The following is a 57,671-nucleotide window of genomic DNA, read 5'->3' as shown; positions in this document are numbered from 1 at the left end:
ACGATTTTCCCGATGTTGGTCCTTGCAGTTGTTCAAATCATATTGGCATTCTTTTCATTGAAGAGTGTAAGGTTCCGCTATCTCATGGATGGCCAGCCGCAAATCATCATCAACCAAGGGAAAATAGATGAGAAAGTAATGAGAAGGCAACGGTATAATTTTAATGATTTGTTGACGCAGCTCCGCGAACAGGGAATCAGTGACTTGAATGAAGTGCAATTTGCGATACTTGAATCTTCGGGCAAGCTCTCTGTCATTAAAAATAGCCAAGGGAAGAAGTCAAAAAGTATCGAAACACCATACCCGCTTATCATCGACGGAAAGATACAGGAAAACAACCTAGCATACATAGGAAAAGACAAATACTGGCTTCTGCATCAGTTGAAAAGGCATGGATACCTGAAGCTTGAAGAAGTCTCGATTTGCGGTTTCATCAATGGTCAGATCTATATTGATAAAAAAGAAGTGAGGAAATAACCAAGGGAACTTGGTTATTTCTATTTCCAAGCAAACTTTGCTAAGAAACCACCGATGAAAGGAATACGAATCAAATCCACCTTCTTTATGCTGCCCGTCCCTAACATGAAAAAGATGAAAAGCACCAACAATACTGAAACGGAGAGCAATAAGCGCGATCCCAATGGCAGAGAGGCGAGAGGGAATTCGTAGACATAATAACCCCCAAAGCCAGAAATCAAAGCAATGATCAAAGAAAGGATGTAGCTCCGGAAATGGAGCGTGAATGGAACGACTTTTATAACGGTGGAAAAGTGGAGGAACGTAACGAGCATGGTCCCTACCGCTATTCCGATTGCAGCCCCCATGATGCCGAAATTCTCCTTTGAAGCCAGCATCCAGATTACGCCGATCTTGAGGATGTTTCCTGCCAGACTGTTAAACATGGCAGCTTTTGCAAGGTCAAGTGCCTGAAGCATGGACTGAAGTGGATATTGAAAATAGAAAAGGATAAAAAAAGGTGCCAGGAACTTAATGAATACGGCTGCATGAGAAGAACCATACATCACCTGTAAGATTGGTTCAGCGAAGATGAAGAGAGTGACGACGGCTAGACAGCCGGTAATGAAGGTAATTTTCAGTGCTTGCTGAAGCCTATGTTCCACTAGCAGATAATTTCCTGTCGTCCGTGCTTCACTAACAGCAGGAACGAGGGCTGTAGCCAGTGAAGCCGTGACAAAGGAGGGAAGCATGAGAAGGGGCAAGGCATATCCAGTCAGCTCCCCGTATTGACTTGTGGCCGCTGCAGCCGTCACGCCTGCCAGGGCTAAGCTCTGAGCAACGACGATTGGTTCCAGGAACCAGGAAATGGAACCGATCATGCGACTGCCTGTCGAAGGAAGGGCAATTCCCATTAGTTCGGTAAACGTCCCTTTTCCTGATTTAACATTTTGAAAGAAACCCTTTCTGAATCTGAAATGCTTCTTGAATTTAAAGCTTGTTAAAAGGTATGAAAGAGAAACGAGTTCACCAATTATTGAGGCAAACATGGCACCGGCTGCGGCATATTCAATTCCATACGGTAAAAAGGCTTTTGTCAGCACCGCGATGAAGGTAATCCGGGCCACCTGCTCAATCACTTGTGAGAACGCAAATGGTTTCATATTTTGCTTACCTTGGAAATATCCGCGCAGGACAGATGAAATGGCGATGATCGGAACAATAGGGGCAATCGCCATAAGTGGCCAAACCGTTCGTCCGTCCGTGAACAAGTGTTCAGAAAGAACGGGTGCCAACAGGAGCATGGCCGGGGTGAAAATCATCGATAAACCAAATGTGCATGCCAAAGAAACAACGAGAATTTTCTTGATTTTCCGTTCATCGCCCCTGGCGTTCGCTTCGGCTACATATTTGGATATGGCAATCGGCAGACCCAATTGAGTCATATTGATAACAAGAAATAATGTCGGCAGTGCCATCATATATAAACCAACGCCTTCTTCGCCGATGAAACGGGCGATGACGATGCGGTTGATGAATCCAAGAACCTTTGTAATCAGGCTTGCTATTAATAAAATCAGCGTCCCTTTCAAAAATTTAGACATTGAACTCCCTCCCTGCCTTCTCAAAAAAGCGGTTATACTATACAATTATCTATATGCTTGTACTTGGACAAAGCATGACAAAAGTGTTTGTGTTCTCTCAAATGATTGAGTCTCTTCTAAGAAATGTACGCATCCAATTGAGAATCATTTTAATGGAGGCAAAGTGATGAAGAAAAAAAATCATCCGTATCAGCGGTATTATTTAAAGGTACGACCATTCCTGAAAAGCAAATGCGAGGAGTTCGAAATGATTGGATTAGAAGCTGTTACCGAGGAGGACCTTTGGAGTACATTGACAGACATGAAATGGAAACGACCGCAGGAAAGCGTCCATCTTCACGAATTGGTCGCTGACATCGTTACGTTTTCAAGCAATCAGTTCATGTCGTTCCAAATGGTCCAAGCTTTTAAATCACCCAATCTATTCGCCCCCCTTTCTGAAGAAGAGTTAAAAGAGCTTTTGAAAGAATAAAAGAGATATATACTTAAATTGACAGCCGTTTGTAAATGAATCATAATAGATATGGTTATGCTTTTTTTTGGAAAAAAGCATAAAGAACTGTGCCTTTTTTCTCAAACTAAAGAGCAAACAAGATCATTCATGAAAAAATAAACAGTTATTTATACTCCAAGAACAGGCGTAATAAAGAAAGGGGCCTACTACATAATGGTAAAAAGAAGCAGAATCGTTGCGTTTTTTCTAATTGTTCTTTTGATTGCCGCAGCGATGGGAACGACTTCAAAAGGAATCCTTGGGAACATCAAGCTTGGTCTTGATCTTCAAGGCGGTTTTGAAGTGTTATATGAAGTAAAACCGCTTGCCGGTGAAAAAATCACCCAGGATGTTTTGAGCAGTACAGCGAGCGCGCTCGATCGGCGTGTCAATGTATTGGGGGTCAACGAACCTATCATTCAAATTGAAGGAAATGATCGGATCCGTGTTCAGCTAGCGGGTATCCAAGATCAAAATAATGCCAGGGAAATTCTTTCGACTCAGGCAAAACTATCCTTCCGTGACTACAATGATAAGGAAATGATGACAGGGGCTGACCTGAAAGAAGGCGGCGCAAAGCAAACGTTCCAAGATAATAAACCTGTCGTTGAAGTCACATTGAAAGATGCAAACAAGTTTAAAGAGATCACTGAAAAGATTTCTTCCATGGAGAGCCCGACGAATGTACTGGCTATCTGGTTGGATTTTGAAGAAGGAAAAGATTCCATTAAAAAAGTAGATTCACAGGACAATATGATTTCAGCACCAGCTGTCAGTGAAGTCTTCAGTACAAATAAAGTATTCATAACGGGTCAATTTACAGTAGAAGAGGCAAAAGAGCTTGCTGGGTTATTGAACGCAGGTGCCCTGCCCGTTGACTTAAAAGAAGTGTACTCCACTTCCGTTGGGGCCCAATTTGGTGAAGGGGCTTTGAATGATACTATTTTTGCCGGCATCATCGGAATTGCACTTATTTTTATCTTCATGCTTGTGTATTATCGCTTCCCAGGCTTCATTGCGATCGTCACATTGAGCATTTACATTTTTTTAACGCTATTAGTCTTTGATTGGATGAATGCGGTTCTTACGTTACCTGGTATAGCGGCTCTTGTACTCGGTGTTGGGATGGCAGTCGATGCCAATATCATCACCTATGAGCGAATCAGGGATGAGTTAAAACTTGGACGATCTGTGAAGGCAGCATACACAGAAGGTACGAAAAATTCACTTGGCACAATCATGGATGCTAACTTGACGACATTGTTGGCCGCAGCCGTACTATTCTTCTATGGGACAAGCTCGGTTAAAGGATTTGCCACAACGTTGATCATTTCCATCTTAATGAGTTTTGTCACCGCCGTATATGGTACGCGTCTTTTCATGAGCTTATGGGTGAAAAGTGGGTTCCTGGACAAACGGAAATCTTGGTTTGGCGTGAAGAAAAAATACATTCACAATCTATCCGAGAAAATCGATTTAATGTCATTGCCAACTCGCTTTGATAAAATCGACTTCGTAAAACATCGGAAAGTCTTTTATAGCATTTCAATCGGTGTTACGCTCATCGGGATCATTTTCTTGTTCGTATTCAGATTGAATCTGGGCATTGACTTTACCAGTGGTACCCGTATTGAAATCGCTTCGAAAGAGGCACTTACGACTGAACAGATTAAGACGGAGATGGACAAGTTCGATATTGAAGCGAAGGATATCAGGCTTGCCGGTACAGATGATAAAAATGCTGTCGTTCGTACGGTCGGTGTCCTTGATAAACAGGAAATCGCTGAATTGAAGGACCACTTCAATAAGGATTATGGTGCCGAACCTAATGTCAGCACCGTTTCTCCTACAGTCGGAAAAGAACTTGCTAAAAATGCGATGATTGCTTTATTGATCGCATCACTTGGCATCATCCTTTATGTATCCGTACGCTTTGAATGGCGGATGGCTTTACCGGCTGTTGTAGCCCTAATACATGATGCATTCTTCATCATCACGATATTCAGCTTGCTTCGCCTTGAAGTGGATATCACATTCATCGCAGCAGTCTTGACGATTGTGGGTTATTCCATCAATGATACAATCGTTACTTTTGACCGTATCCGTGAGAACTTACGATTTAGCCGTAAGGTCAAAACGGTCGAAGAGCTTGAGAATATTGCCAATATCAGTATAAGACAAACGTTGACGAGATCGATCAATACGGTCTTGACCGTTCTTGTGACAGTTGTGGCGTTAGCGATATTCGGAAGTGAAGCTATTCGAAACTTCTCGATTGCTTTATTTATCGGTTTATTATGTGGCGTTTACTCGTCCCTATTGATTGCTTCTCAATTCTGGCTCGATTTAAAAATCAAAGAATTGAAGAAAAAAGGACCATTGAATACAGCAAAAGAAAAGAAACAGAGTATGGAAGGTCAAGTTTAATAACTAAGAGGGGGCTGGCATAATTGCCGGCCTTCTTTTTTTTCTGAACAAGAAAGTCTATAATATAAAATTGAAACCAAACTTGTGATTTTGTATAATAAGTAGGTTAAGGGGTGAATGCATGTTAAAGCCAAAAACTCGATGGAACGTAAAATCCGTCGATGAAAATAAAGTAGCTATACTAGCCGAAGAGCTTCATATCACACCTTTGGTTGCGACATTACTAGTGAATAGGGGCCTAGATACCATTGAAAGTGCCCGTTCATTTCTATTTGTAAAAAATCAAACTTTCCATGATCCGTTTTTAATGAAAGATATGGATAAAGCGGTATATAGAATAAGAGAAGCGATACAAAATAAAGAGAAAATCAGGATTTTCGGGGACTATGATGCGGATGGTGTAACGTCCACGACGGTCATGATGACGACATTGACTAAATTAGGTGCTGATGTCGATTTTTACATTCCCAACAGGTTTACGGAAGGATATGGACCGAATCCAATGGCTTTCCGCCTGGCTGCAGATCAAGGCGTTAAGGTGTTAATAACCGTCGATACGGGAATCTCTGCTGTGGAAGAAGCGAAGCTGGCAGCTGAGCTAGGCATGGATTATATTTTGACCGACCACCATGAACCAGGTCCTATCCTGCCTGAAGCACTGGCCATCATCCATCCAAAGCTTGAAGATAGCGCCTATCCTTTTAAAGACCTTGCAGGAGTGGGGGTTGCGTTCAAACTGGCCCATGCTTTACTTGGCGAAATGCCCGAGGATCTGCTGGAAATCGCGGCAATCGGTACCATTGCCGATTTGGTCCCTTTACAAGGGGAGAACCGTCTGATTGCTGCGAAAGGAATCGAAAAGCTGCGGTTGACCAAACGACCAGGGCTCGTAGCCTTGATGAAAGTGGCGAATATCCAGCAGGAGGCATTGAGTGAAGAATCAATCGGATTTGGGATGGCGCCTCGAATCAATGCCGTTGGCCGCCTTGGAGATGCCGATCCGGCCGTCGATTTACTGATGTCGGATAATTTGGAAGAAGCGACCGAGCTTGCTGTGGAAATCAACGATATTAACAAAGAGCGGCAAACGATGGTTGCATCGATGGCTGAAGAAGCCATTCGGGAAGTGGAGGAAAACTATCCGCCTGAGACCAATGGTGTCCTTATCATTGGAAGGGAAGGGTGGAATGCGGGGGTTGTCGGGATTGTAGCCTCTAAGCTCGTTGAACGTTTTTACCGACCAACCATCGTATTAAGTTTTGACCAGGAAAAAGGACTTGCAAAGGGATCGGCCCGGAGCATTTCCGGCTTCGACCTTTTCGCAAGCCTTTCAACCTGTCGGGAACTATTGCCTCATTTCGGTGGCCATCCTATGGCTGCAGGGATGACATTGAAAATCGAAGACGTTCAAGAGCTTCGGGACCGTATGAATAAGATTGCGAACGAACAACTTAACGAAGAGGACTTCACACCGATTACCAATCTGGATGGGGCGACGACATTGGCTGAAGCCTCCATTCAAACGATCCAGGAAATGAGTTTGCTTGCTCCCTTCGGTGTGACGAACCCTAAGCCGAAGATTTTAATAGATTCCGTTCAGCTTGCGAGCGTCCGCAAAATTGGCACGAACCACAACCACTTGAAGGTTCAGCTTGAGGATAGCGAGAATCATAAACTGGATGGGGTAGGGTTCGGCCTTGGACATTATATGGAAGAGATTGCCCCACACGCAAAGGTTTCCGTTATCGGTGAACTTTCCATCAATGAATGGAATAACATCAAAAAGCCGCAAATCTTTGTGCAAGATATAGAAGTCAATCATTGGCAACTTTTCGACTATCGAGGCAAGGGACAAGCTGATAAATGGCTGGCGGACATTCCGGCACATAACCGGAAGATCGTTATCTTCTCTGAGGAAACCCTTAAAGCCTATCCATTTCTACAACAACATCCTGACCTTGTCCATATAGAGGACGAAAAGGATGCCTTGGAACTGGAATGTCATGAAGGCCATGTCGTATTCATGGACATGCCACCGCTGAGAAACCTGTTGAAACAGGTGGTTGAAAATAAAAAACCAGCACGAATCTATGCTCATTTTTCTCATGTGCAGGATCATTTTTTGAGTACGCTACCGACGCGTGACCACTTCAAATGGTTTTATGCATTTCTTTCCAAAAAGGGCCCGCTCGATATAAAAAGGTATGGCGATGACCTTGCCAAATACCGCGGCTGGTCAAGAGATACAGTGGATTTTATTTCTAAGGTGTTTTTTGAGCTTGATTTTGTTACAATAGACAATGGATTAATTATGCTCACGACCAACCCGAAAAAACGCGATTTCAGTGAATCTGTTTCGTTTATAAGAAAGAAAGAACAATTTGAGCTCGAGCAAGAGCTAGTTTATTCTTCCTATCAGCAATTATTCGATTGGTTCAATCATATATTGATTCATGAGGCAATAGACCTTGAGGAGGAAACAAAGCAATGGATTTAAAGCAATTTGTAACGATTGTGCAAGACTGGCCGAAACCGGGTGTTATCTTCAAAGATATTACAACATTAATGGATAATGGTGCCGCTTATAAATACGCAACAGATCAAATCGTGGAGTACGCCCGCGATAAGAAGATTGATTTAGTTGTTGGACCTGAAGCGCGCGGATTCATTATCGGCTGCCCAGTCGCATACTCTTTGGAAGTGGGATTTGCACCAGTACGAAAAGAAGGTAAGCTTCCACGGGAAACAATCAAAGTCGAATATGGTTTAGAATATGGAACGGATGTATTGACAATCCATAAAGATGCTATTAAACCGGGCCAACGCATTCTAATCACCGACGATTTACTTGCTACTGGCGGTACAATCGAAGCGACGATTAAATTAGTAGAAGAACTTGGTGGAATTGTAGCGGGAATTGCATTCCTGATTGAATTAACAGACCTAGATGGAAAAGATAAATTAGAAGGTTATGATGTTTTAACATTAATGACATTCTAAAAACAAGGGCGCTCTGACCAGAGTGCCTTCTTTTTTTTATCATTTTCAGTGATTTTGTCGAATTTCCAATGAAAAAAAGAAGCATTCTAAAGAAAATACACGTTTAACCCTTTACATCCTTGCATTTTTTTTCGATAATAGTAATAATAAAGAGTTTTTCTTCTACTAAATCAATTTGCACATGTATCCGTTTAGGCGGATTTATTTTTTTAGCAAATAATGTAGGTTTTTGTTGAAAGAAGGAAAGTGTTACCAATCATACTCAATCCGGACGGAAAAGTATCCGGTGGCAGTTAAAGTGGGGTTAAGGTGATTAAATGGCTAATGATCAAATATTGACTGCCGAGCAGGTTGTAGAACGGGCCAGCTTATATCTTCAGCCGGAAGAAGCTGAATTTATTCATAGAGCGTTTAAATATGCAGAGCATGCTCACCGAGAACAATTCCGTAAATCGGGGGAGCCGTATATTATTCATCCGATTCAAGTCGCTGGTATACTGGTGGACCTAGAAATGGATCCTGCAACTATTGCCGCAGGTTTTTTACATGATGTTGTTGAAGACACGGAGATCACGCTAAAGGATATCGAAGAAAATTTCAGTCCTGAAGTAGCCATGCTCGTCGATGGCGTAACCAAATTAGGGAAGATCAAATATAAATCACAGCAAGAACAACAAGCGGAAAATCATCGGAAAATGTTTGTTGCAATGGCTCAAGATATTCGGGTCATTTTAATCAAGCTAGCCGATAGATTGCACAACATGCGGACGTTGAAGCATCTTCCACAGGAAAAGCAGAGAAGGATTTCGAATGAGACCCTGGAAATCTTTGCACCGCTTGCACACCGTCTAGGAATTAGCACGATTAAATGGGAGCTGGAAGATACCGCACTAAGGTATTTGAATCCGCAACAGTATTACCGCATCGTCAATCTCATGAAGAAAAAGCGTGCGGAGCGCGAAGAGTATTTAGAAGAAGTTATTGAAGAAGTGCGTAAGAATGTTACGGAAGTCCATATAAATGCCGACCTTTCCGGCAGACCGAAACATATTTACAGCATCTATCGGAAAATGGCTCTCCAAAACAAGCAATTCAGTGAAATTTATGATTTATTAGCGGTACGAATCGTGGTTAACAGTATCAAGGATTGCTATGCAGTCCTGGGGATCATCCATACATGTTGGAAACCGATGCCTGGCCGATTCAAGGATTATATTGCAATGCCAAAGCCGAATATGTATCAATCGTTGCATACGACGGTAATCGGACCAAAAGGCGATCCGCTTGAAGTGCAGATCCGTACATCGGAAATGCATCGCATTGCCGAGTTCGGGGTAGCCGCTCACTGGGCTTACAAAGAAGGCAAGGATGTCGGTGAACAGCCGTCCCTAGAGGAAAAATTGACATGGTTCCGGGAAATCCTAGAATTCCAAGATGACGCTACAAATGCCGAAGAATTCATGGAGTCCCTGAAAATCGATCTTTTCTCCGATATGGTGTTCATTTTCACACCTAAAGGCGATGTAATTGAGCTTCCTTCAGGATCTAATCCAATTGACTTTGCTTACCGTATCCATTCCGAAATCGGTAATAAAACGATAGGTGCCAAAGTGAACGGGAAAATGGTACCGCTGGATTATAAGCTGAAAACAGGTGACATCATTGAAATCCTGACTTCGAAGCATTCATATGGACCTAGTCAGGACTGGCTAAAACTTACCCAAACGTCCCAGGCGAAAAATAAAATCCGCCAATTCTTCAAAAAGCAGCGCCGCGAAGAAAACATTGAAAAAGGCAAAGAGCTGGTTGAAAAAGAAATCAAGGAAATGGAATTTGACCTGAAGGAAATCCTGACTCCCGAAAACATTAAGCGCGTGTCGGATAAATTCAATTTCCTTAATGAAGAGGACATGTATGCAGCAGTCGGCTACAACGGGATTACAGCCCTTCAAGTAGCCAATCGCCTTACTGAAAAATGGCGTAAGCAGAAAATGGTCGAGCAAGAAGCGGACATCACAGAAGCGGTTTCAGATCTCAAAACCTTCCCTAGCTCATCGAAAAAACGTGACTCTGGGGTTCGTGTACCAGGCATTGATAATCTGCTCATACGTTTATCAAGATGTTGCAATCCGGTCCCAGGCGATGAAATTGTCGGCTATATTACCAAAGGACGTGGAGTCTCCGTTCATAGACGAGACTGCCCTAACTTGGAAAGTGGCGAATCGGATCACCGTCTGGTCCCTGTTGAGTGGGAAAGCAGCATAAACGATCGCAAGGAATACATTGTTGAGATTGAAATCAGCGGATATGATCGACGAGGCTTATTGAATGAAGTCCTGCAAGCGGTCAATGAAACTAAGACAAATATTTCAGCCGTTTCAGGTAAGTCAGACCGTAATAAAGTGGCCACCATCAATATGTCCATTTACATTCATAACATTGCCCATTTACAAAAGGTCGTCGTCCGTATAAAACAAATACCAGATGTCTATTCCGTAAGAAGGATTATGAACTAAGGAGTTTTATCACTATGCGTGTTGTTTTACAACGTTCCAAAGCTGCCAAGGTCGTTGTGGCAGACAAAACAATTGGTCAAATTGATAAAGGGCTCGTGCTTTTAGTCGGAGTCACCCATGGGGATACCGTGGCTGACGCCGTCCAATTGGCTGAGAAAATTGTCAATCTTAGAATATTTGAAGATGAAAATGAAAAGATGAACCATTCACTACTGGATGTTGGTGGTTCGATCCTTTCCGTTTCACAATTCACCTTATACGGCGATTGCCGAAAAGGCCGTCGCCCGAACTTCATGGACGCCGCCCGTCCTGATGAGGCGAAAGCTTTATATGATCTATTCAATGAAGAGCTACGCAAACGTGGCGTCCATACCGAAACAGGTGAATTCGGTGCCATGATGGATGTTCAGCTCACCAATGATGGTCCAGTAACGTTGCTATTAGAAAGTAAAAAGTAAATCCCTGCATTGTGCAGGGATTTACTTTTTTGTATTCAAGAAAAGGGAAAAGCCGAGGCCCCACATATTGGAGTCTCGGCTTTTCATCATTTAAAATACCTTGCCAAACCATTATAGATGGCAGAGGTGACAGTTTCTTGGTATTCGTTCGTTGTAATCGTCAATTCGTCGACAGGGTTACTTAAGTAACCTAATTCAATCAGTGCAGCGACTCGTTTGTTTTCACGGATTACATGATAATCCCCAAACCGGTACCCGCGATTAGGCACCTGCATGGTGGAACCGAGTGAATGGGCTATGGAAGAGGCCAAGGCCTGCTGATAGCCGTGATAATAATACGTGGTTATCCCACTTGTGATCTGATCGATGGTGCTATCATAATGGAGGCTGATGAATGCATCGGCATTATGAATATGAGAGATGTTGACACGTGATGGAAGAGCCACATACGTATTGGAGCTTCTTGTTAGGATGACTTTTGCACCAGCGGCCTGAAGCTTGTCCCGAAGCAACTCAGCCGTCTGGATGGTCAAGTTCTTTTCAAGAGTACCACCAACTCCGATTGTCCCGCTATCGCGGCCTCCATGGCCTGGATCAATGATGATGACTTTATCTTCTAAATATTTTTCAACACCTGGTCGTTTAACTTGATCGGCGTTGCCCTCCACTTTAACAATCCAGCCTGCTACATATGCGGTTTCCCCATTCTTAAGCTTAATGGAGTACCAATCTCCCTCCATGCCAAGGACGTGGAAGGTTTCACCCGCATTAACTTGTCCAACGATGTCGGAGCCCGTATTCGGTTTACTTCTAAGGATGGTGCCGTCATGTATGGTTGTGATGTTAGTACCTTTGATAGGATGGTTCGTTTCCTTGGACGTTTGTTCCTCATTCTCAATTTCTAGGAACCAGCTGACGACCCATCCTTTTTTTGCGTCGGAAAGTTGAAGCTGTGTCATTTGTCCTTTTTGTTGGAGAACTGGATAAGTCTCATCCTTATTGACCGAACCGATGACTTCGCTATTCAAAGAATCTTTTTTCCGCACATTTAAACCTGTGGCGGTTATTCTTGCTATGGCCGTGCCTGCCGTGATTTCCTTGGTAACGTCTTTATCCTTGCCAATTTCTATGTATGATTCAGCGACCCATCCTTTTTTGCCTTGAAAGTTAATTTCAGCCCATTCATTATTGATTTGATAAACGGTGACCGAAGCACTCTTATTCAGCTTACCTAATGAGGCACTGTTTTTGGATGGTTCTGAACGGACATTAAGGTTGTCGACCATGACGAAACCGGTTTTCAGGTTCTTTCCCGATTCTTCCTTAACATCTTGATTCACCTTGTTCTCTGCTGAAGAAGAAGGAAGCTGAATATAGTCAGCTGCGACCCATCCCTCGATGTCACCTTTTTTAATTTGGACCCAATTTTCATTCTTTTCCATTATGTCCACTGGTGTACCTTTTGATAATGTACTTACCGTTTGGAATGTGGTGCCTGGACCAAAACGGACACGGACGGAATCGCCGGTAATGGTACCTTGACCAGTTTTCATCCTGACTTGACCCGACTCCGTATTTCTTTCCACAAGCCAATTGGCCACCCAGCCTGTCCTACCGGTACCAATCCGTATTTCGTACCAATCATCTTTTTCACTTACGATTTCATATTTGTCGCCCTTTGAAAGCCTTTTGACGATAGGGTAACTAAGGCCCGCACCTTCACGGACATTGACCACCTTTGACGTCACGATAATTTCTCCTTCACTTTCTCCAAGTACGTGTTGTACCGGTGAAAAAGCCGTCATCATCAGCAACAGGGCAAGGGCAATGAATCCTGGTTTCCTTTTCATGGCTGTCTCTCTCCCTTTTCCGTCTATCTGTATCTATTCTCGTTCAATAAAAAATTTCCCTCTTTATTATGCAAAAAAGATTTATTTTTGGAAAGACTAAATCATATCTAAACGATGGAGGGGTACAAATGAAATTCAGCGAGAAGGCCCAAACGACATTAAATGGAGGCAATCAAGTATTAGGCGTCGATTTTCATGATTTCATCCAAAAGGAACAAACTGCAAATCTTGTTGAATTAGCATCCGAATTCGAAGTGAACGTCCGGACAATCAAAAACTTGAAAAAGAATCTCAATCAATGAAAGTTTCGACAAATTTCTCAAGGAATCTTGACATTTGAAGGCAACGTCCGTATGATTATACAATATCAGAACTATTACTGTAACAACCAATGATGGAGAAGAGTAATTAAGAAACACATGAACAAGAGAGGAAATGCCGAGGCTGAAAGCATTCCACATGATGACTTAATGAAAGAACCCTCCGTAGGTTTCACTCTGAACGATTTCACTAGTAGGAGATGGACGTAAGCAGGCGTTAACTGCTTTTAAGCGGAGGCACGTATTTATTGTGTTTCAACTAGGGTGGCACCACGGGATATTCAACTCTCGTCCCTTGTAACGATTATGTTACAAGGGACGGGAGTTTTTTGTTTGGGATAAAATGGCGTTTGCTGTAAAGGAGGAAATAATTATGTCGATTCAGATTCCAAGAGGGACACAGGATTTACTGCCTGAACAAACGGAGATTTGGCAGTATATTGAAAAGACTGCGCGCGAAATTTGTCAACGTTATCAGTATAAAGAAATCCGTACGCCGATATTTGAACATACGGAATTATTTTTGCGGGGTGTAGGGGATACGACCGACATCGTGCAAAAAGAGATGTATTCATTCCAGGATCGCGGCGAAAGGAATCTGACGCTTCGTCCTGAAGGAACAGCTTCTGTCGTTCGTTCATACATTGAGAACAAAATGTTTGGTTGGGCGAATCAACCGGTCAAACTTTATTATATCGGACCTATGTTCCGGTACGAACGACCACAGGCAGGACGTTTCCGCCAGTTCGTTCAATTTGGGATCGAGGCTTTGGGCAGTAAGGATCCTGGCATTGATGCAGAGGTTCTTTCATTGGCCATGAGTCTGTACAAGGCACTTGGATTGAAAAAACTGAAATTGGTCATTAATAGCTTAGGGGATAAAGAAAGCCGGACAGCGCACCGCAATGCTTTAATCCAGCATTTCGAGCCACGCATCGGCGAGTTCTGTGGTGATTGCCAGCAACGCCTGGAAAAAAACCCACTACGTATTCTTGATTGTAAAAAAGACCACGATCATGAATTGATGCAAACGGCACCTTCCATCATTGATTATTTAAATGAGGAATCACGTATCTATTTTGAAAAAGTGAAGCAACACTTAACAAATTTGGACATCGAGTTTATCGAAGATCCAACACTTGTTCGCGGCTTGGATTATTACAATCATACAGCTTTTGAAATCATGAGTGATGCCGAAGGATTTGGAGCCATCACGACTCTATGTGGTGGAGGACGTTATAACGGTCTTGCCGAAGAGCTTGGCGGTCCGGAAACGCCAGGAATTGGTTTTGCCCTTAGCATCGAGCGTCTCATTGCTGCGCTTTCAGCGGAAAATGTTCAACTTCCGATTAAGAAAGGCATCGATTGCTATCTTGTTTCATTAGGTGAAGCGGCTAAGGATTATAACGTCAAACTTGCCTATCAATTGCGTAATGCTGGATTCAAAGTCGAAAAGGACTACCAGGACCGTAAAGTAAAAGCCCAATTTAAATCAGCTGACCGTTTAGAAGCGAAATACGTGGCGACTCTCGGAGACGATGAATTGGCAAACAATAAAATCAGTCTAAAGTTCATGGAAACGGGCGAACAGGTCCAAATGGACCTAGCTACATTCGTTGAACAATTTAAAAAGCTACAGGCTTAAGGGGGAAATACCATGTTTGGCAGAACATACTTCAATGGAGAAGTAACAGAAGCAGCAATTGGTGAAAAGGTTACATTAAAAGGATGGGTACAAAAACGTCGTGACCTAGGTGGAGTCATCTTTATCGACCTTCGTGACAGAAGCGGAGTCGTACAAGTCGTTTTCAATCCGGATATCTCGGCAGCAGCCTTGGCAACCGCTGAAAAAATCCGTAATGAATACGTTCTTGATATCCAAGGAACGGTCATCAAACGTGATGAGGCGAACATCAACCCAAACGTGACAACAGGTACGATTGAAGTTCAAGCGGAAAGCGTAACAATCTTGAATGAAGCAAAAACACCTCCGTTCATCATTGATGAAAGAACGGAAGTCTCAGAAGATATCCGTTTGAAATATCGTTACCTGGACTTACGTCGTCCGGCAATGTTCGAAACGTTGAAAATGCGTAACCAAACGACTAAAGCAATCCGTGATTTCTTGGACGGAGAAGGATTCCTTGATATCGAAACACCGATTTTAACAAAGAGCACACCAGAAGGCGCACGTGATTATTTAGTACCAAGCCGTGTCCATGATGGTGAATTTTACGCCTTGCCACAATCTCCACAGCTATTCAAACAGCTGTTGATGGTATCTGGCTTCGAACGCTACTACCAAATTGCCCGTTGTTTCCGTGATGAAGATTTACGTGCTGACAGACAGCCCGAATTCACGCAAATTGATATTGAAACTAGCTTCATGAGCCAGGAAGATATCATTAAAACGGCTGAAAACATGATGGCAAAAGTCATGAAAGACGTAAAAGGAATGGACGTTACCCTTCCATTCCCGCAAATGACGTATAACGAAGCGATGAGCCGTTTTGGTTCTGACAAACCGGATACACGTTTTGCAATGGAATTGAAAGACGTATCTGAAATCGTGAAAGATAGCGACTTTAAAGTATTTACAGGAGCTATAGCGAACGGTGGACAAGTAAAAGCAATCGTCGTTAAGGACGGAAATGCAGACTATTCCCGTAAAGATATCGATGCATTGGCAGAATTTGCAGCGATTTACGGCGCGAAAGGCCTTGCTTGGTTGAAAGTCGAAGAAGACGGCGTAAAAGGACCAATCGCTAAATTCTTCGCTGAAGATCAACAACAACTAGTAGCTGCAGTGGAAGCGGAAGTAGGAGACCTTATCCTATTTGTTGCTGATAAAAAAGGAATCGTAGCGGATGCACTTGGTGCACTTCGTAACAAGCTTGGTAAAGAAAGAGGCTTGATCGACGAAAGCAAATTCAACTTCCTATGGGTTACAGACTGGCCATTATTTGAATATGATGAAGACGAAGGCCGCTACTACGCAGCCCACCATCCATTCACAATGCCATTCCGTGAAGACTTGGATATTCTTGAATCCGATCCAGCCAATGTCCGCGCACAAGCCTATGACCTTGTATTGAACGGATACGAGCTTGGCGGTGGTTCATTACGTATTTTCGAACGTGATGTTCAAGAAAAAATGTTCAAAGTACTTGGATTCACTGAAGAAGAAGCAAAAGCACAATTCGGCTTCCTAATGGATGCCTTTGAATACGGAACACCTCCACATGGCGGAATTGCCCTTGGATTAGACCGTATGGTGATGTTGCTTGCGGGTCGTTCAAACCTTCGCGATACCATCGCGTTCCCGAAAACAGCTAGCGCTAGCGATTTGCTTGTAGATGCTCCAAGTCCGGTAAGCGACAAGCAATTAGCAGAACTAAGCATCAGATTGGCTGCAAAGAAAAGTAAGTAAATTGGTAAAAAATGATAAATTATACCTAGATGCTTTCTCTTGAAACAGAGCTAAGTGATATGCTATGATGATTTCAACAAGTAAGAGTCCTGATGTGTTCGTTCTTTAACCTATAAGTTTTGACCGAACACTTATAGTTACCGGGAGCACTAGTTTCCAGGCCGCGTAAATGCCTCCTTCGTAGAGGACTTACAAATGCAAGGAACCGAGCACCCACCTGCGGAGAGCGGGTTCAAAACAAAGGCATAAACGGCACAATTGGGACTCTTACTCATAACAAAGCAACTCATGTTGAGAAAACATGGGTTTTTTTGTGTGCTTTGGATATTGACTGATAAAAGAGGCGTTTTGACCGATAAATGTATTCATTTGACCGATAAAAGTGCTGATTTAACCGATAAAAACACAAACGGACCGATAAAAGACGTGCAGAACCCTTTTTGCAGGATTCCTCAGCAGACATGTCGAAAAAAGCATGGAAGGAGAGTGATGAATTGATTAAAAAACCATGCAAGAAGCCAATTAAGATGCTCAAACTAGAAGCGTTGACGAGGAGGCTACCTGAACACCATCCTAAGCATCACCTTATAACGAGTGATTATCGAAAAATACGGACGGGCCATAAGGGAGAACGAGCAATTGGTGCTGAGTTAGCCTATCTATCAGGGGGATTTTACATCTTTCATGATCTGCGATTACAGCATGACGCAACCCGTTTTTTTCAACTGGATCTATTGCTTTTGTCCAAAAACGTAATGATCATTATAGAGGTGAAAAACTTTGCCGGTTCACTTTATTTTGATCGACTTTATCCTCAATTGATCCGTACGAAAGACGGGCAGGAACAAGCCTACCTTGACCCGCTTCTACAGGTGAATATCCAGAAATCCCGCTTAACCGATTGGATGAGGCTTCATAAATTCCCGGAGATTCCGATAGAAACTCTCATTGCCAATGCCAACCCGAATGCCATCATCAAAACTACGCCTGGGCACACTTCGATTTTCAACCAAATTACTGGTAAAGAAACCCTCAACGCTAGAATACGAACCCTTGAAAATAAGTATCCTTCCCATTTACTGACGCAAAGGCAATTCAACAAACTTTCTAATAGCTTCCTCCAAAAAAACACCCCGCTCAATCAGAATATCCTACACGTGTATCAAATCCCTGAAACTGAATTATTGAAAGGTGTCCAATGTCCGGAATGTATGGCTCTTCCCATGAAACGCGGGCGGGGAAAATGGATATGCCCTTCATGTTCACATAGCTCAAAGAATGCTCACTTACAAGCATTGCATGATTATGCCCTCCTTTTCCGTCCTACGGTAACGAATAAAGATGTGCGTTCGTTTCTGCAAATTGAATCAGGAACGGTTGCCAATCGTATCCTGTCAGGAATGAAGGTCGATCATTACGGATCATATAAAGGGCGAGAATATGTTCTTGAATGGGAGGTTGACTGATATAAAGTGAGTTTTGACCGATAAATGTATTCAATTGACCGATAAAAGTGCAAAATTGACCGGTAAAAACATCAAACCGACTGATACCCGCACTATTTATGGAACATTCCGTGATGTACGTTCGTAAATTATGAGTAGGAGTATAAATCTTTAGCGAGGATAGAAAGTAGTGAGGGCTTTGAAGGACTTATTGCACGCGAAAAGGAAAGAAATGCTCCAATTATTGGAGCAGCTTGTGAATATCGATAGCGGTTCTTATACAAAAAAAGGCATTGATGAAATCGGAGCGATTTTAAAAAAGAAATTTGAGGATCTTAATTTTCTTGTGACGGTAATTAAACAGGAGAAATATGGCGATCATTTAGTCATCCAGCACCGTGAAGCAATGTCTCCGCATATTCTCATTGTTGGCCATATGGATACCGTTTTTTCGGAAGGGACGGCGAAGAAACGTCCGTTCAAAATGGTGGGTCTGCGTGCATATGGGCCAGGTGTTATTGACATGAAGGGAAGCTTGGTCGAGCTTCTATATGCGATTTTTTGCATGAAGCTGACTGGACAAACCGGCTATAAACATATACAGATCATCCTAAACAGCGATGAAGAGATAGGGTCGCCATCGTCTGCCGCGCTCATTTCGGAAAAAGCCAAGGACAAGAAGTTCGCGCTTGTGTTAGAGCCAGCGAGAGCAGATGGTTCACTTGTCACCGCGAGAAGAGGTTGCGGCCAATTCAAGGTGGAGGTTGTAGGAAAATCTGCACATTCTGGGGTTGAACCGGAAAAAGGTCAGAGTGCGATTGAAGAATTGGCTCATAAGATTCTCGCCCTGCATCGGTTAACGGATCATCAACTAGGCATCGGCGTAAATGTTGGAATCATAGAAGGCGGGGTGGCGGTCAATACAGTTGCACCCCATGCATCAGCTTTAATAGATGTGCGAATCTCGAAAAGAAACCAGGCGCAGTTCGTCTGTAAGCAAATGAAGGATATCTGTGCCCAAACGTTTGTAGCGGGAACAAAAACTAGCCTGAGCGGTAAGATGGACCGGCCGCCCATGGAAAAGACGGAGAAAACCACCGTCTTATTGGAAATCATCCGGCAAGCGGGTGAGGAAATGGGCATCACAATCACCGATACGGAAACGGGCGGAGGCTCGGATGCGTCGTTCCCCTCTGAATTAGGGATCGCAACGATTGACGGACTCGGACCGATTGGAGGCCATGCCCATAGCGAAGATGAATATTTAGAGATAGAAAGCCTGTTAGAACGCACACTCCTATTAGCCACCCTGCTCGAAAAATTGTCTCGAATGAACTAGCCTGCCAATTCCGATAAAACTGGTCATATTTGCTTGTCATCCCCGATGTTTATGATATATTGTTAATTGGGAACACAAATAAGATCAGAATTTATTGGAGTTGAAAATATATGCTGCATCAGTTTTCACGAAATGAACTAGCGATTGGTAAAGAGGGCATGGACCGGTTGAAAAACACGACGGTCGCTGTCCTTGGTGTAGGCGGAGTAGGTTCTTTTTCAGCCGAAGCGTTGGCACGTACAGGTGTTGGCCGGATTATCCTTGTCGATAAAGATGATGTGGACATCACAAATGTAAACAGACAGATCCATGCGCTTCTTTCGACTGTGGGTCAGCCAAAAGCCGAATTGATGAAAGCGCGCATCCAGGATATTAATCCGGAGTGTGAAGTCATCGCCTTGAAGATGTTTTATACAGAAGAAACCTTCGAGGAATTCTTCAGTTATAATCTCGATTATGTCATCGATGCATCCGATACGGTCATCTACAAAATGCATGTCATGAAAGAGTGCCTGAAACGAAATATCAAGATCATCGCAAGTATGGGTGCCGCAAATAAAATGGATCCAACCCGCTTCCAGATTGCCGATATTTCCAAAACACATACCGATCCGCTTGCGAAAGTCATCCGCACAAGATTGCGTAAAGAAGGCATCACAAAAGGAATTCCGGTTGTATTTTCCGATGAAAGCCCAATTGTGATACGTGAGGATGTCCGGAAAGAGGTCGGTAATGATGAGGCGAAAATCCGTAAAGCTCAAATGCCTCCATCTTCCAATGCGTTCGTTCCATCTGTAGCCGGCTTAATTGCGGCAAGCTGGGTCATCAATGACCTATTAAAAGATATTGAAGTTCGTCGTGTTAACGATTAATAAGCGGTAAACTGACTCTGATCTAGGGTCAGTTTTTTGTTTTGATAATTACATATATTTACTATTTTACCGAAAAATATAGACAAACTACCTAGAATGAGATACATTATTTTCAGAATATTCTTTTTGTTTTCTAAAGAAAAAGGGGGTTTCAAATGAAAAAGAAAAAGTTAGCAGGCATGGTTCTATCACTATCATTAATCGCAGGGGCACTGGCAGGTTGCAATGGTGACTCGAAAACCAGTAGTTCTGGCGGAGGATCATCCAGTTCAGAAGACACCATAAAAATTGGTGCCAACCTTGAATTGTCAGGTGGGACGGCCTCATTTGGTCAGTCTGCAATGGATGGTTTGCAATTGGCCATCGATGAAATCAATAAAGAAGGAATCAATGGTAAGAAAATTGAAATTAAAAAAGTGGATAATAAATCGGATGCAGCAGAAGCAACGAACGGTTCGATTAAACTTGTCAGTCAGGATAAAGTAGTGGCGATTGTAGGATCCGCTACAAGTACAAACACGTTAGCACAAGTTCAAGTCGCACAGGATAACAAGATTCCTCTACTTACACCAACCGCAACAAATCCCGATATTACGAACAAAGCTGGAAAATTGAATGATTATGTGTTTAGAACGTGCTTCATCGATCCATTCCAAGGAACCGTTGCAGCCAATTTTGCAACAGATGAAGTGAAGGCGAAGACCGCTGCCATTTATGTTGACAGTGCAAGCGATTACTCAAAAGGACTAGCTGCAGCCTTTAAGGAAGCCTTTACGAAAAATGGAGGGAAAATCGTTTCGGAAGAAGCCTATGTGACAAAAGATACTGATTTCCGTGCGACATTGACTCGTATCAAGTCCGCAAAACCAGAATTCGTATTTCTTCCAGGTTACTATGAAGAAGTCGGTCTGATCTTGAAGCAAGCTCGGGAAAATGGAATGGACCTTCCGTTCATGGGTGGAGACGGCTGGGATTCACCAAAAGTCGTGGAAATTGCCGGAGCAGAAGCTTTGAAGAACACCTATATCACTAATCACTATTCGCCGGAAGATGAAGACGCTAAGATTCAAGATTTCGTTTCAGCATTCAAAGCGGAATACAAGAAAACACCTGATGCTTTTGCTGCATTAGGCTATGACACTGGTTACTATTTGGCTGATGCCATTAAAAGAGCCGGAGATCCAACATCTGAAAATATCAGAAAAGCATTAGAAGAAGTGAAGGATTTCGAATTAGTATCAGGAACCTTGAACTTGGATGAAAACCATGATCCGATTAAATCGGCCACCATCTTGGAATATGTGGATGGTAAACAAACCTTTAATACGAAGATTGATCCGTGATCTCGCTTGATTCAAAGGGACCGCCATATGGCGGTCTTTTTGTTGTAATGACCAGCAGAAATACATGAATATTTATATAGTATTATACAATTTCGAAATAGAAATCTGTATAAAAGATACGCGCTGGATGTAGGTGTAAAAACCTATCAGGATACTCGAGAATAGAAAATTAAGGAAATGATAAGGTTGGATGTTACTAATGACGGAATAAAAAACGACTGATGATAAACATAGATTTATAACATTGAAATAACGAAACTCTTTGATTTTTCTCTGTTAAAAACGATGATGGCATATATCAATATAATAATAGCTTGCAAAGGTCTATGAGATATAGACTATTGGACAAAATGTTCATGCATTTTACGTCTAGACGTGGTGAAAATTATGCGGTACACTATTTTCAAAATATTTATTAAATTGTAAATATTTATATTTATCTATTATTTAGACAGCGTATTGAATAAATATTCATGCGCCACAAATAAAGATTACAAAATAGGGGGTTCATTATGAAAAAGAAGAAATTAGCAAGTGCATTTCTTTCGCTATCACTAGTAGCAGGGGTATTGGCAGGTTGTTCCGGTTCGGACTCTGCTTCAACAACAAAAAAGGGTGAAGAGGGAGACACGATTAAAATCGGGGTGAACCTTGAATTATCAGGGGGAGTTGCTTCTTACGGACAATCGATTTCAGAAGGTCTCAAGCTTGCGACTAAAGAAATTAACAAAGAAGGCATTGATGGAAAAAAAATCGAACTTATACCAGTTGATAATAAATCCGAAGCGGCTGAAGCGACAAGTGGTGCCATAAAGCTGACTTCTCAAGATAAGGTGACAGCAATCGTCGGTGCCGCAACAAGTACGAATACAATCGCACAGGTGCAGATTGCCCAGGATAATAAGGTTCCGGTCATCTCTCCTTCTGGGACAAGCCCAGAAATCACATATAAAGATGATAAATTGAATGATTATGTTTTCAGAACAAGCTTTATCGATCCTTTCCAAGGAACCGTGGCAGCGAATTTCGCCACTAGCGAAATCAAAGCAAAAAGCGCAGCCATCTATATTGATAGTGCAAGCGATTATTCAAAAGGGTTAGCGGCAGCCTTTAAGGAACAATTCGAAAAAAATGGTGGAAAAGTTGTAGCGGAAGAAGCTTATATTGCCAAGGATACTGATTTCCGTTCTACACTGACTCGCCTGAAATCGGCAAAACCGGATTTCATCTTCCTACCAGGCTACTATGAAGAAGCTGGATTGATCGTTAAGCAGGCTCGTGAAACAGGTCTTGACGTTCCATTCATGGGCGGCGATGGTTGGGATTCTCCTAAACTAGTTGAAATTGCTGGTGAGAAGGCTCTAAATAATACATTCATCACCAACCATTATTCTTCAGGTGACCCTGACGAAAAGATCCAGAACTTTGTGTCGGCATTCAAGGCTGAATACAAAGACAAATCCCCTGATGCTTTTAACGCTTTAGGCTACGATACTGGCTACTTCCTTGCCGATGCCATTAAACGTGCCGGATCTTCGGATTCGGATAAGATCAAGGATGCTTTGGAAAAAACAAAAGATCTTAGCCTTGTGACGGGAACATTTACATTAGATGAAAAACACAATCCAATCAAATCCGCTACGATCCTTGAGTTTAAAGAAGGAAAACAGGTATTCAATACAAAAATCAATCCTGAATGATCTGGGAAAGGTTTTAGCCTTCGCCGGCCCTTCTTCGATTAGAAGGTGCTGGCGACTTCTCATTTTTTACCCACTGAAAAAATAGACGTGCCGCATTATAAAATTAGATTTTTCAAGGAGAGTCGAATATGGAATTGGTACAACAGCTAATAAATGGAGTTTCACTCGGTAGCATTTATGCCCTTATCGCTCTCGGATATACGATGGTGTATGGAATTGTTAAACTGATAAACTTCGCACATGGTGACGTCTTCATGGTCGGATCATTCGTTGGTTTCTACTCGATAACGGTTTTGGATCTGTCGTTTGTGCCAGCCCTCCTCATTTCAATGACGGTCTGTGCACTCTTTGGCGTATTAATTGAACGGATCGCATACAAGCCATTGCGCAATGCAACGCGCATTGCCGCTCTTATAACCGCCATCGGTGTTTCCCTTTTGATCGAATATGGATTCATCTATGTCCGTGGTGCACAGCCGGAAGCTTATCCGAGTGATGTATTGCCTTCGGATAAAATCAATATATTCGGTGCTTCGATAAACAGCCAGTCGGTATTGATCTTTGGCGTAGCCGTCGCATTGATGATCGTTCTACAAATCATTGTTCATAGAACGAAAATCGGGAAGGCGATGCGTGCCGTTTCTTTCGATGCAGATGCGGCTAAGCTGATGGGGATCAACGTCAATAATACGATTTCAGCAACATTTGCAATCGGTTCCGCATTAGCGGGAGCAGCAGGGGTCATTTTTGGTATCTATTATATAAAAATCGAGCCTTTGATGGGAGTGCTCCCAGGGTTGAAGGCATTCGTAGCCGCGGTGCTTGGTGGAATCGGAATTATCCCGGGTGCGATGGTCGGAGGATTATTGCTTGGAGTCATCGAGGCTTTGGTCAGTGCCGCTGGCTATTCATTATGGCGGGATGCCGTAGCCTTTATCGTACTGATTCTTATCTTGATTTTCATGCCACAAGGCTTGTTCGGTAAAAACAAAAAAGAAAAAGTATAAGGGAGACAAAGCTATGACTACTTTTAAGCGAGCTAAAGGTTTTTGGCTCTCGATCGTCCTATCACTGATCTTTTTCGCCGTGGTCCAGGTACTGATCGGCGGCGGTTCTTTGAATCCTTTTTATCAAAATACGCTCATGTTCATCGGGATCAATATTATTTTGGCAACGAGCCTTCATTTAATCATCGGGATTACCGGTCAATTTTCAATCGGACATGCCGGCTTTCTGGCCGTCGGTGCATACGCTTCAGCGGTCGTTACCATGAAGTTGCAAATGCCGTTTCCCCTGGCATTGATTATAGGTGGGTTGGTCGCAGCGCTTGCCGGTTTGGTCATTGGGATTCCAAGCTTACGTCTTAAAGGGGATTACCTGGCAATCGCGACCTTGGGATTTGGAGAAATCGTCCGGATCGTGCTCTTGAATATTGACTATGTAGGCGGGGCAAGCGGAATGCAAGTATCGCATTTGACTACATGGCCATGGGTGTTCGGTTCCGTACTAATCACGGTCCTTGTCATCCGGAACTTTACAAGTTCGACACATGGAAGGGCCTGCATCTCGATCCGTGAGGACGAAACGGCAGCCGACTCGATGGGGATTAACACAACCTATTATAAAGTTGTCGCGTTTGCAATCGGTGCTTTCTTTGCTGGAATCGCTGGAGGGTTATATGCCCACAACTTCTATATTATCCAACCGTCGAACTTTGGGTTCTTGAAATCATTCGATATCTTAATTCTAGTCGTACTCGGTGGACTTGGAAGCTTATCCGGTTCCGTATTGGCAGCTATCCTTCTTACGGTCGTCACGACATTCCTGCAAGACTATCCAGAAACAAGAATGATCATCTACAGCCTTGTTCTGATTGTGATGATGATTTATCGTCCACAAGGCTTGATGGGAACGAAAGAAATAACGTCCATGTTCAATCGTAAAGGAGGCAGCAGCCATGGCAACAACAAAAACACCGCTGCTTAAAGTCGACTCGGTCGGCATCCAGTTTGGAGGGCTTAAAGCGGTATCCGATGTTAACGTCGAGTTGTATCCGGGGGAATTGGTCGGTTTAATCGGACCGAATGGAGCTGGGAAAACGACATTTTTCAACCTATTGACTGGGGTTTATGTCCCGACTGAGGGCACCATTTCCCTAGACGGGGAAAACTTAAGGAAACGTCCGCCCTATAAAATCACGCAAAAAGGAATCAGCCGGACGTTCCAGAATATCCGTTTGTTCAGTGAACTTTCGGTGATTGATAACGTAAAAGTAGCCTATCATTCTCTTTCGAAACATAGCATTGTCAGTTCCATCTTGCGTTTCCCCACCCATTTTAGAGGGGAACAGGAAATGGAGGAAAAGGCCATTGAATTCCTGAAGATCTTCAATCTGGATCGATACAAGGATGAAAAGGCGAAAAACCTGCCGTATGGTCAGCAAAGGCGCTTGGAAATTGCCCGTGCCCTTGCCGCTAACCCAAAACTGCTCTTACTCGATGAACCGGCGGCCGGCATGAATCCCCAGGAAACACACGAACTCATGAAATTGATTGCGCTAATCCGTGAGAAATTTGACTTGACCGTGCTGTTGATTGAACACGATATGCCTCTTGTCATGGGTGTATGCGAGCGTATCTATGTGCTCGATCATGGCCAGTTGATCGCTCAAGGAAAGCCGGAAGAAATACGTAACAATCCAAAAGTCATCGAGGCCTATCTGGGCGAGGAGGTTTCATAATGTTAACAATCGAGGATATTAACGTATATTACGGGAACATACAGGCATTAAGGGGTGTCTCCCTCACAATCAACCAAGGTGAAATCGTCACCCTGATTGGGGCGAACGGAGCAGGTAAAAGTACGATGCTCAAGACGATTTCCGGCTTATTGAAACCGAAACAAGGAAAGATTCTTTATGAGAATCAATCAATCGGTGGCAAACCTGCCCAATCGATCGTGAAGATGGGAATCTCGCATGTCCCGGAAGGACGCCGTGTTTTCGCCAACATGACGGTGGAAGAAAACCTTCAACTAGGTGCTTATTTACGAAAAGACAAGGCAGAGATCAAAAAGGATATGGAAAAGGTATACGAACTATTTCCACGCTTGCTTGAGAGACTTAAGCAACAATCGGGAACCCTTTCTGGCGGAGAGCAGCAAATGCTCGCCATGGGTCGGGCCCTTATGGCAAAGCCGCGTCTGCTCTTATTGGATGAGCCTTCGATGGGACTTGCACCGTTACTGGTAAAACAGATTTTCAGCATCATAGAAGAAATCAATAAAACGGGTACGACGATTCTGCTTGTCGAGCAAAATGCGAATCTTGCATTATCCATTGCAGATCGAGCGTATGTAGTGGAAACGGGCCGCATCGTCCTTTCTGGTCAAGCTGAGGAACTAACGGCGAGTGAAGAAATAAAGAATGCCTATTTAGGAGGACACTGAAACCGCATTGCGGTTTTTTCTTTTGATAAAAATGGAAATGATTCATATTGACTAGATGAAAAGATTAGTAAATCTATATCTATCAGTATACAATTTAGATAGAGGGAACTAATGAAAAGTACCCATAATAATCTATTGGAGTGATTCCATGCAAAAGTTATTTCGGTCCATCGTACCTATCGCACTTCTTTTAACATTTTTGCCGATTCAACAGCCAGAAGCCGTTTTTGCAGAGGAAGCTCCTAATGCCGATGGTGTCATTGTAAAATATAGAGAAACAAATGATGAGCCTATCAGCGAATTAATCGAGGCGGTAGACATCCCTAAAGGGCAAACCACAGAAAAACTAATAGAGAAGCTTGAAGATCAGAAAAAGGTAGAGTATGCAGAGCCAAACTATCTTTTTAAAAAGATGGAAAGTCTGTCTGACCCCATTTTTAAGGATCAATGGCATCATCAAAAAATCGGGACGAAAGCTGCATGGAAAAAGACCATGGGCTCAAAAGAAATGATCGTGGCCATCATTGATGATGGCATTGACCGTAATCATGAAGATTTAAAAGGGAAGATTTATAAAGGTTATGATACCGTACGGGAGAGAATGAATATCCTGCCCAAAGGAGAACATGGAACGCATGTTGCGGGCATCATTGCCGGCTCTGCTAACAATAAACTAGGAGGCGCAGGTGTGGCCCCTACTATAAAAATTATGCCGATTAACGTTTTTGATGGGAAATATGCAGATACGGTCGATATCATAGAAGCCATCCATTATGCAATCGAAAACGGAGCCGACATAATTAATATGAGTCTAGGAGAGACCTATTATTCAAAAGCGCTAGATAAAGCGGTCCAGGAGGCGTATAAAGAAGGGGTTCTGATTATTGCGGCGGCTGGAAATGAAGGGGATTTGAAAAAGAGCAACAAACGTGTATACCCTGCCGCATTCAGTCATGTCATTTCGGTGGGTGCCACCACATCAAAAGATAAGCGCGCCACTTATTCCAATTACGATTCATCGGTGGATATTACAGCCCCCGGGGATAAAATCCTTTCAACGTTTCCTTATAATCGATATGCCTTTATGAGCGGAACGTCCATGGCGACACCCGTTGTTACCGGTGTAGCCGCATTGATTTGGTCCAATGAACCGAAACTTTCCCAATTAGCGGTGGAATATCGATTATATGACTCGGCTGTCGATCTAGGCACAAAAGGAAAAGATGTCTATTATGGTAACGGGCGTGTCAATGCAAAAAAGGCACTTGAGATGAAGACCCTCAGTAGACCTTCTGTGACAGGCATCTCAGATAGGGATACAAAGATTAAAGGGACGATACCTAGCCAGTTTACAACCGGAACCGTCTCCATTTATACGAAGAAAATAACACTAGCCACGGTGAAAATCAACGGGGAAAAGACATTTTCAGCGACGGTTGAAAAACAGAAGGCTGGCCAGAAAGTGTATGTACGATTAGTCGATAAAACAGGTAATAAAAGCGTGCCGGTCTTCCTTACCGTTACCGATAAAACCGCACCACCTAAGCCGACAGTAAATGCTGTGGGTGACAATACGACAAAGGTGACGGGGAAAGCGGAAGCGAGTTCCAAAGTGACCGTCCAAACGGGAACCACTACGCTTGGAAAGGCAACCACCAACAGCTCAGGCACATTCACCGTGACGATGACGAAAAAGCAAAAGGCTGGAAAAGTGCTGACTTTAATCGCAACCGATAAAGCAGGAAACAAAAGCCCTGCCAAAAAGGTGACGGTCAAGGATAAAACCGCCCCAAGCATGCCGACAGTCAATAAAGTCACGCCTAAAACAACAAAGGTGACAGGGAAGGCAGAAGCAAGCTCCACCGTATATGTCAAAGCATCGGGCAAAGTCATTGGCTCTGCCAAAGCTACGAACAAAGGTAGCTTCACGGTCAAGATTGCCAAGCAAAGTGCCGGGAAAATCGTGTATGTCTACGCAAAAGACGAGGCAAAGAATGCAAGTAAGTCAAGAAAAGTGACCGTGAAAAAGTAAAATTATAATAGAAAGGAAGCCTCCGAGAATCTTGGAGGTTTTTTTGTACTAAATACCGTGAAATAAGTATATGCATTAGTTGATAACTTGGTAAATTTATAGTTCATGAGTACGGGGAAGAGGGGATGAGTATGAAGCGGATGTTTTCTTTATTGGTTATCATCGCCTTTTGCATCCAAATTGGCGTTGGTAACGGTCCACCTACACTAGCAGCTGAACAAGCCAATCCAACCGCGATTGAAACAGATCGGGTCATTGTCAAGATGAAGCCTTCAGCCAAAGAAGGTAGTTTGAAAAAGTACAAGGTGAGCGAGAAAACGATAGATCAACAGGGTCTGTTGAAAACGATGGAAGTCCCGGATGACACAAGCCTAGTTGGTTTTATAAGGAAGCTAGAAAAAGATAAAAATATTGAGTACGTGGAACCAGATCATCTCATTCAATTGATGAAAAAACCGAGTGATCCCCATTATACGAAGCAATATCATCACAAGTTGATCCAAACCGAGAAAGCCTGGGACAAGACGAAGGGCTCGAAAAGTATTATAGTGGCCGTCATTGACAACGGGGCAGACCTTAATCATCCCGATTTAAAAGGAAAATTCTTTGCTCCCTATAACATGGTGAACTTTAGCCCCCATTTGCCGGCAGGAGAACATGGAACACATGTGGCCGGAATCATTGCGGCTACGATGAATAATGGAGCTGGCGGAACGGGTGTCGCCCCGAATACTAGAATCATGCCAATCAATATATTTAGGGGAGAATATGGCTATTCCTCTGATCTCATCTATGCCATTTATTATGCCGTGGAATATGGGGCCAATATTATCAATATGAGTTTAGGAGGCTTCAATTATTCTTATAGTGAAGATCAAGCCATCCAGTATGCCCATGATATGGGATTGGTCATCGTTGCCGCAGCTGGAAATGAAGATACTTACTGGAACAGTTATCCCGCTTCCTATGAGAACGTCATTTCCGTCAGTGCGACGTCAAAGAAAGATCGAATTGCCGACTATTCCAATTATGGAACCAATATTGACTTGGCTGCACCAGGTGATTCGATTTATTCAACGCTTCCTTATAAATCGTATGGGTATATGACAGGAACCTCGATGGCCGCGCCTATCGTCACTGGGGTCGCAGCCTTGGTCTGGGGGAACAAGCCCACCTTGAAGAATACGCAGGTCGAAGAACGCCTATTCAGCACGTCCGATGATCTGGGTAAAAAGGGAAAAGACGATCTTTACGGAAATGGGCGTATAAATGCCAAAAGGGCCGTGAACTACGTCGCAAAGCCAACCGTTCATACAGTCAAGGACAATGCTAAAACAATTACAGGAAAAGCTGAAAAAGGCTCGACCGTTACCGTTAAAAAAGGAAGCAGCCAGCTCGGAAAAGCAAAAACCAACAGTGCGGGAACATTTAAAGTTACGATGAAGACAAAACAAAAAGCAGGAACCAAGCTTTCCGTTACGGCCAAAAGCAAAGCGGGATATTCCAGCAAAGCAAGAACCGTAACTGTGGTCAAAGCGAAAAAATAAACAGAAACAGCCTCCGGAATTAACCGGGGGCTGTTTAATATAAGATGATTAAACATTGTCACTTCATAAATAAAAGGATAACTCAACCACGCAAACAGCAATAATTCAACCATGCAAGGTGAAATAGGCAACTATACTACTAACAGTCCGGGTAAATTGGACAATAAAAATTAGTTAATAGTGAAAGATTAAATTCAGGGAAATGTAATAGATGGTTTTTTAATGCCATGATATTCAAAAACAATATTATTGTTATGAAAATCAAAAAATGGTAAATTAAACTAAAATAACGATAAAAAAGACTGCAATGGCAGAGGGATTTTTTAAATACTTGACATTCTCATTTTCAGAGGAGATAGATGGCAGAAAAATCATAATCACCGAAAGTTTAGCTAGGGTAAAGTTCGCCGCTTTCAAAGAGATTTAAATAATCGTTTCCGTAATTAACCATACATAAGACCTCTTTGACACTCCCAAATTTTTTTAGAAGTTAACTTTTATTTAATAGATGCTCTCAAAAGTTGAATTAAGATTGAAGGATAAAACTAAAAGAGTTCATGGAAGGACTATCAAATGATGAATCGTAAGTGGGTATTCCCGGCTTTGCTTATTTTATGGGCAATGCTGATTTTCTCCTTTTCCTCACAGACATATGAAGAACAGAGTCTTGCTTCTTTTTTAGGACGGTTCAATACGCCCTATTGGTATGAATTGCTTGAGGGTATTTCCTTTTTGTATGGTGGTGTTGAGGTGAGTGCTCATACCGCTGGGGTGGATGGTTTTTTCGAGTTTTTCATTCGAAAGGGTGCGCATCTTTTTATCTTTTTTGTATTCGGATTTTTGACATTTGGTGTTTGGCGGGATTTTGTGAAGAATAAGTTTATTAGCCTTTCGGGTGCACTTGTTTGCGTGCTATTTTATGCGAGTGCTGATGAATTGCATCAAAAATTCACCGGTGGGCGAACGCCTTTGATGCAGGATGTTATAATCGATACGTTCGGGGGACTGTTAGGTATTTTGTGTTTTTTTATAGTCAATAGATGGTGGAGGCGCCGTAAGAAGTATGTTTAATAAGCAAGCTTCTTTTTTTGTCGTTTTTCTCATGGATATAATGTAAGGATAGGATAGCCTTTCTGAAGGTGATGAAGATAAGAAGACATAATAGGAAAATGGCAGGAATGATGGCTCTTTTTTCCCTGATTGTAGCTTTCGGTGGCTGTATTGTTTTCCTTTGGCCCAGTGGACCAGAACGATTAGTGGATGAGTTCTATGCGTACGAGAGTGAGGCGGAATTCGGGAAGTCGTGGGATTTATTGAGTGCTGAAATGAAGCTGCGGTTTCCGGTTCGTGCTGATTATGTGCAAAATCGGGCTCATGTCTTCTTGCAGCATATGGATGTGGAAACCTTTCAGTATGAAGTGGGACGTTCAAAGAAAGTGAAGGATTGGAGCATGGGGAAAGGTGGCAAGGTCCATAAAACAGCGTACAGGGTTCCTGTCACACAGATGTTTGAGTCTCACTTTGGTGTGTTTACCATCGAACAGGATTGTTATGTAGTGAAGGAAAAAGACGAATGGCGTCTGTTTTGGGATTATCGATTTGAATAGATGCCTCTCCTTTTTCAACATTTCGCTCCTTTTATCGAAAAGGGAGAGGATATTTATAAGGGAATTGACGGATTAAAGTATTAATCATGAAGCATATTTCATTCTAGAGCGATCACTGATGGCCTTCAGAATAAACATTTTGTCTTGTTTGCTTAACATTGCCCAACTACCTGCCTTGATTTTCATACAATCCACTCCTTTTATTTGTTTGAAATGTTTAAATCTAAGCATGATGATTCACATGACCTTGTGTCTAATGAAAGTTGATTCTCGTAATGAAAGGTTCAAGGGGAAGAAGGAATTTCTTAGCTCTTATTAGATTATACCGTCTTTTCCCCTCTAATAAACAACAAAAATTCCAACAAATCTCTACAATGGGTGTCCGTTTTTTGTCAGAATGTTGGATGGGTAAAATGAAAAAGCTGTCTGGATGCGGTCCAGGCAGCTTTTTCGTTTTGCGTTATTTGACGGTTAAATGTTCCTTTAATTCTGTTTGAATCTTTTTTTGTTCTTCTTCCGACACAATATAGTAGTAGATTCCGTCGATTTTCGTTCCGGTACCGGTTATGGATGATTGGGAAATGTCATTGCTTGCGTCTCTATAGTTCTTTTGAATGTCCATCATGTCATCAAACGTCAAATTAGTCTGGATATTTTTACTTAGTGCGTCGAATACGTCGTCGTAACTCGTTAAGGTCGATACGCTCGCCCCTTCTTTAATGACAGCTTCGATAATGGCACGTTGTCTGGATTGACGCCCGAAATCACCATTTGGATCTTCATATCTCATTCTGGCATAGCTCAACGCCTCTTTACCGTTCAGTTCGATCATGCCTTTGTTGAAGGTCGTCCCCTCTTCAGTGAAGTTCAAATCATTTTGGACGGTGACACCGCCAACTGCGTCCACGATATCTTTAAAGCCTTCCATATTGATCTTCATATAATAGTCGATCGGGATATCAAGGAAATTCTCGACCGTATCCATCGCCATCGCGGCGCCACCGAATGCAAAGGCGTGATTGATTTTATCCTGGGTGCCATGTCCGACAATCTCAGTACGAGTATCTCGTGGGATGCTCAGCATCTTCACGGACTTCAATTTTGGATTGACGGTCAAGACAATCATCGTATCCGAGCGGCCTTTGTCGCCTTCCCGTTCATCGACACCGAGCATCAGCATGGAAAAAGGCTCATAATCCGATAATACGAGTTCTTTGGTCCGTTTATCTGTACTGCGCTCTATAGGTGTATGCATGGTTTCGACTGTCTTTGTTAAGGAATTCCATACGGAGAATGCAAAAGTCCCCCCGGCTAGTATAAAAAGAAGGACGATAATGCCGACTACTTTTGGCCATGTTCGTTTCTTTTTTTTCTTCTTTTCATGTCTCATCGTCTACTTCCTTCCTCGCTTTATAATCACTTAATCTATTATAATAAATTAGTTATTTAAATAATAGGATTTTTGGTATTTTATAGTATATTTGACAATGCATGTGTAGTCGTGTACTATTTAACTAACACAGTGGTAAAGGGGATGGGGAAGTGAAAGCGTTTAGAGGATTGATGCAAAAGGAGTGGCTGATCGGGAAGTCGGTTCTTCTTTGGTTGCTGCTGGCCCAGGCGGGGTTAGTGTTTGTTGCCTATTTACTTGCGAAGTATTTCGAAGTGGCTGGTTTGTTTTACATCAGTTCACCGATGGTCATGTTGATGCATCCGCTGATAATGATTTTCCTTATATGTAGTCGTTTGAATGTGGAAGGGAAGGCACAAGTCTGGTTGTATAATCCACAGTCTTCCGGGATGCTACTAGGTAGTAAATTGTTGATCAGTGTACTGTTCCAGGGGATGTCATTGCTGTTTGCCTGCCTGCTCACTTTTGTGACCATGAGGATTCCGACGAGCAATTTTGGTGTGAGTTTTCACACGGAGAGTATGATGTCATTCTATAATTTACTCCAAATGGGTATTTTCTTGATGGCGGTCAGTCTTTTCCTTGCCCTGGTCATGTTATTTTTATGGGTGGTTTACCATGCATTGGCTCGGGTGTCAGCCATTAAACCGTTTCGTTGGCTGATCGTTTCCCTTCTATTTATAGGGATGGTCATGGTGGGGAGCTGGTATGAAAGTACGGCTGTTTATCAACAAATGGATACGGTCTGGGTCGTGGACGTTTTGAGTGACTCTTCATTTACCATGTCGGCTGATAATTTGAAATTTTATCTAAATACGGGAGGCATATCCCTTCTGACAACCGGGTTGGATATCATCACGTTAGTGTTATTATTCCTAGCTTCATGTTGGCTGCTGGACCGAAAGATCGAGGTGTAAGTGTATGACAGAGGAGTTTCATGCGACAAAGCCGATTTATTTACAGGTAGCGGATCGAATTTGTTATTCGATTGTCCGCGGGGAGATAAAAAGTGGTGAAAAGCTACCATCGGTTCGGGAGATGGCTATTCAAACAGGCGTTAATCCAAATACGATACAGCGCACGTATGCTGAGATTGAAAGGGATGGAATTGTGGAGACAAAAAGGGGGCAGGGAACATTCGTTAAAAATGATCCAACCTTGATCGCTTCGTTACGGGTGCGGATCCAAACGGAAATCATGGAAACGTTCGTGGAAAATATGAAAGAGATTGGCTTGTCAAAGCCGGAAATGCTCACGGCGGTACAGGCATTTTTGACAGAACGGGGTGATGTGGAATGATGATTGAAATGCAGGAAGTGACGAAGAAGTATGGAAAAATTGTGGCACTGGATCGTGTTTCACTTTCGTTTGATGTAGGAAAGATTTATGGTGTGTTAGGGGCCAATGGAAGCGGTAAGTCGACCCTGCTCAAACTGATTGCCGGTTTGGTGAAACCGGATCATGGTGAGGTGACGGTCGAGGGAGATAAGGTAAGCAGGAGGATTGCCTCTTGCGTGTCGTATTTGACGGAGTTAGATTTTTTCTACCCCGCGTTTACGGTTGGTCATTATATTGATTTTCATGCTTCGCAGTTTACGGATTTCAATCATAAAAAGGCCATGGAAATGCTGGCATTCATGAAGCTGGATGTTTCAAAGAAAGTCAGTTCTATGTCGAAGGGAAACAGGGGCCGTCTTAAATTGGTGCTGGCGTTGTCACGGGAGGCACCAATCGTATTATTGGATGAACCATTTTCAGGCTTGGATGTGATGGTTCGTGAAGAGATTGTTCGCAGCCTGCTTACGTATATTGATTTTGAAAAACAAACGGTCATCATCACGACGCACGAAATCGATGATATCGAGAAGGTCCTGGATGAAGTGCTATTGATCCAGGATGGGCAAATCATTGCCAAAGAGGAAGTGGAAGGCATCCGTGAAAGAAACGGGGAATCGGTAGTGGGATGGATGAAAGCACATTATAGGTGATTAGTAGGACTCCAAATGAGGATTTGGGGTCTTTTTATTGTAAAAAAGCTTTTGGGTATAATTACCACATAAGAAAATGTTGATAAACTTATGGATTAATAGGAAAATATAACTAATATCATTTAACTACTAATTTACATATGAAGGGAAATGAAACGTGTGCGGAAACAGAGGTATATAAGGTTTTTGATGATGTTTGGTGCTTGCATCTTTATGTTCTCAGTGGCAGGAAAAGCGGATGTACATGCGGCTTCGACCGTGAATCAAGCTAAAACGATTAACATGAACAAGATGTATAAGGGTTCTTTAGCTAATAAGAAGGAGATTTTGTATAAAGTAATTTTAACTGAGCCGGGAAATGTCACGTTATCGATCAAACGGAATGCCAAGACCTCTTTTGAGGGACATATCCAGAATAGTAAAGGCTACATCTATACGTTCGTTTATACGAAAAGACAGGATGATACATCCGGGTTTGATGAAGTGCAAGTAGGTTTGCCTAAAGGGACGTATTATGTGCGGATCAACAATAGTGGCGGGCAAGGCTCCAAAGCGGATTATCAATTTTCCACGAAATATACAAAAAGCCAGTATTACGAAAAAGAGTCCAATGATAAGGTAGCTACAGCGAATGCCATCAACCTGAATGCCACATATAAAGGGGTCATTAGTCACTCTGATGATCGCGATTACTTTAGATTCGTCGTTCCGCAAAATGGAAATGTCACATTGAATATGAAACAAAAACGGGACACGATATGGCGTGGATCTATCCAAGATCGTTCCAATAAAAAGTTGGCAGAATTAAATTCGAATGAAAATGGAAGTCTCACAACCTATATGAAAAAAGGGACCTATTACTTCGTGATGGAAAACTATGATGATTCCGTCGATGTTCCGTACGAGTTTACGATTTCAGATAGGACCAGTTCATTAAAGGCTTCCCAAATCAATGTGACGAACAATACAGGCAAAGCGGATAGTGTAAAGGTAAGCAGCCTGAAAAAAGGTGATGTCGTCACGGTGTATGATGTGAAAAGTAAAGGGAATGTCATAGCGAAAACGACGGCGAAAGGCACTTCAGTGAGTTTTAAGGTCAGCCAGCTTGGCAAAAAGACAGGTAAGGTCTACGTGACCGTGATGAAATCACCCTTGAGGGAAAGTGATCGTGTCGCCCAAACGTTTAAGGGCGAAACCTCGCCTTCTGTGAAAACAAGCCAGGTCAAGGTGACGAATCATAAGGGAAAAGCCGATACCGTGGTCATCAGTTCCCTTGCCAAAGGCGATGTCGTGAAGATTTACAAGGCAAAAAGCAAAGGAAGCATGTTGGTGAAAGGGACGGCGAAAGGCAAAAAGCTAACTCTTTCTATAAAGCAGCTCGGTAAGAAATCGGGCAAAGTGTACGTGACAGTAACCAAGTCAGGACAGCAGGAAAGCGGGAGAGTGGCTGTTTCCTATAAAAAAGAAAAATAAGAGGTGACCTCGGATGAAAATCCGGGGTCATTTTTTTTAGGAAGGCCTGTTCATGGTTATTTTACGTGTAATCTCTCTAGGTAAACGACGATTTACTAGAAAATGGGTGCTTAGAAGAGTCCGCAATAGAAAGAAGGCGCATATATATGCAGTACGGATATCACTAAAGTATAAATAACTATTGGAGGCTAAAGGAAAAATGGCAGAAATAATTAGTTTACCGTACCTTCAAGCTTTGCAGGGGAAATTTGTAAGAGTATTTAAAGGCGGGCCTGATTCAAGAGAAGGCAGGCTGATAGAAGTGAATGATGAGTATATCGTCCTTCTGACTGAAGAGAAGCAACTCGTGTATTATACGATTGCCCAACTGAAAATCGTGGTTGTTAATGCAAAAAAATCTCAAGAGGATGTACTCCCTCCTTTTGATGATGGCTATGCATTTCCGCCAACGTTCGTCGGCTTATTGGAAACATTAGATAACCGATTCGTTCAGGTGAACGGCGGTGGCCCAGCTTCAAAAATCGGCCAGATCGTCGAGGTAACTACAGAATATATCGTGTTATCGACTAAGAAGGACGGGCTCGTTCTATTCCCGATTGCTCTTATTAAGAGCGTAGCGATTGTGGAGGTTTCCTTCCGTTCCACATGGCCGGAGTTTCCGGATGTTCCTAACGATACCCTGAATGGAGCTCTTACTCAATTGATTTACTCCTGGATTTCGGTTCATGCAGGTGGCCCTGAAAAGGTTGAGGGTGTCTTGATACAAGTTGAAGAAGACTATATTGTTGTCGTGAATAAAGACGAAATATTTTATATCACGACAGATCAAATCCAATCCATCGGACTATTTTTCCCAAGGGAGAATGATGGTGGGGGGAAAGATAAGGACAAAGATAAAAACAAAGAAAGCTCTTCCCATGAGAGTTCCTCGAGAGAAAGTAGCTCTCATGAAAGTTCATCAAGTGAAAGCAGTTCCAGTGAAAGTTCATCAAGTGAAAGCAGTTCCAGTGAAAGTTCATCAAGTGAAAGCAGTTCCTATGAAAGTTCATCATCATGTGAAAGTAGCTCTCATGAAAGTTCTTCATGTGAATGTATAGCCCCTGAAAGTTCATCAAGTGAAAGCAGCTCTTATGAGAGTTCATCATCATGTGAGAGCAGTAGTTCGTATGAAAGTTCATCCTCATGTGAGAGCAGCAGCTCGTTTGAAAGTTCATCCTCATGTGAAAGCAGCAGCTCACCTGAAAGTTCAGATGAATGTAAGAAACGTCGTCGCCGTCATAGAAAGGATAAAAACCGTACGCGTGTCAATACGTTTAAGAAAATCTGGCTTGAGAACCTAATTAAAGTTTCAAAGACAACTCTATAAAGAATCGACCACACAGGTACAGCAACCAATGAAGTTGTTGTGCCTTCTTATTAAAAAGGGACAGGCATATGGGTTGTCCAAAAGGTGATCAAGGGCATGGGCGATTATTGGACTAGACCTAGGGGTGATTCCTATAGCGAATCTCTGAAACAAGTCGGAGTGTCCCAAATTAGGACAGGATTCAAGAACGATTCCTCGCCATAAGGAAGGAAAGGTGGATTATATTTGTTTTCTAAATATATTGGACAGTATATGGAGCTAGAACTCTCAGGAAATATTCTTGTGTTTGGGAATTTAATAGAAGAAAGTACGGATATCTTAGTCCTATACACGGGAGAGGTGTACCGTTATGTACCGCAGCGACACATTAAGAATTATTCTTTTCCCATAATAGATGAAGGGATTGAAGGAGGAGAGGACCCGGAAATCAGTGAGACGTCATTTCGTAAGATGCTGATGAATGCGAAAGGGCTCTTTGTTGAGATTTTGCTCACGAAAAACAAACCCATCCATGGCTATATCGTGGGTATCATGAATAATTATTTCATTTTTCATTCTCCTGCCTATAAAACGATGTTCATCTCCATGGAGCATGTAAAGTGGCTAACGGTCTGTGATGATGAAAAGGGGCCATACGGATTGAGTAAAAGCGAGCAGCTTCTTCAAGTTTCCAGCCTTAGCTGGGCGCGTACTTTGGAGGAACAACTGAAAAAATTGACAAATAAATTGGTGGTACTCGATTTAGGGCAGCACCCGATGGACATAGGGAGAATCATACAATTGAAGGATGGTCTCATCCATATGATGGATGCTCAAGGCGAAGAGTTTTATGTAAATATGCGGCATGTGAAGAGCTTTCAGTTTCCACAATGAATAACTCCGGATCTACTACGATCCGGAGTTATTTCTTTTTCTCTATATTCTCATAGACCGATGCGAGGGCTTGTTCGAATTTCCCACTCTTTTTCGGTTGATAGTATTTTTTGTTGCGTAGTTTGTTCGGTAGGTACTGTTGTTTCACCCATCCGCTTTCATAATCGTGCGGATAGAGATAGTCGACGCCGCGGCCCAGGTCGGTAGCCCCTTTATAATGGGCATCTTTAAGGTGATCGGGTACATCGCCGCTATGGCCGGCGCGGATATCGGCGAGTGCCGCGTCAATTGCTTTATAGGCGGTATTCGATTTAGGCGATAGACAAAGCTCAATCACCGAATTGCTAAGCGGGATCCGGGCTTCCGGAAAACCGAGACGCTCGGCTGCCTCGACTGCAGAAAGGGCGCGAGGACCAGCTTGAGGGTTCGCCAGGCCAATGTCCTCATACGCGATGACGACCAAGCGACGGGCGATGCTGACAAGGTCACCGGCTTCTATCAATCGGCCCAAATAATGGAGGGCCGCATTCACGTCGCTGCCACGGATTGATTTTTGGAAGGCAGATAGGACGTCATAATGGGCATCTCCATCCTTGTCATGCGAAAAGCTCTTTTTCTGCATGCACTCTTCGGCAATTTTTACATCGATGACAATCGTTTCGGATTCGTCAGGCTCAGTAGAAATGACCGCGAGCTCTAGAGCGTTAAGGGCGCTGCGGACGTCCCCGTTCGAAGCTGTCGCAAAATGTGCCAGAGCATCGGTGCTGACATCTGTTTGATAGTGACCGAGACCACGTTCCTCATCTTGTAATCCACGTTCGAGGGCTTTGATGATATCAGTGACTTCCAGAGACTTTAGTTCGAAAATCTGGCACCTGCTGCGGATGGCCGGGTTGATTGCGTGATAAGGATTGCTTGTCGTCGCACCAATCAAGGTGATCATCCCATTTTCAAGGTAGGGAAGGAGGAAATCCTGTTTCGCTTTATCCAGGCGATGGACCTCATCGAGCAGCAGGATCACTTTGCCGGACATCTTGGCTTCGGCAGCGACGATTTCCATGTCTTTTTTATTATTCGTTACAGCATTCAGTGTCCGGAAGGCAAACTTCGTGCTGCCGGCGATGGCGCTCGCAATGGACGTCTTGCCGATGCCGGGAGGACCATACAGAATCATCGAAGACAGCTGTTTGGCCTTGACCATCCTCGCGATGATTTTTCCTTCACCGACGAGATGCTCCTGCCCGATGACTTCATCAATCGAACGGGGCCGCATCCGGAAAGCAAGCGGTTTAATATTCATGACGCACCTCTCCTTTTTATATAAGGTATCACAAACAAAGGGGAAAATGCTCAGAATATGCGTTTGTGGAGGGGAATTCGACGGTTGTGTGGGAGAATTCGACCACGTGAGGCAATAATTCAACCACAACAAGAGATAATTCGACCACGCGAGGCAGTAATTCAACCACGGAAGAATATAATTCAACCACAATGTTAAGTCTTCAATTTTAAATGGTATACTCGTCCTTTCGTAACACCTGTATGAGGCAAGTCCATAGCCTTAAGCAGTTTATTTGCAGTTGATGCAGAATGGATATGGAGAAATTCCCTTAATTGTTGGTTAGTAATGGTGGGCTTTATGAGGAAGAAATAATCTTGAAGCGATGAAAGGTGAGCATCTTTTGATTTGTTTGAGCAGGAATGGCAGATCCAGATTCCATTTTTCCTTTTCATTGGATAGGACGAACATCGAGGGCAGAAAACGCCTGTTTTTAGATCGGTTATAGGAATTTTATAGTTCTCCAGAAGATTAGGTATAAGAGGTGTATGGGCCTTCAATAAATGATTGGTAACTTTTTTCAGCTCTTTTTTTGTTAATTTCTCTTCGTCATGCTTTTTTATGAACTCTCTAATTTTATGAAATAGAAAATCTCGGCGTATGACTACTTTAGTAGTAATATCTTTATTTTCAGCAGTTACTACTGAGGATGAGTTCGAACTAACTACTAAAGTTTCGATTGGGATTGACCAGCTTTTTGTTTTTAACCACTCGATTAGTAGGGAGCGCTGGCGATTCACTTGTAAAATAGGGTCATCAAAGGCCTCTCTTTGACCATCTGACTTAGTGCGGATTAGTTGATTGAACCCTTTGTCAAAGTATAGCTCACCAGCAATGTTCTTCACTTCAAGAATTAGGATAAAGCATGGAGTGAGTAGCAAAATGTCCATTTGAAAGGGATAGGGAGAGGCGAGTAGACGAAGGTCATGAAAGATTAGATACTCTTTTTCAGGAAGGGATTTTAGAGCATGAATCACTCGATGTTCGCCTTTGTAACCTGCCATGTTTCTGTTAAAGTCTGAACTTAGGACGGGGTGAATTGGATGGGTGATGGGCAAGCGTTTAATAAGCGCCTGTATCATCTGAAGTTTTATAGGAATCTCGCAATCTTTAACAATCAAAGTAATTTCTCCTCTCAATCTTTTACCTATAGATTCTTCAATTCTTACTATTTTTCCTATTCTTTTCAAAAGTAAATATGTCAAATTTTAGAACGAGTTAGGAATTCGACCACCTTAGTTGGTAATTCAACCAGGCAAGGGAGTAATCCAACCACCGGCATTACAATCCACCCCCTTTCCCCACCTCTCCAATTAGAATAATTTGACAAATGGAGGGTGGGTGAATGCATTTCTACTGGGTATATGCTATAATTTCAAGAGAATTTAGTAACGGATTAATAATTTGAGGTGTATATAAATGAAGATATCTACTAAAGGCCGGTATGGCTTAACGATCATGATTGAGCTTGCTAAGCATTATGGTGAAGGTCCGAAGAGTTTGAAGTCGATCGCTCAAACGCATAATTTGTCTGAGCATTATTTGGAGCAGTTGATTGCGCCCCTTCGCAATGCAGGATTGGTGAAGAGTGTTCGTGGTGCATATGGCGGATATGTCTTGTCGAAAGATCCTCATGAGATTACTTCTGGTGATGTGATTCGCGTGTTGGAAGGACCGATTACCCCGGTTGAGGGAATTGAGGATGAAGAGCCGGTGAAACGCCAGCTTTGGATCCGGATTCGCGATGCGGTTAAAGAAGTCCTCGATAATACCACGCTCGTGGATTTGGCGAATTACAAGGACAATGGTGAAACAAACGATTATATGTACTATATTTAATTGGGGCTACAGATTAATATGAAGCAAAAATACCTATTCAAAAGGGTTCTATCTTACAACCATTATTGGACTACCGGTTGATTTAAAGGTAAAATTCTATGTGAATAGGCATTTTTTTGCAAGTTTCATTTTATTAGTAAACACGAGAGTCAGGTTAATCATAGAGCATTGCCTAACTATTCTATGGAGGCGACAAAAAAGTGAACAGAATATATTTAGATCATGCTGCGACTTCACCGATGCATCCGAATGTGATTGATAAGATGATGACGGTCATGAGCCATGACTTTGGGAATCCGTCGAGCATTCATGCGTTCGGGCGGGAAGCGCGTCATGTTTTAGATGAAGCGCGTTCGAATATTGCCGCAAGTATCAATGCGGGACGGAATGAAATCATTTTTACAAGTGGTGGAACGGAAGCGGATAATACGGCAATTATCGGGGCTGCGCATGCGAATGAGAAAAAAGGCAAGCACATCATTACAACAGAGATTGAGCATCATGCAATTCTGCATACCTGTCAATTCCTTGAGAAGTCTGGCTTTGAGGTCACGTATTTACCTGTGAATGAAGAGGGGCTCATTTCGGTTGTTGATTTAAAAGCGGCATTGCGGGACGATACGATTTTGGTTTCCGTCATGTTTGGCAATAATGAAGTGGGTTCGATCCAGCCGATTGCTGAAATCGGACAACTCTTAAGGGAGCACCAAGCCCTTTTCCATACGGATGCGGTGCAGGCATATGGTTTGATTCCTATCGATGTCCGGGAGCTGGGCGTGGATTTATTGAGTGTTTCCGCTCATAAAATCAATGGACCAAAAGGAACCGGTTTCTTATATATGCGTGATGGATTGAAGTTCGCCCCTCATTTATACGGTGGGGAACAGGAACGGAAACGGCGCGCGGGTACGGAAAGTGTCCCGGCAATCGCTGGTTTTTCCGAGGCCGTGTCCATTGCCCAAAGTACGATGAAGAGTAAAACGGAGCAATACAACTCTTTCAAAGACGTATTGCTTGCCGTTTTTGATAAGGCAGAGGTACAATATGAAATTAACGGATCGAGGGAGCACGCGCTTCCACATGTGTTGAATGTCAGTTTTCCTGGTACGAATGTTGAATCGATGCTCGTGAATTTGGACTTGGCCGGCGTCGCGGTATCAAGCGGATCTGCTTGTACGGCGGGGTCCATTGAACCGTCGCATGTTTTGGTCGCGATGTTTGGAAAAGGTTCGGAGCGGACGAAGAATGCGATTCGTTTCAGCTTTGGTTTGAACAATACCGAGCAGGAAGTCAGGGAAGCGGCAGAAATAACCGTGAAGATCGTTAAAAGATTAGTACAACAATAAATTTTTGTAAATAGATGAGGTGACAGAATGAAGAAAGCACCACAAGACACCCGCGTCGTCGTTGGGATGTCAGGGGGCGTCGATTCTTCTGTGTCTGCCCTGCTTTTGAAAAATCAAGGCTATGACGTGGTCGGGATTTTCATGAAAAACTGGGATGATACGGATGAAAACGGGGTCTGTACAGCAACGGAAGATTACAATGATGTGATTGCGGTTTGTAACCAAATCGGAATTCCTTATTATGCGGTCAACTTTGAAAAGCAGTATTGGGATAAGGTTTTCACATACTTCTTGGAGGAGTACAAGGCGGGCCGGACACCGAATCCGGACGTGATGTGCAATAAGGAAATCAAGTTCAAGGCTTTTCTTGAGCATGCGGTGAGCCTGGGTGCCGATTATGTGGCGACAGGTCACTATGCACAGGTCAAGTACCAAGATGGCGAGTACAAGATGCTTCGCGGCGTGGATAATAATAAGGACCAAACATATTTCTTGAACCAGTTAACGCAAACACAGCTGGAAAAAGTCATGTTCCCTCTTGGACATATCGATAAGAAGGAAGTCCGTGAAATTGCGAAGGAAGCGGGTCTTGCGACGGCAACGAAGAAAGACTCAACCGGTATTTGCTTTATCGGGGAACGGGATTTCAAAGGCTTCTTGAGCACATATCTACCGGCACAGCCTGGTCAAATGACCACGATGGACGGAAAGGTCATGGGTACACATGATGGCTTGATGTATTATACAATCGGTCAGCGCCACGGCCTTGGTATCGGTGGAAGCGGCGAACCTTGGTTCGTAGCGGGTAAAGACTTGAAACGCAATGTTTTATATGTGTGCCAAGGCTTTAACAATGATGTACTTTACTCTGATTCACTGAAAGCCGTGAAGATGAGCTGGGTTGCCGAACACATGCCAGCCACTGAATTTACGTGTACGGCTAAATTCCGGTACCGCCAAGTGGATAGCGGCGTTTCGGTGAAAGTCCTGGAAAACGGGGATGTCGAAGTCGTATTTGACGAGCCGGTCCGGGCAATTACGCCAGGGCAATCCGTCGTATTCTATGACGGTGAAGTATGCCTAGGCGGCGGTACGATTGATGAAGTGTTTAAAAAAGGTGAAAAACTGACCTACGTAGGGTAAAATAAGCATGTCCCCAGCTGTATTTGCGGTTGGGGATTTTGTTTGCATTGTAGAAAGACCTTAAATGGCGTCAATGATATACATAAAAAAATGTGATAGCATATGCTATATACTTTTCAATAAAAAATGGAGCGTGAAATAGGATGGATAAGAATCAACAAGGTATTGAGTTTATGCAGCAAGGAAAATATGAGGAAGCGGCGAAGGTTTTTAATGAGGCAATTGAGGAAAACCCGACTGAGCCAGTTGCTTACATAAACTTTGGGAATGTGCTGACTGCGGTTGGCGAGACGGATAAAGCCGTTAAGTTCTATAAAAAGGCGATCGAACTCGATGAAAATGCAGCGGCTGCTTATTATTCATTAGGGAACTTATATTATGAAGTGGATTCTAAGTTGGTTGAAGCGAAGGATATGTTTGAAAAGGCAATCCGTTTGGGCCTTGATAACAGTGATGCTTACTTTATGCTTGGACTGACATTGATGGCGTTGGACCAGCCGAAATTGGCGATGCCTTATCTGCAAAGAACGGTGGAATTGAGTCCCGAAGATGTGGATGCGAGGTTCCAATTCGCGCTTTGCCTGGCCAATGCGGAATTATATGATGAGTTAATCAAACAGTTGAATATCGTGGTGGAACAAGATCCTGGTCATGCGGATGCCTATTATAATCTAGGTGTGGCATATGCAGGGCATAAGGAAGATTCCAAGGCTGCCATCGGTTATTTTGAAAAGGCACTGGAAGCACAGCCAGATCATATGCTAGCGGCCCATGGTAAGAAGCTGATGGAAGAAATGGCTGCTGAATAAATAGAATGGAAAAAAGCATGGGAAGGGTGGGGAGAAGCGTTGGCTCAGCAGGATTCGATGGATTTGTTTTCTGAAGAGAAGATGTTTATGAAAGGCCGCCATTTGGTGACGATTTTTCATAACGAAGATAATATGTATTCGGTTGTCAGAATCCGTTTGGATGAAACAAATTTGAATTATGATGAGAAGGAAGCGGTAGTTACCGGGTATTTTCCGAGGATGCATGAAGACGAGGTGTATATATTCTATGGGGCCCTGAAGGAGCATCCCAGGTTTGGCCTTCAATTCCATGTGGAACAATTCCGGAAAGACCTTCCCCAATCTAAGGAAGGCGTCGTCAGTTATTTATCCGGTGAACTATTCAAGGGCATCGGGAAAAAGACGGCCGAGAGCATCGTTGAAAAGCTTGGGGAGAATGCCATTTCCAAAATTCTGGCCCAGCCATCCATTCTTGATGATATTCCGAAGCTGACAGGTGAAAAGGCGAAGAGCCTTTACGATACATTGGTCGAGCACCAGGGCCTCGAGCAGGTGATGATTGCCCTGAATCAATATGGCTTTGGTCCACAGTTATCGATGAAGATTTATCAAACGTATAAACAGGATACCGTCACGATGCTTCAGGGGAATCCCTACAAACTTGTGGAGGATATAGAAGGGATCGGTTTTGGACGTGCCGATGAGCTTGGCCACCAGCTAGGCATTTCAGGCAGCCATCCCGATCGCATCAAGGCTGCCTGCTTATATACGCTTGAATCTCAATGCTTACAGGATGGAAACATCTACATAGAGGCCGAGCAGTTATTAGAAGCCGTCAAACGGTTGCTAGAGGAAAATAAGCGGGACCGAATAGAGTTTACGAATATTTCCTCGGAAATAATCGAATTGACCGAGCAGGGCAAAATTATTGTTGAAGACCAACGTATTTACTTGCCGTCCCTCTACTATTCGGAGAAGGGAATCGTAGCGAACATAAAGCGCTTGCTAGCCCAAACGGAGTACGAAGACCAGTTTCCAGAATCGGAATTCCTACTTGCGCTTGGAAAGCTGGAAGAACGGCTCAATGTTTCCTATGCTCCTGCACAAAAAGAAGCGATCCAAACGGCGCTCCAATCGCCGATGTTGATTTTGACGGGTGGTCCAGGTACGGGGAAGACGACTGTCATTAAAGGAATCGTCGAGTTGTATGCGGAACTTCATGGGGTTTCGATGGACATCCACGATTATAAAAAAGAAGGGGCAGATCCTTTTCCATTCGTCCTAGCGGCTCCTACAGGTCGAGCGGCAAAACGGATGGCAGAGTCCACTGGACTTCCGGCGGTGACCATTCACCGATTGCTTGGATGGAACGGAAGCGAGGGTTTTGCTCATGATGAAGATAATCCACTCGAAGGACGAATTGTCATCATTGATGAAGTGTCCATGGTGGATACGTGGTTGGCTCAGAAGTTATTTAAAGCGTTGCCGGAAAATGTCCAGCTGATTTTGGTGGGCGATGAAGATCAGCTTCCATCGGTGGGACCAGGTCAAGTGCTCAAGGATCTGCTCGGGTCAAAGTGTGTGCCCACTGTCAGTCTTGAACATATTTACCGTCAGGCAGATGGTTCATCGATCATTGAACTCGCTCATGATATTAAAAAAGGCCGGCTTCCTGACGATGTGACGAAGCAGCAGGCGGATCGCTCGTTCATTCGTTGTCAGACCGGACAAATCGCTCAGGTGATCGAGAAGGTCGTCGCGAATGCCAGGACGAAGGGCTTCACGGCCAAGGATATTCAGGTGCTGGCGCCGATGTACCGGGGGCCTGCAGGAATTGACGCTTTGAATAAGATGCTGCAAGAAGTATTCAATAGCAATAAGGATGAAAAGCGTCGCGAAATCAAATTCGGTGATGTCGTCTACCGGACGGGTGACAAGGTTCTCCAGCTGGTGAATCAGCCGGAGGAGGGCGTCTTCAATGGAGATATGGGTGAAATCATCTCGATTCTGTTCGCAAAGGAAAATACGGATCATGTAGATAAGGTGATCATCTCGTTTGAAGGCATTGAAGTGACCTACACGAAGCAGGACCTGAACCAGATTACGCACGCGTATTGCTGTTCCATCCATAAATCACAGGGAAGCGAATTTCCGATCGTGATTTTACCTGTCGTGAAAAGTTACTACCGGATGCTACGCCGGAACTTATTGTATACAGCCATAACGCGAAGCAAAAGCTTCCTGATCCTGTGTGGTGAAGAAGATGCTTTCCGCCTGGGTATCGAGCGCAACGATGAAATGCGCAGGAAAACGACCTTGCTTGAAAAGCTCCGGGAAACCTTGGATGGGGATTTCTCTGTTAAGGAAGTTGTAGGATTGGATGGAAAAGCAGGAGTGCCGGAACATGAGGAAAGCTATCTTGATGTACTCCTGCATGCAGATCCAATGATCGGTATGGGCAATGTTACGCCATATGATTTTATGTAGCCGAAGATTAAATCTTCGGCTTTTTGTCTAGATTTAGTTTATAACTCATAGTTTTAGTGGAATAAATATAGAATGTAATTATACTTAGAAACAAAATAAGGGGGAAACAGTATGAAAAAAGGTTGGTTAATCGGACTAGTTGTCGTGGTCCTGCTTATCATTTTTGGCGCGACTTCCTATAACAGCCTCGTCAGCAGCAGTGAAGATGTGGACAATAAGTGGTCACAGGTGGATAACCAATTAAAACGAAGGGCGGATTTAATCCCGAACCTTGTGGAAACGGTAAAAGGTTATGCCTCACATGAAACGGAGGCCATTAAAGCGGTCAGTGATGCACGCGCGAAGTTAGCCAGTGCCAATACCACCGAGGATGCGATCGGTGCTGATCAAGAACTGAGCGGGGCATTGAGCCGCCTCTTGGTGGTAGTGGAGAAGTATCCAAACCTTAAGGCCAATGAGAATTTCAAAAGTCTTATGGATAGCTTGGAAGGAACGGAGAACCGCTTGACTGTGGCGAGAAAAGATTATAACGACCAGGTCACCTCGTATAACAAGGAAATTAAACGTTTTCCAAAGAACATGATGGCAGGTGCATTCGGCTTTGATGCGAGACCGTATTATGAAGTGAGTGAACAAGACAAAGAAACACCAAAGGTTGATTTCGGGAGCGATAAGTAATGAAAAAGCTTGCTGTGTTTGCGCTCCTTTTCCTTTTCACTTTCAACTTTGCAAACGTAGTCGCAGCAGAACCGAATATCCCAAAACCAGTTGGTGACATCTATGTCCAGGACTTTGCCGGCGTCTTGAATGATCAGGAAAAAGCCGAGTTAATTGAGTTGGGAAAAAGGTTGGAGGATGCCAGCAAAGCACAGGTTGCCGTGTTGACCGTCGATTCCATGGAAGGCTCCGAAATCGAAGAATATTCTGTGGAAGCTTTAAGGTCATTCAAACTCGGCGATGCGGAATTGAACAATGGAGTCCTTATTGTCCTCGCTGTCGAGGAAAAGAAAATTCGGATCGAAGTGGGGTACGGATTGGAAGGGGCCATTACGGATATCCAATCAGGACAGATATTGGACAATGTGGCCATTCCGCATTTGAAGGCGAATCAATACAATCTTGCTCTGACTGAAACATATAAGGCCGTCTATAATGAGGTTTTACAAGAGTACAATCTAGGGGAAGACTTTTATCAAGATTATGCCGTACAACCGGAAGAAAACACTCAGCTATCGGGCATTCAGATTTTCCTCATCATCATCGTAGCGATTATTGTGGTCTTTTTGGATGCTAAACTTTTCAAAGGATTTTTCCTTCAAACCTTACTCAATATCCTCTTGATGTTCATCAGTCGCGGAGGCGGAGGGGGCGGCCGTGGCGGTGGCGGTCCTCGAGGCGGAGGCGGAGGAAGCTCGGGAGGCGGAGGTTCCAGCAGGGGTTGGTAGAAAGGCAGGACCGGGAAACCGGTCTTCAGAGTGTAGACAAAAGGGGGGTGGAATTATTAAGTTCCGCTCCCCTTTTGAAATTCCTTTCGAATCTTTGCCTAAACTTGCCATGTCCAATTGGGCATCTTCTATACATTCAGGGCAGCCTCCATTTTATGAACCAAATGTTCGATGCCACCAGTTGATTTTTCCGTAATCATATCAAGTCGAGCTCGCTGAATATACTCGTGTTTAGAAAGTATCCTCATCGTCTCAAGTTTTATAATTCTATTGTAAAACAATCATGACTTAGGGGGAATAGGGTTTTATCTATGAGTTAAAACAAAGTTGATTGGGACGGGAGGTACGAGACTCCTGCGGGAAAAGCGTGTCTACGGGAGACCCCGCAGGCGAAAGCCGAGGAGGCTCGCGGACCGCCTGCGGAAAGCGAGTACCTGGAGTGGAAATCAACGTCCACATTGTACAAGCCATAAAAAAGTATAGATCGGGAAACCGTTTTTTTTTTGCTGAAAAAAGGAATGGAAAACCTTTCAGTACATCTAATGGAGGGGAGGAAGAAATACTAAAAATGTTCGGAGGGGCGGGATGACTTTGCGGACGTTTTCTGTATTGAAGGGGTTGCCGGTCTTTACTGCCCAGGGTGAGAAAATCGGGATGGTTCACGATTTATCACTATCAGATGCTGGGCTGGTGAACGGTCTGGTCATCCATCGGCAAGCATTATTCAAGAAGGATCTTCTTCTGGCACTGGAAGATGTCTTTTCCTTTGGTCCCGATGGGGTCGTCCTGCAACAGGATATGACACCAAAGAAAATGATGGACGATTCCATCTGGTTTTCAAAGGATGAGGTAGTGGGTCGAATGCTTCTTTCAGAAATGGGCGACGAGCTAGGCTTACTGCAGGACGTATATTTTCTGGAAAAAATGGGCACGATTATAGCGTATGAAACAACGGATGGTTTTTTCTCGGAATCGACAGTGATTGAGTCAAAACAACCACCTACTTTAGGGAAGGATGCCATCATTGTTTCAGTTTATGAACAGTGAGGTGTCCATTTTGGAAATACAATGTCCGAATTGTCGCAGTAAGGATGTCGGGAAAATTGGCGTAAACCAATTTTATTGTTGGAATTGTTTTATAGAAATGACCATTTCTGAAGGTTTGATCAACACGCATCAGGTCGAAGAAGATGGAAGCTTAAGTTCTTTGGATGATTTGTTCGAGGAAAATGACCGCCGCTTCAAATGTAATTAACGGAAGAGGTGCATGTTATGGCTAGACGATTCATGAACATGATGAATTCTAAAACGATAAACAAAAAAATGAAGAGAATTCGAAAGAAAATAAAATCGATGCTCTAACCCCATTTAAAAAGCGATGTAATCACATTGATTGCATCGCTTTTCTAGTATATGGGTATGAAAAACCCTTCCCCTTCGAATAATAAGTGGGCTAGGGAGGTGGGTAAGGTGAGTATTCGCATGAAATGGTTTTATCGGCTCGGCTTTTTGTTGCTCTTATTTTTCATCATCTATATTTTTATGAAACTGAAGCCTATGTGGGGGCCCGTCGTTACGGTGGTTTTAACGGTCCTACTGCCATTTTTCATCGGAGCGTTCATTAGTTACTTGCTGCATCCGGTCGTGGAATTTTTGAACAAAAAAGGGTTGCGCCGTTGGCTATCGATTGTGATTATTTATTTGGTTTTTTTCGGAGGAATCGGATTTGTGGTATATAAGGGAATTCCCATGATGACCAGTCAAGTACGGGAACTTTCGGAGAGTGTTCCGGAACTGGTTGAACAATATCGGAGCAGGGTGGAAAAGCTTAATCATCAAACGGCAGACTGGCCGTTCGGGATCCACGAACGATTCGAGGAAGGCGTTGTCCTATTTGAAAATTGGTTAAGTGAAATGCCGGAAAAGCTGATGGACTTCGCCTTGAAACTATTCGATTTTGTCCTTTTAATTGGCATCATCCCATTCATCGCTTTTTATATCCTGAAAGATTTTGCTTCTTTGAAAAGGATGGCCTGGTACATGACGCCGAAAAGGTGGCGCAAGCAGGGCCGTGCCTTTGTCCAAGATGTCGATGCTTCTCTTGGGGGATATATCCGGGGACAGATTATCGTATGTGCTGCGATCGGCGTGATTTCATCCTTGCTTTTTTGGATCACCGGGATGGAATATCCTTTATTATTGGGTGCAATCATCGGGATAACGAACGTAATCCCTTATTTTGGTCCCATCATCGGGGCCATTCCAGCGGTCATCATAGCCGCTACCATTTCTGTCAAAATGGTGATCATCGTCGTTGTCATCGTGGCCATCCTGCAATTTCTTGAAGGGAATATTTTGTCGCCACTCATTGTCGGGAAAAGCCTTCATATGCACCCACTTTTCATCATGTTTGCCCTCCTGGCTGGTGGTGAGGTAGGCGGAATTATTGGAATGGTGCTTGCGATCCCGATTTTGGCCATTTTGAAAGTTTTCGTGCAGCATGCCAGGGTTCATTTCAGAAAGAGGCCGCCGCTTGTTGACAAATAAAACTCTTGTGAATATAATCCAATACATAAGATAATTCGTTGAAGGACGAAGTATGCTGAAGACCATCTAAAAGAGAGGCATCCCCTTAGGCTGAAAGGGATGGCGAGGTGAAGAGCAGCAGAAAGCTAGTCCGGAGAGCAGTTAATACCTGCCGTCTTGCCGCGTTAAGGCATTTATGAAGGTGATGGACAAGGTGTTTTATGTGTCCATAATCAGGGTGGTACCGCGAGTTGACTCTCGTCCCTGTTTTTGGGATGGGAGTTTTTGTCGTGCGCAAAATTACATATTTTTTAGAGGAGGATATATAGATGAAGTATTTAACTGGTGCTCAAATCCGCCAAATGTATTTAGATTTCTTTAGTGAAAAAGGTCATAATATCGAACCAAGCGCGTCATTGGTTCCGCATGAAGATCCATCATTGCTATGGATCAATTCCGGGGTAGCCACATTGAAAAAATATTTTGACGGACGGGTGATTCCTGAGAATCCAAGAATTACGAATGCTCAAAAAGCAATCCGTACAAATGATATCGAGAACGTGGGGAAAACAGCACGTCATCATACATTCTTTGAAATGCTTGGTAACTTCTCCATTGGTGAGTACTTTAAAGAAGAAGCGATCACATGGGCTTGGGAATTCCTGACCGACGAAAAGTGGATTGGTTTCGACAAAGAAAAGTTAGCCGTAACCATCCATCCGGAAGATGAAGAAGCATTCGAGATTTGGAACAAGAAAATCGGCATTCCTGCTGAACGAATCATTCGTCTGGAAGAAAACTTCTGGGATATCGGTGAAGGTCCGAGTGGCCCGAATACGGAGATTTTTTATGATCGTGGACCTGAATATGGAGATGACCCGAATGACCCAGAATTATTCCCAGGTGGCGAAAATGAACGTCATCTAGAAGTCTGGAACCTTGTGTTCTCTCAATTCAACCATAATCCGGACGGTTCTTACACACCGCTTCCAAAGAAAAATATAGATACAGGCATGGGGCTTGAGCGTATGGCTTCTGTCGTGCAGAATGTAGCAACCAACTATGATACGGACCTCTTCACGCCGATCATTCATGCGGTAGAAGAAATCGCCGATGTGAAATATGGTGTCGATCCCGAGAAAGATGTGGCATTCAAAGTCATCGCCGACCATATCCGGACCGTGGCATTCGCTGTTGGGGATGGGGCACTTCCATCCAATGAAGGAAGAGGCTATGTATTACGCCGTTTACTGCGCAGAGCGGTTCGTTATGCTAAGCAAATCAACATCAACCGTCCATTCATGTTTGAACTTGTGACAGTGGTGGGCGAAATCATGAAGGATTTCTACCCAGAAGTTCTCGACAAGAAGGACTTCATTGCGAAAGTGGTCAAAAATGAAGAAGAACGTTTCCATGAAACGCTTCATGATGGTCTTGCAATCCTTTCTGAAGTCATCAAGAAGGAAAAAGAAAAAGGCAACACGGTCATTCCTGGTAGCGATGCATTCCGTTTGTATGATACATACGGCTTCCCGATTGAATTGACGGAGGAATATGCGGAAGAAGAAGGCATGACAGTTGACCAAGATGGCTTCACAAAAGAGATGGAAGCACAACGCGAACGTGCACGCTCTGCTCGTCAAGATGTAGACTCCATGCAAATCCAAGGTGGAATATTAGGTGAGATTAAAGTCGAAAGTGAATTTGTCGGATATGATCAAGCTTCAATTGAAGCGAAAATCGTAGCCATCGTGAAAAATGGTGAGCTTACGACGGAAGCACATGAAGGCGAAGATGTACAGGTAATCCTGGATAAAACGCCATTCTATGCGGAAAGTGGCGGGCAGATTGCCGATAAAGGAACGCTTGTGAGTGAATTGGTGAAAGTGGATGTCCTTGATGTGCAAAAAGCACCGAATGGCCAAAACCTACACCGTGTCACGGTTACTGCGGGTACATTAACAACTGATGCAACAGTCATGGCAGCGGTCAATCAAGAAAACCGCATCCAGATTACGAAAAACCACACGGCTACACATCTTCTACACCAAGCTTTGAAGGATGTCTTAGGAACGCATGTCAATCAAGCCGGCTCGCTTGTACAAGCGGAACGCCTTCGTTTTGACTTCTCACACTTCGGTCAGATTACGGCAGAAGAAATTGAACAAATCGAAATGATTGTAAACGAAAAAATTTGGCAAAGCTTACAAGTGAATACGGAATATAAAAATATCGAAGAAGCAAAAGCGATGGGTGCGATGGCCCTATTCGGTGAGAAATATGGCAAGATTGTCCGTGTCGTTCAAATAGGCGACTATAGCCTTGAGCTATGTGGTGGTGTCCATGTACCGAATACAGCAGTGATCGGCTTATTCAAAATTGTTTCTGAAAGTGGCATCGGGGCAGGTACACGCCGGATTGAAGCCGTTACAGGAGCGGGAGCCTACAACTTGATGGCTGAACAGATTCATGTATTGAAGGATGCAGCGTCTAAATTGAAAACGAATATGAAAGATGTTCCTGCAAGAATCGAAACCATTTTGGCGGATGCTAAAGAACTTCAACGTGAGAACGACAGCCTTGCTGCTAAATTAAGCAATATCGAAGCGGGAAGCCTTGTTTCGAACGTAAAAGAAATCAATGGCGTGAAAGTCCTTGTGGCCAAAGTCCAAGCTACTGACATGAATAATTTACGTGCGATGGCAGATGAGTTAAAACAAAAACTTGATTCAGTCATTATCGTGTTGGGATCGGCTCAAGGAGATAAAGTCAACTTAATAGCCGGCGTTACGAAAGATTACATCGATCGCGGTTTCCATGCAGGTAAATTGATTAAAGAAGTCGCTACACGTTGCGGTGGCGGAGGCGGTGGACGCCCAGATATGGCACAAGCAGGTGGGAAAGACCCAGAAAAATTGGATGCGGCACTTAATTTTGTTGAAGAATGGGTCCTAACGATTTCATAATCAGTGAAAAGTGTTGTACAATGAGGTAATGATGGAATTCTAAGACGCTGAGGAGAGGTGTATGATAATGAGTTCCTTTGATAAAACGATGAAGTTCAATTTCCCTGAAGAACCATTCGAAAGAGATGTTCAGCAAGTCTTGTCAAAAGTGTATGTGGCTCTCCAGGAAAAAGGGTATAATCCGATTAACCAGATTGTCGGTTATTTATTATCAGGTGACCCGGCCTATATCCCGCGCCATATGGATGCTCGCAACTTAATCCGCAAGCTGGAACGCGATGAAATCATTGAAGAATTGGTCAAATCGTATCTTAAGAACCATCGAGAGGAATACTAATGCGCACAATGGGTCTTGATTTAGGTTCAAAAACCATCGGTGTCGCCGTGAGTGACGCGATGGGTTGGACTGCACAAGGATTGGAAACAATCAAAATTAACGAAGCTGGAAACGAATTCGGCTTAAAACGTCTCAAGGAAATCATACAAGAATACGAAGTTTCTAAGATTGTCATTGGTCTCCCGAAAAACATGAACGGAACCATTGGCCCGCGCGGCGAAATCAGTCAAGAATTCGCCAAGCGCTTAGAATGGAAATTCAAGCTGCCAGTGTTTCTCTGGGACGAACGGTTGACAACGATGGCAGCTGAACGTGTCCTTCTCGAGGCGGACGTGAGCCGAAGTAAACGCAAGAAAGTCATTGATAAAATGGCAGCTGTCATGATTCTACAAGGGTTCTTGGACAGACAAACAAATTCAATATGAGGTGAAGATAAATGGAACACGGTGAAAACAATATTACAGTAGTAGATGAGAATGGTAACGAACAGCTTTGTGAGATCTTATTCACATTTGACTCTGAGAAATTCAACAAATCTTACGTACTTTATTACCCAATGTCTGCTGAAGATGACGAGGAAGAAATTGAAATCCACGCTTCATCATTCACACCAAGTGAAGACAGCAAAGATGGTGAGCTTGCTCCAATCGAAACTGAAGAAGAGTGGGATCTAGTCGAGGAAATGTTGAATACATTCCTTGATAATGAAGAAGCAGAAGAAGAAGGAAGATAATTTCTCAAAAACTGGCCTTGTATCCCAAGGCCAGTTTTTTTTAGTATGTCCCCATCCCTTATCTTTTCTCCACAAACAAGAGAATAAAAGTAGCGACTGGACCTAAAACTAATGATAATAGAAACCAATTTAAACCCGTTCTGTTTTTACCCTGGGCAATTCCGGCATTGATTAATGCTAATGTGCCCCACCCCATGACATAGGAATTATCCATTTTTTCCACACCCTTCCACACTAAAAGGATTTTATCATGAATATCCAAATAGTTGTATGAATTAAAGGAACTGATACAACGAAGTTCGGAAAATTCATTGTATTTATATAGACGGGAACCTATCACTTTATTCCTATAAAATAACCACCTTCTATTGACAAAACTGGCCTTCTTTTGCCATAAATAGAGTAGGAACGAAGGTAGTTATACAAAAAACATGTATTTATTTGTAGGTTTTAGTATAATATTCGAAGCAAAGTTATTCTTAGAGAAAGCATCTTCTAGAAACAATCTGTAGTGGGTGTGCAGTTTGCAGGGGGAATGGAAATGGATGAAAAGGATCAAAAACTATCTAAAAAACAACATATTCGAATGAAGATGCTAGAACAACAAGGGGAGGCCAAGCTTGTCCGTAAAATTATCATGATTACGATTGCTGCACTTATTTTAATTGTAGGGATAGTCGTCCTTGTGGGATTCTTCTATATTAACTCGGCGATGAAGCCCTTTGATCCAGAGGATGATACGATCAAGACGGTGAAAATACCGATTGGTTCATCCATTAGTGATATTTCGATTTTGCTTGAAGAGCAGGAAATCATCAAAGACGCGCGTGTTTTCAAATATTATATTAAGTTCCGAAATGAATCCGGCTTTCAGGCAGGAGAGTATAAGCTCTCTCCATCGATGCCAATCAAGGATATTGTGACGAGCATCAAAACCGGGAAACTGATGAAAGAGGCCGTCCTTAGGATAACGATTCCGGAAGGCAAGCAGCTAGTCCAAATAGCCGATATTATCGCTGTGAAGACAGATCAAGACTCTAAAGAGATATTTAAGAAATTGAATAATGAGGAATTCGTAAAATCCATGCAAACGAGATTCCCTGAGCTTCTGACATCGGAAATCGATAATGAAAATGTCGTATATCCACTTGAAGGGTACCTGTATCCGGCAACCTATGACTTTTATGAAGAAAAACCATCTATTGAATCCATGGTAGTGGAGATGCTCCAGAAAACGGAGGAAACCCTTCAGCCATTCGAATCACTGATGGAGAAAAAAGAGTATACGGCCCACCAGTTACTGACGTTTGCCTCACTCGTTGAAGAAGAAGCAACAGCTCAGGTCGATCGCAAAACCATAGCTTCGGTCTTTTATAATCGACTCAAGGAAGATATGCCATTACAAACGGATCCTACCGTTTTGTATGCAAAAGGCTCACACAAAGACAGGGTCCTATACAAAGACCTTGAGGTGAAATCACCATATAATACGTACAAAAACAAAGGCCTGACTCCAGGTCCGATCGCTAACGCCGGAAAGTCCTCGATTGAAGCGGTCTTAAAGCCTAAGAAGACCGATTACCTTTATTTCTTGGCTACACCTGAAGGAGAAGTTCTATATTCCAAAACACTGGAAGAGCACAATAATAAAAAGGCACAGCATATTACCAATAAATAAATGGCAAGGGCAATAGGGACTAAGGGGAGAGGGATATTACTTTCCCC

Annotated in this window: 50 protein-coding genes, 1 other RNA gene and 1 other annotated feature (1 of these 52 cut by a window edge); of the genes, 45 read left to right on the top strand and 6 right to left on the bottom strand. The window is 43.2% G+C overall.

All coding sequences use genetic code 11. From position 1 onward, the window contains the following. A protein-coding gene (locus ACQKIC_RS07050; protein WP_402958222.1) for a DUF421 domain-containing protein crosses the window boundary here: on the top strand, positions 1-477 show its 3' portion. 183 nt of this gene lie to the left of the window's left edge; only the last 477 of its 660 coding nucleotides appear in the window; its start codon lies beyond the left edge, outside the window; it ends in the stop codon at positions 475-477. 20 nt (positions 478-497) lie between these two features. Here the strand turns inward: ACQKIC_RS07050 and spoVB are convergent, their stop codons facing one another. Further along, complete coding sequence (gene spoVB, locus ACQKIC_RS07045; protein ID WP_402986423.1) at positions 498-2,060, bottom strand: stage V sporulation protein B; 1,563 nt, start codon at positions 2,058-2,060, stop codon at positions 498-500. A 166-nt stretch (positions 2,061-2,226) separates the two neighbouring features. Here spoVB and ACQKIC_RS07040 point away from each other — a divergent pair, with 166 nt between their 5' ends. From ACQKIC_RS07040 to dtd, 6 genes are all read left to right on the top strand, one after another. Continuing rightward, positions 2,227-2,532: a post-transcriptional regulator gene (locus tag ACQKIC_RS07040; RefSeq protein WP_402869825.1), complete on the top strand. Its 306-nt coding sequence runs from the start codon at positions 2,227-2,229 to the stop codon at positions 2,530-2,532. Positions 2,533-2,727: 195 nt separating this feature from the next. After that, positions 2,728-4,980, top strand: a complete 2,253-nt coding sequence (gene secDF / locus ACQKIC_RS07035; protein ID WP_402958227.1) for a protein translocase subunit SecDF — start codon at positions 2,728-2,730, stop codon at positions 4,978-4,980. Between the two features lie 121 nt (positions 4,981-5,101). Further along, positions 5,102-7,477: a single-stranded-DNA-specific exonuclease RecJ gene (gene recJ, locus ACQKIC_RS07030; RefSeq protein WP_402986421.1), complete on the top strand. Its 2,376-nt coding sequence runs from the start codon at positions 5,102-5,104 to the stop codon at positions 7,475-7,477. Continuing rightward, entirely contained in the window at positions 7,468-7,980 is a 513-nt protein-coding gene (locus ACQKIC_RS07025) for an adenine phosphoribosyltransferase (RefSeq protein WP_402869819.1), read from the top strand. The genes recJ and ACQKIC_RS07025 overlap by 10 nt, the downstream gene beginning before the upstream one ends. Positions 7,981-8,297: 317 nt before the next feature. After that, positions 8,298-10,496 (top strand): RelA/SpoT family protein, encoded by a 2,199-nt coding sequence (locus tag ACQKIC_RS07020; RefSeq protein WP_402869817.1) that lies wholly within the window; start codon positions 8,298-8,300, stop codon positions 10,494-10,496. A 14-nt stretch (positions 10,497-10,510) separates the two neighbouring features. Further along, positions 10,511-10,954, top strand: a complete 444-nt coding sequence (gene dtd, locus ACQKIC_RS07015) for a D-aminoacyl-tRNA deacylase (RefSeq protein WP_402869815.1) — start codon at positions 10,511-10,513, stop codon at positions 10,952-10,954. Between the two features lie 86 nt (positions 10,955-11,040). On the opposite strand, the gene ACQKIC_RS07010 is transcribed toward dtd, so the two are convergent. Next, positions 11,041-12,804, bottom strand: coding sequence for an SH3 domain-containing protein (locus ACQKIC_RS07010; RefSeq protein WP_402986418.1), 1,764 nt, complete (start codon positions 12,802-12,804; stop codon positions 11,041-11,043). Between the two features lie 128 nt (positions 12,805-12,932). Here ACQKIC_RS07010 and ACQKIC_RS07005 point away from each other — a divergent pair, with 128 nt between their 5' ends. The 17 genes from ACQKIC_RS07005 to ACQKIC_RS06925 all read left to right on the top strand — a co-directional run bounded on the left by ACQKIC_RS07005 (position 12,933) and on the right by ACQKIC_RS06925 (position 31,886). Continuing rightward, positions 12,933-13,106 (top strand): hypothetical protein, encoded by a 174-nt coding sequence (locus tag ACQKIC_RS07005; RefSeq protein WP_402869812.1) that lies wholly within the window; start codon positions 12,933-12,935, stop codon positions 13,104-13,106. 80 nt (positions 13,107-13,186) lie between these two features. Then, positions 13,187-13,423: a binding site (T-box leader), on the top strand. Between the two features lie 74 nt (positions 13,424-13,497). Continuing rightward, entirely contained in the window at positions 13,498-14,769 is a 1,272-nt protein-coding gene (hisS, locus tag ACQKIC_RS07000) for a histidine--tRNA ligase (protein ID WP_402986416.1), read from the top strand. A gap of 12 nt (positions 14,770-14,781) precedes the next feature. Next, a complete protein-coding gene (gene aspS / locus ACQKIC_RS06995; protein WP_402869808.1) occupies positions 14,782-16,554 on the top strand; it encodes an aspartate--tRNA ligase in 1,773 nt (590 codons plus the stop codon). An 83-nt stretch (positions 16,555-16,637) separates the two neighbouring features. After that, a non-coding RNA gene (ssrS, locus tag ACQKIC_RS06990) (6S RNA) lies at positions 16,638-16,823 on the top strand. A gap of 225 nt (positions 16,824-17,048) precedes the next feature. Beyond that, the gene (locus tag ACQKIC_RS06985) at positions 17,049-18,020 is read left to right on the top strand and encodes an NERD domain-containing protein (RefSeq protein ID WP_427590548.1); all 972 of its coding nucleotides are present in this window, start codon (positions 17,049-17,051) and stop codon (positions 18,018-18,020) included. Between the two features lie 211 nt (positions 18,021-18,231). Further along, positions 18,232-19,338, top strand: a complete 1,107-nt coding sequence (locus ACQKIC_RS06980; RefSeq protein WP_427668581.1) for a M20 family metallopeptidase — start codon at positions 18,232-18,234, stop codon at positions 19,336-19,338. 110 nt (positions 19,339-19,448) lie between these two features. Next, complete coding sequence (locus ACQKIC_RS06975) at positions 19,449-20,210, top strand: tRNA threonylcarbamoyladenosine dehydratase (RefSeq protein ID WP_402958245.1); 762 nt, start codon at positions 19,449-19,451, stop codon at positions 20,208-20,210. 155 nt (positions 20,211-20,365) lie between these two features. Further along, entirely contained in the window at positions 20,366-21,553 is a 1,188-nt protein-coding gene (locus ACQKIC_RS06970) for an ABC transporter substrate-binding protein (RefSeq protein ID WP_402958247.1), read from the top strand. A gap of 512 nt (positions 21,554-22,065) precedes the next feature. Next, positions 22,066-23,253, top strand: coding sequence for an ABC transporter substrate-binding protein (locus ACQKIC_RS06965; protein ID WP_427590546.1), 1,188 nt, complete (start codon positions 22,066-22,068; stop codon positions 23,251-23,253). A gap of 128 nt (positions 23,254-23,381) precedes the next feature. Then, complete coding sequence (locus ACQKIC_RS06960; RefSeq protein WP_427590545.1) at positions 23,382-24,260, top strand: branched-chain amino acid ABC transporter permease; 879 nt, start codon at positions 23,382-23,384, stop codon at positions 24,258-24,260. A 13-nt stretch (positions 24,261-24,273) separates the two neighbouring features. Next, the gene (locus ACQKIC_RS06955; RefSeq protein WP_427590544.1) at positions 24,274-25,239 is read left to right on the top strand and encodes a branched-chain amino acid ABC transporter permease; all 966 of its coding nucleotides are present in this window, start codon (positions 24,274-24,276) and stop codon (positions 25,237-25,239) included. After that, positions 25,211-25,993 (top strand): ABC transporter ATP-binding protein, encoded by a 783-nt coding sequence (locus ACQKIC_RS06950; protein WP_402958253.1) that lies wholly within the window; start codon positions 25,211-25,213, stop codon positions 25,991-25,993. The genes ACQKIC_RS06955 and ACQKIC_RS06950 overlap by 29 nt, the downstream gene beginning before the upstream one ends. Further along, on the top strand, positions 25,993-26,700 hold the full coding sequence (locus ACQKIC_RS06945) for an ABC transporter ATP-binding protein (protein WP_402869791.1): 708 nt from the start codon (positions 25,993-25,995) through the stop codon (positions 26,698-26,700). The genes ACQKIC_RS06950 and ACQKIC_RS06945 overlap by 1 nt, the downstream gene beginning before the upstream one ends. 148 nt (positions 26,701-26,848) lie before the next feature. Beyond that, a complete protein-coding gene (locus ACQKIC_RS06940; protein ID WP_427590543.1) occupies positions 26,849-28,732 on the top strand; it encodes a S8 family serine peptidase in 1,884 nt (627 codons plus the stop codon). Between the two features lie 131 nt (positions 28,733-28,863). Next, positions 28,864-30,279, top strand: coding sequence for a S8 family peptidase (locus tag ACQKIC_RS06935; protein WP_402986400.1), 1,416 nt, complete (start codon positions 28,864-28,866; stop codon positions 30,277-30,279). Between the two features lie 573 nt (positions 30,280-30,852). Next, on the top strand, positions 30,853-31,350 hold the full coding sequence (locus ACQKIC_RS06930) for a VanZ family protein (RefSeq protein WP_402986397.1): 498 nt from the start codon (positions 30,853-30,855) through the stop codon (positions 31,348-31,350). 98 nt (positions 31,351-31,448) lie between these two features. Continuing rightward, positions 31,449-31,886, top strand: coding sequence for a hypothetical protein (locus ACQKIC_RS06925; protein WP_427668579.1), 438 nt, complete (start codon positions 31,449-31,451; stop codon positions 31,884-31,886). A 460-nt stretch (positions 31,887-32,346) separates the two neighbouring features. Here ACQKIC_RS06925 and ACQKIC_RS06920 read toward each other — a convergent pair whose 3' ends face one another. Beyond that, entirely contained in the window at positions 32,347-33,276 is a 930-nt protein-coding gene (locus ACQKIC_RS06920; protein ID WP_402986391.1) for a LytR family transcriptional regulator, read from the bottom strand. 152 nt (positions 33,277-33,428) lie between these two features. On the opposite strand from ACQKIC_RS06920, the gene ACQKIC_RS06915 reads away from it, so the two are divergent. The 6 genes from ACQKIC_RS06915 (at position 33,429) to ACQKIC_RS06890 (ending at position 38,997) form a co-directional block, all read left to right on the top strand. Further along, complete coding sequence (locus ACQKIC_RS06915; protein WP_402986389.1) at positions 33,429-34,214, top strand: hypothetical protein; 786 nt, start codon at positions 33,429-33,431, stop codon at positions 34,212-34,214. Positions 34,215-34,218: 4 nt separating this feature from the next. Beyond that, the gene (locus tag ACQKIC_RS06910) at positions 34,219-34,596 is read left to right on the top strand and encodes a GntR family transcriptional regulator (RefSeq protein ID WP_402986387.1); all 378 of its coding nucleotides are present in this window, start codon (positions 34,219-34,221) and stop codon (positions 34,594-34,596) included. Next, a complete protein-coding gene (locus ACQKIC_RS06905) occupies positions 34,596-35,285 on the top strand; it encodes an ABC transporter ATP-binding protein (protein ID WP_402987339.1) in 690 nt (229 codons plus the stop codon). The genes ACQKIC_RS06910 and ACQKIC_RS06905 overlap by 1 nt, the downstream gene beginning before the upstream one ends. 189 nt (positions 35,286-35,474) lie before the next feature. Further along, the gene (locus ACQKIC_RS06900) at positions 35,475-36,758 is read left to right on the top strand and encodes a hypothetical protein (protein ID WP_427590542.1); all 1,284 of its coding nucleotides are present in this window, start codon (positions 35,475-35,477) and stop codon (positions 36,756-36,758) included. Between the two features lie 199 nt (positions 36,759-36,957). Further along, on the top strand, positions 36,958-38,124 hold the full coding sequence (locus tag ACQKIC_RS06895) for a DUF2642 domain-containing protein (protein ID WP_402986382.1): 1,167 nt from the start codon (positions 36,958-36,960) through the stop codon (positions 38,122-38,124). Between the two features lie 225 nt (positions 38,125-38,349). Next, positions 38,350-38,997, top strand: a complete 648-nt coding sequence (locus ACQKIC_RS06890) for a DUF2642 domain-containing protein (RefSeq protein WP_402986379.1) — start codon at positions 38,350-38,352, stop codon at positions 38,995-38,997. Between the two features lie 28 nt (positions 38,998-39,025). Here the strand turns inward: ACQKIC_RS06890 and ACQKIC_RS06885 are convergent, their stop codons facing one another. Both ACQKIC_RS06885 and ACQKIC_RS06880 read right to left on the bottom strand, forming a co-directional pair. Next, positions 39,026-40,297 carry a replication-associated recombination protein A gene (locus ACQKIC_RS06885; RefSeq protein WP_402986376.1) on the bottom strand — a complete coding sequence of 424 codons (1,272 nt, stop codon included), beginning with the start codon at positions 40,295-40,297 and terminating at the stop codon, positions 39,026-39,028. A 194-nt stretch (positions 40,298-40,491) separates the two neighbouring features. Continuing rightward, entirely contained in the window at positions 40,492-41,457 is a 966-nt protein-coding gene (locus tag ACQKIC_RS06880) for a nuclease-related domain-containing protein (RefSeq protein ID WP_427590541.1), read from the bottom strand. A gap of 298 nt (positions 41,458-41,755) precedes the next feature. Between ACQKIC_RS06880 and cymR the strand changes: the two genes are divergently transcribed. The 14 genes from cymR (at position 41,756) to ACQKIC_RS06810 (ending at position 55,946) form a co-directional block, all read left to right on the top strand. Then, positions 41,756-42,175: a cysteine metabolism transcriptional regulator CymR gene (cymR, locus tag ACQKIC_RS06875; RefSeq protein WP_402869723.1), complete on the top strand. Its 420-nt coding sequence runs from the start codon at positions 41,756-41,758 to the stop codon at positions 42,173-42,175. Between the two features lie 200 nt (positions 42,176-42,375). Then, positions 42,376-43,521: a cysteine desulfurase family protein gene (locus tag ACQKIC_RS06870; RefSeq protein WP_407407486.1), complete on the top strand. Its 1,146-nt coding sequence runs from the start codon at positions 42,376-42,378 to the stop codon at positions 43,519-43,521. Between the two features lie 27 nt (positions 43,522-43,548). Further along, positions 43,549-44,664 (top strand): tRNA 2-thiouridine(34) synthase MnmA, encoded by a 1,116-nt coding sequence (mnmA, locus tag ACQKIC_RS06865; RefSeq protein ID WP_402986370.1) that lies wholly within the window; start codon positions 43,549-43,551, stop codon positions 44,662-44,664. 143 nt (positions 44,665-44,807) lie between these two features. Continuing rightward, the gene (locus tag ACQKIC_RS06860) at positions 44,808-45,473 is read left to right on the top strand and encodes a tetratricopeptide repeat protein (RefSeq protein ID WP_402869717.1); all 666 of its coding nucleotides are present in this window, start codon (positions 44,808-44,810) and stop codon (positions 45,471-45,473) included. Positions 45,474-45,512: 39 nt separating this feature from the next. Beyond that, the gene (gene recD2, locus ACQKIC_RS06855; protein WP_427590540.1) at positions 45,513-47,939 is read left to right on the top strand and encodes an SF1B family DNA helicase RecD2; all 2,427 of its coding nucleotides are present in this window, start codon (positions 45,513-45,515) and stop codon (positions 47,937-47,939) included. A gap of 111 nt (positions 47,940-48,050) precedes the next feature. Then, positions 48,051-48,617, top strand: a complete 567-nt coding sequence (locus tag ACQKIC_RS06850) for a LemA family protein (protein ID WP_427590539.1) — start codon at positions 48,051-48,053, stop codon at positions 48,615-48,617. Further along, positions 48,617-49,384 (top strand): TPM domain-containing protein, encoded by a 768-nt coding sequence (locus ACQKIC_RS06845; protein WP_427590538.1) that lies wholly within the window; start codon positions 48,617-48,619, stop codon positions 49,382-49,384. Before ACQKIC_RS06850 ends, ACQKIC_RS06845 begins: the two co-directional genes overlap by 1 nt. 585 nt (positions 49,385-49,969) lie before the next feature. Then, on the top strand, positions 49,970-50,431 hold the full coding sequence (locus ACQKIC_RS06840; protein ID WP_402986358.1) for a PRC-barrel domain-containing protein: 462 nt from the start codon (positions 49,970-49,972) through the stop codon (positions 50,429-50,431). Continuing rightward, the gene (locus ACQKIC_RS06835; RefSeq protein ID WP_402869707.1) at positions 50,421-50,639 is read left to right on the top strand and encodes a hypothetical protein; all 219 of its coding nucleotides are present in this window, start codon (positions 50,421-50,423) and stop codon (positions 50,637-50,639) included. The genes ACQKIC_RS06840 and ACQKIC_RS06835 overlap by 11 nt, the downstream gene beginning before the upstream one ends. 215 nt (positions 50,640-50,854) lie before the next feature. Further along, on the top strand, positions 50,855-51,931 hold the full coding sequence (locus ACQKIC_RS06830) for an AI-2E family transporter (protein ID WP_402958331.1): 1,077 nt from the start codon (positions 50,855-50,857) through the stop codon (positions 51,929-51,931). A 308-nt stretch (positions 51,932-52,239) separates the two neighbouring features. Then, on the top strand, positions 52,240-54,876 hold the full coding sequence (alaS, locus tag ACQKIC_RS06825; protein WP_427590537.1) for an alanine--tRNA ligase: 2,637 nt from the start codon (positions 52,240-52,242) through the stop codon (positions 54,874-54,876). Positions 54,877-54,943: 67 nt separating this feature from the next. Then, positions 54,944-55,213, top strand: coding sequence for an IreB family regulatory phosphoprotein (locus ACQKIC_RS06820; RefSeq protein ID WP_402869701.1), 270 nt, complete (start codon positions 54,944-54,946; stop codon positions 55,211-55,213). Further along, positions 55,213-55,638 carry a Holliday junction resolvase RuvX gene (gene ruvX / locus ACQKIC_RS06815; protein ID WP_402869699.1) on the top strand — a complete coding sequence of 142 codons (426 nt, stop codon included), beginning with the start codon at positions 55,213-55,215 and terminating at the stop codon, positions 55,636-55,638. The genes ACQKIC_RS06820 and ruvX overlap by 1 nt, the downstream gene beginning before the upstream one ends. Before the next feature lie 11 nt (positions 55,639-55,649). Continuing rightward, a complete protein-coding gene (locus ACQKIC_RS06810) occupies positions 55,650-55,946 on the top strand; it encodes a DUF1292 domain-containing protein (RefSeq protein WP_402869697.1) in 297 nt (98 codons plus the stop codon). 58 nt (positions 55,947-56,004) lie between these two features. On the opposite strand, the gene ACQKIC_RS06805 is transcribed toward ACQKIC_RS06810, so the two are convergent. Continuing rightward, complete coding sequence (locus ACQKIC_RS06805; RefSeq protein WP_402869695.1) at positions 56,005-56,160, bottom strand: hypothetical protein; 156 nt, start codon at positions 56,158-56,160, stop codon at positions 56,005-56,007. A 327-nt stretch (positions 56,161-56,487) separates the two neighbouring features. On the opposite strand from ACQKIC_RS06805, the gene mltG reads away from it, so the two are divergent. Continuing rightward, complete coding sequence (mltG, locus tag ACQKIC_RS06800; RefSeq protein WP_402869693.1) at positions 56,488-57,624, top strand: endolytic transglycosylase MltG; 1,137 nt, start codon at positions 56,488-56,490, stop codon at positions 57,622-57,624. Positions 57,625-57,671 lie beyond the last annotated feature (47 nt).

Origin of the sequence: Peribacillus sp. NPDC046944 (assembly GCF_050272735.1) — a bacterium.
GTDB lineage: Bacteria > Bacillota > Bacilli > Bacillales > DSM-1321 > Peribacillus.
Note: the sequence above shows the minus strand (reverse complement) of the source record. Positions and strands in the feature narration are given on the sequence as shown.

Bases quoted from the DNA above. Each gene is read 5' to 3' on its own strand.
- dtd (WP_402869815.1), top strand. From the start codon at position 10,511: ATGCGTGTTGTTTTACAACGTTCCAAAGCTGCCAAGGTCGTTGTGGCA.
- hisS (WP_402986416.1), top strand. From the start codon at position 13,498: ATGTCGATTCAGATTCCAAGAGGGACACAGGATTTACTGCCTGAACAA.
- ACQKIC_RS06905 (WP_402987339.1), top strand. From the start codon at position 34,596: ATGATTGAAATGCAGGAAGTGACGAAGAAGTATGGAAAAATTGTGGCA.
- ACQKIC_RS06820 (WP_402869701.1), top strand. From the start codon at position 54,944: ATGAGTTCCTTTGATAAAACGATGAAGTTCAATTTCCCTGAAGAACCA.
- ACQKIC_RS06910 (WP_402986387.1), top strand. From the start codon at position 34,219: ATGACAGAGGAGTTTCATGCGACAAAGCCGATTTATTTACAGGTAGCG.
- ACQKIC_RS06900 (WP_427590542.1), top strand. From the start codon at position 35,475: ATGATGTTTGGTGCTTGCATCTTTATGTTCTCAGTGGCAGGAAAAGCG.
- ACQKIC_RS06850 (WP_427590539.1), top strand. From the start codon at position 48,051: ATGAAAAAAGGTTGGTTAATCGGACTAGTTGTCGTGGTCCTGCTTATC.
- ACQKIC_RS06920 (WP_402986391.1), bottom strand. From the start codon at position 33,276: ATGAGACATGAAAAGAAGAAAAAAAAGAAACGAACATGGCCAAAAGTA.
- ACQKIC_RS06925 (WP_427668579.1), top strand. From the start codon at position 31,449: ATGGCAGGAATGATGGCTCTTTTTTCCCTGATTGTAGCTTTCGGTGGC.
- secDF (WP_402958227.1), top strand. From the start codon at position 2,728: ATGGTAAAAAGAAGCAGAATCGTTGCGTTTTTTCTAATTGTTCTTTTG.
- ACQKIC_RS06895 (WP_402986382.1), top strand. From the start codon at position 36,958: ATGGCAGAAATAATTAGTTTACCGTACCTTCAAGCTTTGCAGGGGAAA.
- ACQKIC_RS06810 (WP_402869697.1), top strand. From the start codon at position 55,650: ATGGAACACGGTGAAAACAATATTACAGTAGTAGATGAGAATGGTAAC.
- mnmA (WP_402986370.1), top strand. From the start codon at position 43,549: ATGAAGAAAGCACCACAAGACACCCGCGTCGTCGTTGGGATGTCAGGG.
- alaS (WP_427590537.1), top strand. From the start codon at position 52,240: ATGAAGTATTTAACTGGTGCTCAAATCCGCCAAATGTATTTAGATTTC.
- spoVB (WP_402986423.1), bottom strand. From the start codon at position 2,060: ATGTCTAAATTTTTGAAAGGGACGCTGATTTTATTAATAGCAAGCCTG.
- mltG (WP_402869693.1), top strand. From the start codon at position 56,488: ATGGATGAAAAGGATCAAAAACTATCTAAAAAACAACATATTCGAATG.
- recJ (WP_402986421.1), top strand. From the start codon at position 5,102: ATGTTAAAGCCAAAAACTCGATGGAACGTAAAATCCGTCGATGAAAAT.
- ACQKIC_RS06845 (WP_427590538.1), top strand. From the start codon at position 48,617: ATGAAAAAGCTTGCTGTGTTTGCGCTCCTTTTCCTTTTCACTTTCAAC.
- ACQKIC_RS06940 (WP_427590543.1), top strand. From the start codon at position 26,849: ATGCAAAAGTTATTTCGGTCCATCGTACCTATCGCACTTCTTTTAACA.
- ACQKIC_RS06885 (WP_402986376.1), bottom strand. From the start codon at position 40,297: ATGAATATTAAACCGCTTGCTTTCCGGATGCGGCCCCGTTCGATTGAT.
- ACQKIC_RS06840 (WP_402986358.1), top strand. From the start codon at position 49,970: ATGACTTTGCGGACGTTTTCTGTATTGAAGGGGTTGCCGGTCTTTACT.
- ACQKIC_RS06965 (WP_427590546.1), top strand. From the start codon at position 22,066: ATGAAAAAGAAGAAATTAGCAAGTGCATTTCTTTCGCTATCACTAGTA.
- cymR (WP_402869723.1), top strand. From the start codon at position 41,756: ATGAAGATATCTACTAAAGGCCGGTATGGCTTAACGATCATGATTGAG.
- ACQKIC_RS06980 (WP_427668581.1), top strand. From the start codon at position 18,232: ATGCTCCAATTATTGGAGCAGCTTGTGAATATCGATAGCGGTTCTTAT.
- ACQKIC_RS06975 (WP_402958245.1), top strand. From the start codon at position 19,449: ATGCTGCATCAGTTTTCACGAAATGAACTAGCGATTGGTAAAGAGGGC.
- ACQKIC_RS07025 (WP_402869819.1), top strand. From the start codon at position 7,468: ATGGATTTAAAGCAATTTGTAACGATTGTGCAAGACTGGCCGAAACCG.
- ACQKIC_RS07040 (WP_402869825.1), top strand. From the start codon at position 2,227: ATGAAGAAAAAAAATCATCCGTATCAGCGGTATTATTTAAAGGTACGA.
- ACQKIC_RS06805 (WP_402869695.1), bottom strand. From the start codon at position 56,160: ATGGATAATTCCTATGTCATGGGGTGGGGCACATTAGCATTAATCAAT.
- ACQKIC_RS07020 (WP_402869817.1), top strand. From the start codon at position 8,298: ATGGCTAATGATCAAATATTGACTGCCGAGCAGGTTGTAGAACGGGCC.
- ACQKIC_RS06930 (WP_402986397.1), top strand. From the start codon at position 30,853: ATGATGAATCGTAAGTGGGTATTCCCGGCTTTGCTTATTTTATGGGCA.
- aspS (WP_402869808.1), top strand. From the start codon at position 14,782: ATGTTTGGCAGAACATACTTCAATGGAGAAGTAACAGAAGCAGCAATT.
- ruvX (WP_402869699.1), top strand. From the start codon at position 55,213: ATGCGCACAATGGGTCTTGATTTAGGTTCAAAAACCATCGGTGTCGCC.
- ACQKIC_RS06955 (WP_427590544.1), top strand. From the start codon at position 24,274: ATGACTACTTTTAAGCGAGCTAAAGGTTTTTGGCTCTCGATCGTCCTA.
- ACQKIC_RS06960 (WP_427590545.1), top strand. From the start codon at position 23,382: ATGGAATTGGTACAACAGCTAATAAATGGAGTTTCACTCGGTAGCATT.
- ACQKIC_RS07005 (WP_402869812.1), top strand. From the start codon at position 12,933: ATGAAATTCAGCGAGAAGGCCCAAACGACATTAAATGGAGGCAATCAA.
- ACQKIC_RS06950 (WP_402958253.1), top strand. From the start codon at position 25,211: ATGGCAACAACAAAAACACCGCTGCTTAAAGTCGACTCGGTCGGCATC.
- ACQKIC_RS06970 (WP_402958247.1), top strand. From the start codon at position 20,366: ATGAAAAAGAAAAAGTTAGCAGGCATGGTTCTATCACTATCATTAATC.
- ACQKIC_RS07010 (WP_402986418.1), bottom strand. From the start codon at position 12,804: ATGAAAAGGAAACCAGGATTCATTGCCCTTGCCCTGTTGCTGATGATG.
- ACQKIC_RS06860 (WP_402869717.1), top strand. From the start codon at position 44,808: ATGGATAAGAATCAACAAGGTATTGAGTTTATGCAGCAAGGAAAATAT.
- ACQKIC_RS06945 (WP_402869791.1), top strand. From the start codon at position 25,993: ATGTTAACAATCGAGGATATTAACGTATATTACGGGAACATACAGGCA.
- ACQKIC_RS06935 (WP_402986400.1), top strand. From the start codon at position 28,864: ATGAAGCGGATGTTTTCTTTATTGGTTATCATCGCCTTTTGCATCCAA.
- ACQKIC_RS06835 (WP_402869707.1), top strand. From the start codon at position 50,421: ATGAACAGTGAGGTGTCCATTTTGGAAATACAATGTCCGAATTGTCGC.